54 protein-coding genes (2 of these 54 cut by a window edge) are annotated in these 55,918 nt (G+C 60.6%); 34 read left to right on the top strand and 20 right to left on the bottom strand.

The features are described from left to right. From C9383_RS20455 to rluB, 3 genes are all read left to right on the top strand, one after another. Positions 1-576, top strand: partial view of a segregation and condensation protein A gene (locus C9383_RS20455; protein WP_060754153.1) — the 3' portion only. 243 nt of this gene lie to the left of the window's left edge; only the last 576 of its 819 coding nucleotides appear in the window; its start codon lies beyond the left edge, outside the window; its stop codon occupies positions 574-576. A 12-nt stretch (positions 577-588) separates the two neighbouring features. Continuing rightward, positions 589-1,521: an SMC-Scp complex subunit ScpB gene (scpB, locus tag C9383_RS20450; protein WP_090368914.1), complete on the top strand. Its 933-nt coding sequence runs from the start codon at positions 589-591 to the stop codon at positions 1,519-1,521. Between the two features lie 276 nt (positions 1,522-1,797). Beyond that, positions 1,798-3,009: a 23S rRNA pseudouridine(2605) synthase RluB gene (gene rluB / locus C9383_RS20445; RefSeq protein ID WP_060754151.1), complete on the top strand. Its 1,212-nt coding sequence runs from the start codon at positions 1,798-1,800 to the stop codon at positions 3,007-3,009. A gap of 565 nt (positions 3,010-3,574) precedes the next feature. Here rluB and C9383_RS20440 read toward each other — a convergent pair. Next, complete coding sequence (locus tag C9383_RS20440) at positions 3,575-4,534, bottom strand: CgnE/CgnB domain-containing protein (protein ID WP_060754150.1); 960 nt, start codon at positions 4,532-4,534, stop codon at positions 3,575-3,577. A gap of 74 nt (positions 4,535-4,608) precedes the next feature. Then, positions 4,609-4,746: a hypothetical protein gene (locus tag C9383_RS28215; RefSeq protein ID WP_003175756.1), complete on the bottom strand. Its 138-nt coding sequence runs from the start codon at positions 4,744-4,746 to the stop codon at positions 4,609-4,611. Between the two features lie 647 nt (positions 4,747-5,393). On the opposite strand from C9383_RS28215, the gene C9383_RS20435 reads away from it, so the two are divergent. After that, positions 5,394-6,821, top strand: coding sequence for an amino acid permease (locus C9383_RS20435; RefSeq protein WP_090368916.1), 1,428 nt, complete (start codon positions 5,394-5,396; stop codon positions 6,819-6,821). A gap of 74 nt (positions 6,822-6,895) precedes the next feature. On the opposite strand, the gene C9383_RS20430 is transcribed toward C9383_RS20435, so the two are convergent. Beyond that, complete coding sequence (locus C9383_RS20430) at positions 6,896-7,435, bottom strand: GNAT family N-acetyltransferase (protein ID WP_090368918.1); 540 nt, start codon at positions 7,433-7,435, stop codon at positions 6,896-6,898. A 266-nt stretch (positions 7,436-7,701) separates the two neighbouring features. On the opposite strand from C9383_RS20430, the gene arfB reads away from it, so the two are divergent. Continuing rightward, the gene (arfB, locus tag C9383_RS20425; RefSeq protein WP_060754147.1) at positions 7,702-8,115 is read left to right on the top strand and encodes an alternative ribosome rescue aminoacyl-tRNA hydrolase ArfB; all 414 of its coding nucleotides are present in this window, start codon (positions 7,702-7,704) and stop codon (positions 8,113-8,115) included. Here the strand turns inward: arfB and C9383_RS20420 are convergent. From C9383_RS20420 to C9383_RS20410, 3 genes are all read right to left on the bottom strand, one after another. After that, positions 8,112-9,308: an MFS transporter gene (locus tag C9383_RS20420; protein ID WP_060754146.1), complete on the bottom strand. Its 1,197-nt coding sequence runs from the start codon at positions 9,306-9,308 to the stop codon at positions 8,112-8,114. The two genes, arfB and C9383_RS20420, sit on opposite strands and share 4 nt — an antisense overlap. A gap of 104 nt (positions 9,309-9,412) precedes the next feature. Continuing rightward, positions 9,413-9,595 (bottom strand): hypothetical protein, encoded by a 183-nt coding sequence (locus tag C9383_RS20415; RefSeq protein ID WP_090368921.1) that lies wholly within the window; start codon positions 9,593-9,595, stop codon positions 9,413-9,415. 349 nt (positions 9,596-9,944) lie between these two features. Beyond that, complete coding sequence (locus C9383_RS20410; protein ID WP_060754144.1) at positions 9,945-10,256, bottom strand: Mpo1-like protein; 312 nt, start codon at positions 10,254-10,256, stop codon at positions 9,945-9,947. 161 nt (positions 10,257-10,417) lie between these two features. Between C9383_RS20410 and C9383_RS20405 the strand changes: the two genes are divergently transcribed. Next, positions 10,418-11,476: an AraC family transcriptional regulator gene (locus C9383_RS20405; protein ID WP_090368923.1), complete on the top strand. Its 1,059-nt coding sequence runs from the start codon at positions 10,418-10,420 to the stop codon at positions 11,474-11,476. Here C9383_RS20405 and C9383_RS20400 read toward each other — a convergent pair. The 7 genes from C9383_RS20400 to C9383_RS20370 form a co-directional block, all read right to left on the bottom strand. Further along, positions 11,433-12,887 carry a TrkH family potassium uptake protein gene (locus C9383_RS20400; RefSeq protein WP_060754142.1) on the bottom strand — a complete coding sequence of 485 codons (1,455 nt, stop codon included), beginning with the start codon at positions 12,885-12,887 and terminating at the stop codon, positions 11,433-11,435. The genes C9383_RS20405 and C9383_RS20400 overlap by 44 nt on opposite strands. A gap of 183 nt (positions 12,888-13,070) precedes the next feature. Then, positions 13,071-14,408, bottom strand: a complete 1,338-nt coding sequence (locus C9383_RS20395) for an imelysin family protein (RefSeq protein WP_060754141.1) — start codon at positions 14,406-14,408, stop codon at positions 13,071-13,073. A gap of 126 nt (positions 14,409-14,534) precedes the next feature. Further along, complete coding sequence (locus C9383_RS20390) at positions 14,535-16,586, bottom strand: putative bifunctional diguanylate cyclase/phosphodiesterase (protein ID WP_060754140.1); 2,052 nt, start codon at positions 16,584-16,586, stop codon at positions 14,535-14,537. Positions 16,587-16,745: 159 nt separating this feature from the next. Continuing rightward, a complete protein-coding gene (locus tag C9383_RS20385) occupies positions 16,746-16,949 on the bottom strand; it encodes a hypothetical protein (RefSeq protein ID WP_090368925.1) in 204 nt (67 codons plus the stop codon). Between the two features lie 128 nt (positions 16,950-17,077). Continuing rightward, positions 17,078-17,674, bottom strand: a complete 597-nt coding sequence (locus C9383_RS20380) for a superoxide dismutase (protein WP_003212997.1) — start codon at positions 17,672-17,674, stop codon at positions 17,078-17,080. A 178-nt stretch (positions 17,675-17,852) separates the two neighbouring features. Then, the gene (locus tag C9383_RS20375) at positions 17,853-18,452 is read right to left on the bottom strand and encodes a LysE/ArgO family amino acid transporter (RefSeq protein WP_090368927.1); all 600 of its coding nucleotides are present in this window, start codon (positions 18,450-18,452) and stop codon (positions 17,853-17,855) included. Positions 18,453-18,457: 5 nt separating this feature from the next. Next, positions 18,458-18,859, bottom strand: a complete 402-nt coding sequence (locus tag C9383_RS20370; RefSeq protein WP_090368929.1) for an ACT domain-containing protein — start codon at positions 18,857-18,859, stop codon at positions 18,458-18,460. Positions 18,860-18,975: 116 nt separating this feature from the next. Between C9383_RS20370 and C9383_RS20365 the strand changes: the two genes are divergently transcribed. From C9383_RS20365 to C9383_RS20320, 10 genes are all read left to right on the top strand, one after another. Continuing rightward, complete coding sequence (locus tag C9383_RS20365) at positions 18,976-19,872, top strand: LysR family transcriptional regulator ArgP (protein ID WP_060754136.1); 897 nt, start codon at positions 18,976-18,978, stop codon at positions 19,870-19,872. A gap of 96 nt (positions 19,873-19,968) precedes the next feature. Then, positions 19,969-20,967 (top strand): NAD-dependent epimerase/dehydratase family protein, encoded by a 999-nt coding sequence (locus C9383_RS20360; protein ID WP_090368932.1) that lies wholly within the window; start codon positions 19,969-19,971, stop codon positions 20,965-20,967. Positions 20,968-21,094: 127 nt separating this feature from the next. Next, a complete protein-coding gene (locus C9383_RS20355; protein WP_090368934.1) occupies positions 21,095-21,919 on the top strand; it encodes a coiled-coil domain-containing protein in 825 nt (274 codons plus the stop codon). 112 nt (positions 21,920-22,031) lie between these two features. Then, positions 22,032-23,291: a D-mannose isomerase gene (locus C9383_RS20350; RefSeq protein ID WP_090368936.1), complete on the top strand. Its 1,260-nt coding sequence runs from the start codon at positions 22,032-22,034 to the stop codon at positions 23,289-23,291. A gap of 104 nt (positions 23,292-23,395) precedes the next feature. Next, complete coding sequence (locus C9383_RS20345; RefSeq protein WP_090368938.1) at positions 23,396-24,682, top strand: ABC transporter substrate-binding protein; 1,287 nt, start codon at positions 23,396-23,398, stop codon at positions 24,680-24,682. A 92-nt stretch (positions 24,683-24,774) separates the two neighbouring features. Then, the gene (locus tag C9383_RS20340) at positions 24,775-25,683 is read left to right on the top strand and encodes a carbohydrate ABC transporter permease (RefSeq protein ID WP_060754131.1); all 909 of its coding nucleotides are present in this window, start codon (positions 24,775-24,777) and stop codon (positions 25,681-25,683) included. Next, positions 25,676-26,521 carry a carbohydrate ABC transporter permease gene (locus C9383_RS20335; RefSeq protein ID WP_060754130.1) on the top strand — a complete coding sequence of 282 codons (846 nt, stop codon included), beginning with the start codon at positions 25,676-25,678 and terminating at the stop codon, positions 26,519-26,521. Before C9383_RS20340 ends, C9383_RS20335 begins: the two co-directional genes overlap by 8 nt. Positions 26,522-26,523: 2 nt before the next feature. After that, on the top strand, positions 26,524-27,684 hold the full coding sequence (locus C9383_RS20330) for an ABC transporter ATP-binding protein (RefSeq protein WP_090368940.1): 1,161 nt from the start codon (positions 26,524-26,526) through the stop codon (positions 27,682-27,684). A gap of 84 nt (positions 27,685-27,768) precedes the next feature. Continuing rightward, positions 27,769-29,115, top strand: coding sequence for a carbohydrate porin (locus C9383_RS20325; protein WP_090368943.1), 1,347 nt, complete (start codon positions 27,769-27,771; stop codon positions 29,113-29,115). A gap of 102 nt (positions 29,116-29,217) precedes the next feature. Further along, positions 29,218-30,063 (top strand): D-hexose-6-phosphate mutarotase, encoded by an 846-nt coding sequence (locus C9383_RS20320; RefSeq protein ID WP_060754127.1) that lies wholly within the window; start codon positions 29,218-29,220, stop codon positions 30,061-30,063. A 793-nt stretch (positions 30,064-30,856) separates the two neighbouring features. On the opposite strand, the gene C9383_RS20315 is transcribed toward C9383_RS20320, so the two are convergent. Continuing rightward, positions 30,857-31,717, bottom strand: a complete 861-nt coding sequence (locus C9383_RS20315; protein WP_174554056.1) for a MurR/RpiR family transcriptional regulator — start codon at positions 31,715-31,717, stop codon at positions 30,857-30,859. 221 nt (positions 31,718-31,938) lie between these two features. Here C9383_RS20315 and zwf point away from each other — a divergent pair, with 221 nt between their 5' ends. From zwf to C9383_RS20300, 3 genes are read left to right on the top strand one after another with little or no spacing between them, the layout of a single operon-like run. Next, entirely contained in the window at positions 31,939-33,405 is a 1,467-nt protein-coding gene (zwf, locus tag C9383_RS20310; RefSeq protein ID WP_090368945.1) for a glucose-6-phosphate dehydrogenase, read from the top strand. Continuing rightward, positions 33,392-34,105, top strand: coding sequence for a 6-phosphogluconolactonase (gene pgl, locus C9383_RS20305; protein WP_090368947.1), 714 nt, complete (start codon positions 33,392-33,394; stop codon positions 34,103-34,105). Before zwf ends, pgl begins: the two co-directional genes overlap by 14 nt. A gap of 17 nt (positions 34,106-34,122) precedes the next feature. Next, positions 34,123-34,788: a bifunctional 4-hydroxy-2-oxoglutarate aldolase/2-dehydro-3-deoxy-phosphogluconate aldolase gene (locus C9383_RS20300; RefSeq protein WP_060754123.1), complete on the top strand. Its 666-nt coding sequence runs from the start codon at positions 34,123-34,125 to the stop codon at positions 34,786-34,788. Between the two features lie 109 nt (positions 34,789-34,897). Here the strand turns inward: C9383_RS20300 and C9383_RS20295 are convergent, their stop codons facing one another. Continuing rightward, a complete protein-coding gene (locus tag C9383_RS20295) occupies positions 34,898-36,073 on the bottom strand; it encodes an aminotransferase class V-fold PLP-dependent enzyme (RefSeq protein ID WP_090368949.1) in 1,176 nt (391 codons plus the stop codon). Between the two features lie 9 nt (positions 36,074-36,082). Beyond that, a complete protein-coding gene (locus tag C9383_RS20290; protein ID WP_060754121.1) occupies positions 36,083-36,319 on the bottom strand; it encodes a DUF3820 family protein in 237 nt (78 codons plus the stop codon). 218 nt (positions 36,320-36,537) lie between these two features. On the opposite strand from C9383_RS20290, the gene C9383_RS20285 reads away from it, so the two are divergent. Further along, positions 36,538-37,005, top strand: a complete 468-nt coding sequence (locus tag C9383_RS20285; protein WP_060754120.1) for a ferritin-like domain-containing protein — start codon at positions 36,538-36,540, stop codon at positions 37,003-37,005. Between the two features lie 101 nt (positions 37,006-37,106). Here C9383_RS20285 and C9383_RS20280 read toward each other — a convergent pair whose 3' ends face one another. After that, positions 37,107-37,577, bottom strand: a complete 471-nt coding sequence (locus tag C9383_RS20280) for a MaoC family dehydratase (protein WP_060754119.1) — start codon at positions 37,575-37,577, stop codon at positions 37,107-37,109. Between the two features lie 65 nt (positions 37,578-37,642). Continuing rightward, positions 37,643-38,587 carry an alpha/beta hydrolase gene (locus C9383_RS20275; RefSeq protein ID WP_060754118.1) on the bottom strand — a complete coding sequence of 315 codons (945 nt, stop codon included), beginning with the start codon at positions 38,585-38,587 and terminating at the stop codon, positions 37,643-37,645. 234 nt (positions 38,588-38,821) lie between these two features. Here C9383_RS20275 and fadD2 point away from each other — a divergent pair, with 234 nt between their 5' ends. After that, a complete protein-coding gene (fadD2, locus tag C9383_RS20265) occupies positions 38,822-40,510 on the top strand; it encodes a long-chain-fatty-acid--CoA ligase FadD2 (protein ID WP_090368951.1) in 1,689 nt (562 codons plus the stop codon). Positions 40,511-40,888: 378 nt separating this feature from the next. Further along, positions 40,889-42,580: a long-chain-fatty-acid--CoA ligase FadD1 gene (fadD1, locus tag C9383_RS20260; protein ID WP_090368953.1), complete on the top strand. Its 1,692-nt coding sequence runs from the start codon at positions 40,889-40,891 to the stop codon at positions 42,578-42,580. A gap of 100 nt (positions 42,581-42,680) precedes the next feature. Here the strand turns inward: fadD1 and C9383_RS20255 are convergent, their stop codons facing one another. Further along, a complete protein-coding gene (locus C9383_RS20255; RefSeq protein ID WP_090368956.1) occupies positions 42,681-43,058 on the bottom strand; it encodes a hypothetical protein in 378 nt (125 codons plus the stop codon). Between the two features lie 200 nt (positions 43,059-43,258). Here C9383_RS20255 and C9383_RS20250 point away from each other — a divergent pair, with 200 nt between their 5' ends. The 3 genes from C9383_RS20250 (at position 43,259) to def (ending at position 45,118) form a co-directional block, all read left to right on the top strand. Continuing rightward, positions 43,259-43,444 (top strand): CsbD family protein, encoded by a 186-nt coding sequence (locus C9383_RS20250; protein WP_090368958.1) that lies wholly within the window; start codon positions 43,259-43,261, stop codon positions 43,442-43,444. Positions 43,445-43,624: 180 nt separating this feature from the next. Beyond that, on the top strand, positions 43,625-44,575 hold the full coding sequence (locus tag C9383_RS20245) for a YihY/virulence factor BrkB family protein (RefSeq protein WP_060754106.1): 951 nt from the start codon (positions 43,625-43,627) through the stop codon (positions 44,573-44,575). A 3-nt stretch (positions 44,576-44,578) separates the two neighbouring features. After that, positions 44,579-45,118: a peptide deformylase gene (gene def, locus C9383_RS20240; RefSeq protein ID WP_060754105.1), complete on the top strand. Its 540-nt coding sequence runs from the start codon at positions 44,579-44,581 to the stop codon at positions 45,116-45,118. A gap of 37 nt (positions 45,119-45,155) precedes the next feature. Here the strand turns inward: def and C9383_RS20235 are convergent, their stop codons facing one another. Next, positions 45,156-45,560, bottom strand: coding sequence for a GNAT family N-acetyltransferase (locus C9383_RS20235; protein ID WP_090368960.1), 405 nt, complete (start codon positions 45,558-45,560; stop codon positions 45,156-45,158). Between the two features lie 133 nt (positions 45,561-45,693). Here C9383_RS20235 and C9383_RS20230 point away from each other — a divergent pair, with 133 nt between their 5' ends. From C9383_RS20230 to C9383_RS20190, 9 genes are all read left to right on the top strand, one after another. Continuing rightward, on the top strand, positions 45,694-46,623 hold the full coding sequence (locus tag C9383_RS20230; RefSeq protein ID WP_090368963.1) for a fatty acid desaturase: 930 nt from the start codon (positions 45,694-45,696) through the stop codon (positions 46,621-46,623). Between the two features lie 9 nt (positions 46,624-46,632). After that, positions 46,633-47,424: a phosphate/phosphite/phosphonate ABC transporter substrate-binding protein gene (locus C9383_RS20225; protein WP_090368965.1), complete on the top strand. Its 792-nt coding sequence runs from the start codon at positions 46,633-46,635 to the stop codon at positions 47,422-47,424. Positions 47,425-47,532: 108 nt separating this feature from the next. Then, on the top strand, positions 47,533-48,042 hold the full coding sequence (locus C9383_RS20220) for a sigma-70 family RNA polymerase sigma factor (RefSeq protein WP_090368967.1): 510 nt from the start codon (positions 47,533-47,535) through the stop codon (positions 48,040-48,042). Beyond that, the gene (locus C9383_RS20215; protein WP_090368969.1) at positions 48,039-48,983 is read left to right on the top strand and encodes a FecR domain-containing protein; all 945 of its coding nucleotides are present in this window, start codon (positions 48,039-48,041) and stop codon (positions 48,981-48,983) included. The genes C9383_RS20220 and C9383_RS20215 overlap by 4 nt, the downstream gene beginning before the upstream one ends. Before the next feature lie 223 nt (positions 48,984-49,206). Then, a complete protein-coding gene (locus C9383_RS20210) occupies positions 49,207-51,843 on the top strand; it encodes a TonB-dependent receptor (protein WP_090368971.1) in 2,637 nt (878 codons plus the stop codon). 63 nt (positions 51,844-51,906) lie between these two features. Next, positions 51,907-52,920: an ABC transporter substrate-binding protein gene (locus C9383_RS20205; protein WP_090368973.1), complete on the top strand. Its 1,014-nt coding sequence runs from the start codon at positions 51,907-51,909 to the stop codon at positions 52,918-52,920. Next, on the top strand, positions 52,920-53,846 hold the full coding sequence (locus tag C9383_RS20200) for an aliphatic sulfonate ABC transporter substrate-binding protein (RefSeq protein ID WP_060754097.1): 927 nt from the start codon (positions 52,920-52,922) through the stop codon (positions 53,844-53,846). Before C9383_RS20205 ends, C9383_RS20200 begins: the two co-directional genes overlap by 1 nt. Positions 53,847-53,848: 2 nt before the next feature. Next, positions 53,849-54,853, top strand: coding sequence for an ornithine cyclodeaminase family protein (locus C9383_RS20195; protein WP_090368975.1), 1,005 nt, complete (start codon positions 53,849-53,851; stop codon positions 54,851-54,853). Next, positions 54,850-55,918, top strand: the 5' portion of a protein-coding gene (locus C9383_RS20190; RefSeq protein WP_090368977.1) for an aromatic amino acid lyase. 347 nt of this gene lie beyond the right edge of the window; 1,069 of the gene's 1,416 nt are visible here — the first part of the coding sequence; the start codon lies at positions 54,850-54,852; the stop codon falls past the right edge of the window. The genes C9383_RS20195 and C9383_RS20190 overlap by 4 nt, the downstream gene beginning before the upstream one ends.

Raw genomic sequence — 55,918 nt, 5'->3', positions numbered from 1 at the left:
GTCGAGCTGATGCAGTCGGTGCGCCTGGAACTGGCCGCCGAATACCTGGTGATGGCGGCCATGCTCGCCGAGATCAAGTCGCGCATGCTGTTGCCGCGCTCGGAGACGGTGGAGGCCGAAGAGGACGACCCGCGTGCCGAGCTGATCCGCCGTCTGCAAGAGTACGAACGCTTCAAGGCCGCCGCCGAAGGCATTGATGGCTTGAGCCGGGTCGGTCGTGATGTGGTGGTCCCCAAGCTGGATGCCCCGCAGGCCCGGGCGCGCAAGCTGTTGCCGGACGTGAGTCTGGAAGAGCTATTGATGTCCATGGCCGAGGTCCTGCGCCGTGGCGACATGTTTGAAAGCCATCAGGTCAGTCGCGAGGCGCTGTCGACGCGCGAACGCATGAGCGATGTGCTTGAACGTCTGAAAGGCGGTGGTTTTGTGCCCTTTGTCGAACTGTTCACCGCTGAAGAAGGGCGCCTGGGCGTCGTGGTGACCTTTATGGCGATCCTCGAACTGGTCAAGGAATCGTTGGTCGAGCTGGTCCAGAATGAGCCTTTTGCGGCTATCCACGTGCGGGCGCGAGCCGAATAAAGAGCTGAATCGATGAATCTGACTGAACCCCGCGAACTGGCGCCGCTGCTGGAAGCCTTTCTCCTGGCCTCGGGCAAGCCGCAATCCCTGGAGCGCCTGTTCGAACTGTTTGAAGAAGCCGAGCGCCCCGAGCCGCCGGTGTTCAAGAAGGCGCTGGAGATTCTGCGCAAGTCCTGCGAGGGCCGTGCCTTTGAGCTGCTGGAAGTGGCGTCGGGTTATCGCCTGCAGATCCGTGAGAAATTTTCCCCATGGGTCGGCCGCTTGTGGGAGGAACGCCCGCAGCGGTATTCGCGGGCCATGTTGGAGACCATGGCGCTGATCGCCTATCGCCAGCCGATCACGCGGGGCGAGATCGAGGATGTGCGGGGCGTGGCGGTCAACAGCCATATCGTCAAGACGTTGCTTGAGCGCGAGTGGATTCGCATCGTCGGTTACCGGGACGTACCCGGTAAGCCGGCGATGTTCGCGACCACCAAGATGTTTCTCGACCACTTCAACCTGAAAAATCTCGACGACTTGCCGCCCTTGGCCGAACTGCGCGAGATGGAGGCCGAGCCGGTGCTCGACTTCGACGACGCCCCGGTTCCCGCCGGCCTGCAGGAGTTGGCGGACGCCACGGCCGAGCCGGAAGAGCCGAAGGACGAAACCAGTTTCCATACGTTGTTGCTGGAACTGGACGACATGGAACAGGGCATCAAGACGGACTTCGACGATTTGCTGCGCGAGGATGCTGTGCAGGCGCAACCCCAGGAACAGGTTGAGCCAGAGCTAGAACCAGAGCCAGAGTCAGAGTCAGAGGAAGACATCCTCGGCGTTGCCCAGGCCCGGGAAAAACTCCTGGCCGCCGTCGCTGCCCTCGAACAACCGCCGCTGAGCGACGAAGAGGACGAAGCCCGAGCCCTGGCCGAAGCCATCGAGGCCGAGCGACGCCAGTTCGAAGACTGACTCAAAAACCTTATGTGGGAGGGGGCTTGCTCCCGATAGCGGTGGCTCAGTCAAGGAGATTGAGACTGACACATCGCAATCGGGAGCAAGCCCCCTCCCACAATCCTCACCGGTCGGCGGAAAAGTGAATGACTTGGCGCTAATCGACTACTCTGTGGTGCGCAACACGCGCCATGCGCGTATGATTCGCGACCCTTTGCCGACCTATTCGGCCAAAGCCCCGCTTTCAACACTCTTCAGGCCACGCCTGAATCGACCCACCGGGAGGTGCTTAAGATGAACGACAAAGACCAGAACGACAGCCAGGAAATCGGCCCAGCAGGCGAAAAACTGCAAAAGGTGCTGGCGCGTATCGGCGTGGGCTCGCGCCGCGACGTCGAAGCCTGGATCACCCAGAAGCGCATCAAGGTCAACGGCGTCGAGGCCACTCTCGGCCAGCGCGTGGACCTGCACGATGCAATCACCATTGATGGCAAGGTCATCAAGCGTGAAGAGGCCGCCGAGTCGGTGCGCCGCGTGATCATGTACAACAAGCCCGATGGCGAGATCTGCACCCGTGACGACCCGGAAGGCCGTCCGACCGTGTTCGACAAGATGCCCAAGCCGAAGGAAGGCCGTTGGATCAACATCGGTCGCCTGGACATCAACACCACCGGTTTGCTGATGTTCACCACCGACGGTGAGCTGGCCAACCGCCTGATGCACCCGTCCTACGAGATGGATCGTGAATACGCGGTGCGTGTACGCGGTGAAGTCGATGACGAGATGATTGAACGTCTCAAGGCGGGCGTGGTGCTGGAAGACGGTCCGGCCAAGTTCACCGACATCAAGCAGGCGCCAGGTGGCGAAGGTTTCAACCACTGGTACCACTGCGTGGTGATGGAGGGTCGTAACCGTGAAGTGCGTCGCCTGTGGGAATCCCAGGGCCTGGTGGTCAGTCGCCTGAAGCGCGTGCGCTTCGGCCCGGTGTTCTTGAACTCCGACCTGCCGATGGGGCGCTGGCGTGAAATGAGCCAGTACGAAGTCGACATCCTCAGTGCCGAAGTCGGCCTGACGCCAGTGGCGATGCCACAGATGAACGCCAAGAGCAAAGACAAGCTCGAGCGCATGCAGCGTAAATCGTCGCGCCCTGTGGCCCGTACCGAACGCGTGGCCCGGACCCTGCGCCCGGCACTCAATGCGCCGGCAACCGGTGGTCGTATTTCCCGTGAGCCGCACATCGAAGGCGAGCGTCGCCCAACCGCGCCATCGCGTCAGGAAGGTGAACGTGCACCACGCGCGCCGCGTCCGGCTCCGGCCGGTGGTCGCAGCAACCGTGGTGAAGCGGATCGCCCCGCTGACAGCGCCAACACCAAGCGTCCGTCCAAGCCGGCGGCAAACAAGCGCCCCGGCCCTAAACTGGTTGCTGACGAGCCGTCGGGCAAGCGCCGTGGCGCACCGGCCGGTTCGGGTCAGCGCCCGGGTTTTGGTCGCAAGAAGCCGCAGTAAGGTAAGTGCTGCACAAAAACGCCAACCCTAGGGGTTGGCGTTTTTTTTGCCTTGGAATCAGGTCAAAAAGTGTGGGAGGGGGCTTGCTCCCGATAGCGGTGCGCCAGGCACCATCTTCATAAGCAGACCCACTGCCATCGGGAGCAAGCCCCCTCCCACAGTTGATCCCCATGGAGGTTGAAGTCGGTGTTCAGAAGGCAAAGGCGCCGTCAACTCCAAGTGATGGCTACCTTTTTGCCTTGGAATCAGGTCAAAAAGTGTGGGAGGGGGCTTGCTCCCGATAGCGGTGTGCCAGGCACCACCCCCATAAACTGACCCACTGCCATCGGGAGCAAGCCCCCTTCCACAGTTGATCTCTGTGGAGGTTGAAGTCAGTGTTCAGAAGGCAAAGGCGCCGTCCAATCCAAGTGATGGCTGTTTTTTTGCCTTGGAATCAGGTCAAAAAGTGTGGGAGGGGGCTTGCTCCCGATAGCGGTGTGCCAGCCACCACCTCCATAAACTGACCCACTGCCATCGGGAGCAAGCCCCCTCCCACAATTGATCTCTGTGGAGGTTGAAGTCGGTTTCAGAAGGCAAAGGCGCCGTCAAACACCGGCTTGTCATCCAGCGCCAGCACCCCGCTGGCGAAGATCAGATCCAGGTGATGGCTGCCTTTCTGCCCGCCGCCCAAGCCCAGGTGCAAGCCGCAATGGCGCTCTTCGAAGCCGGCGTTGCGCGCATACAGATCCTTGACCCCTTCATTGGTGCCAATTCCCAGCTCCTCCACACGGCGGTTGGACGGGTTGGCGTTCAGGTATTTGTTGAAGTCATCCGCCAGCCCGGGCACGTCACTGGCCACGCTGCAAACGGTCGAGTTTTCGATCCACAGCTCCAACGGCGATTGCAGAACGCCATATTTGCGCGCAAAGGGGATGGTGCTGAGGAAGGTGCCGACAAAGCGCACCTGGCCATTGATGGCCTCGCTGTGGGTGGCGATTTCGCCGGGGGCCAGGTCGTGGTTGCCCACGCCGTTGATATTGGTCCACTTCTTGATGCTGCTCAGCGGCGCCTCCAGGCGTGAGCCGTGTTTGTCGGTAAAGCTCAACACGCGGGCATCGGACATGCGCCGGATCAGCGTGGCGTTGAGGTCGGCGATGCGCTGGGGCTCGACGCTGAAAGTGTCGTAGAAGTAGTCGCCATAATCCTTGAACAACAGGGATTTCTTCCAGTGCTCGGCCATCACGCCTTGCAGGGCGCGGATAAAGTCCGGGCCTTCGGCGCGTGGGTTAGGCAGAGTCGAAGAGTCGTAGAGAAACAGGTAGAGGTCACAGGCCTCGATGGCTTGGGCCAGGGCTTCGCTGGGCGCCAGGTCCAGGCGCTGTACCTGGAAGTTGAAGCGCGCGGCGCTGCCTTGGATGATTGCCTGGGCGATGGCGTCGTAGCGGTCGGTATGGCCGAGCAGCACGGTCGGGCGGTTCAGGCCGTTCAGGGCCGGATGATGAGCGAGGTAGTAGAGAAAGTGTTCGACGGCGCGGGCCTTGTCCATGACGTACGTCCTTTGATGCCTTGGGTAAGGGGGGCAGGTGCCGTGCACAGCACCTGCCGGATGCCTGCCGTTTCTTAGAAAGGCCACATCGCGGTGCCGAACGGCACCACGGCATCGGCTTGCATCATTTCAACGGCGGCCTCATGGGTCGGCGCTTCAAACCAATCGTCGAGTTGCAGTTCGGTTTCCAGGTCGTTTTCCAGTGCTTGCATGGTGTATCTCCTAGAGGACGTTGTTTGAGAACGGGCATGCCAGCGGGCTTCGCTGGGCAAGTTCAAGAACCTAGGCGAGAGCGTTTCAGAATGCAAAAAATTTATTGACACGGTCTCATTTGAATTTTTTGTTCTGTTTTTTCGGCGTTGATTTTTTTTCTGAAAAAACAGCAGGCTGGCTGAACCGATTGATCAGGTTTTTCCTACCGACAATTTTCCGTTAGATGACAGATTGAGCTGCCTGTAACGCTGGTTTTACGGGTTGTAACGACATATTTACAGGTTATGCCGGGTATTGGGGGGCATGGGCTGGCCGTAAGGAATCTCTGACAGATTGTCGCGGTCGCTTGCAGAGGTCGGCCTCAAGCTGTCGAGCGGTGTACAATGCGCCGCGTTTTACTGTGACTCCCTTGCGTACCCACGCCAAAGGCCAAGACCTCAGGGTTATCACCCCTGATCACTCCGCCCGGCCACGAGCCGGACGGGTTCGATTTCGTCACAGATAAAAACAAACAGGTGACGCATGACCGTTAGAAAGACGCTGTACTCCTGGTGCCTGCGCTGGGGTTTGAGCGGCGCTGCTTGAGTCGAGATTCAAGACAGCAACGTGCATTCAACATCATCAAACCTTGCGTGAGACCCTTTTCATGAGTGGACCCCATTCCTCTTCAGGCGAGCTGAAACGCGGCCTGAAAAATCGACATATCCAGTTGATCGCCCTCGGGGGCGCCATCGGCACCGGCCTGTTCCTGGGCTCGGCCGGGGTGCTCAAGTCCGCCGGCCCGTCGATGATCCTGGGTTATGCCATCTGTGGCTTCATTGCCTTCATGATCATGCGCCAGCTCGGCGAAATGATCGTCGAAGAGCCGGTTGCCGGCTCCTTCAGCCACTTCGCCCACAAGTACTGGGGCGGTTTCGCCGGCTTCCTGTCGGGCTGGAACTGCTGGATTCTGTACATTCTGGTGGGCATGTCGGAGCTGACCGCTGTCGGCAAGTACGTGCACTACTGGTGGCCGGAGATCCCGACCTGGGTCTCGGCGGCGGTGTTTTTCGTGCTGATCAACCTGATCAACCTAGCGAACGTCAAAGTCTTTGGTGAAGCGGAGTTCTGGTTCGCCATCATCAAGGTCGTGGCCATTGTCGGCATGATCGCCCTGGGCAGCTACCTGCTGGTCAGCGGCAACGGCGGCCCGCAAGCATCGGTCAGCAACCTGTGGGATCACGGTGGCTTTTTCCCCAGCGGCGTGAGCGGCCTGGTGATGGCTATGGCGATCATCATGTTCTCGTTCGGCGGCCTGGAAATGCTCGGCTTTACCGCCGCCGAAGCCGACAAACCACGCACGGTGATCCCCAAGGCGATCAACCAGGTGATCTATCGCATCCTGATTTTCTACATCGGTGCCTTGGTGGTGCTGTTGTCGCTGACGCCCTGGGACAGCCTGCTGGCAACCCTCAATGCCTCCGGCGATGCCTACAGCGGCAGCCCATTCGTGCAAGTCTTCTCGATGCTGGGCAGCAATACCGCCGCGCACATCCTCAACTTCGTGGTGTTGACCGCAGCGCTGTCGGTGTACAACAGCGGCACCTACTGCAACAGCCGCATGCTGCTGGGCATGGCCGAGCAGGGCGATGCGCCACGGGCTTTGGCGAAGATCGACAAGCGCGGCGTGCCGGTACGTTCGATCCTCGCTTCAGCGGCGATCACCCTGGTGGCGGTACTGATGAACTACCTGATCCCGCAACATGCGCTGGAACTGCTGATGTCCCTGGTAGTGGCCACCTTGGTGATCAACTGGGCGATGATCAGCTACTCCCACTTCAAGTTCCGCCAGCACATGAACCGCAGCGGCCAGGTGCCATTGTTCAAGGCGCTGTGGTACCCGTACGGCAACTACCTCTGCCTGGCGTTCGTGGCGTTTATCCTGGTGATCATGTTGATGACTCCCGGCATCCAGGTGTCGGTGTATGCGATCCCGGTATGGGTGGCGTTCATGGCGGCGTGCTACGCCATCAAGCACAAACGCAGTGCGCAGCAGGCGCTGGACGCGACAGTATCGGTGTCCGTGGCGAAGTAAGCGCAAGGTGTGATCAAGCAAACCCGGCCATGTGCCGGGTTTGTTGTTTAAGGGGGTGACTGACAATCAGCGCGTTAGCCCAGGCTGACCGTGGGGCTTGTCAGGCGACGGCCCATGACAACCATGCCGATTTCAGCCAGATCGGTTTTGAAAGGGATTTCACCGATTTCCTGGAAACCGAAACCTTCATAGAAGCGGCGCGCATTCGAGTTGCTCTTGAGTACGTCGAGCCAGAGCAAGCGTGCGCCGCGCTCTATCGCCCGGTTGCAAATGAAGCTCAGCAGCTGTTTCCCGTACCCTCGTCCTGCTTCGGATTGGAGGAAGTAGATTTTTTGCAGTTCTGCGCCCACCTCGCCAGTCAACGGCGCAGGTGTTGACCAGTTGACTTTGGAAAAGCCTACGACCTTACCGCTGTCGTCTGAAGCAATAAGCCACAAATGACTCGCGCCGGATTCGAGTGATTGGCCGAGTGCGCTCGGTGAGAAGTCTTGATTGAGAAAATCCTGCATGCCGGCAGGCGACCAGATGCTTGAAAAATGCTCTCGGTAGGTCGCACAGCCGACTTCCCGTAGCGCGTTGAGGTCGGCTTTAGTTGCTTCACGAATGTTGATCATACGTCTCCCTGATTGATTCGCACGGAGCGTCACATTGATGCTCCTTGCGTCCCAGTTTTCCTTGGATGCCAACGGCCCGCCTGTATTTGGCGCTGTCGACATCAAAACAGAGTTTAAGCGCCAGGCCAATTCTTCGGGCGGCTTTCCGGTTTTGCCTGAAAAACCACGTTGTGGAGTGAAATACTGAGACAATCGAAGAACGCCTGAACCCCAATGATCAAACAGGGTTTATGGCGATCGAGAGTTTTCGCAATCATGAGAATGCAATGCTGAAGGTTTCCAACACCGTCCACCTGCCCGACGCCGAGATCGAGCTGACCGCCATTCGCGCCCAGGGCGCCGGCGGGCAGAACGTCAACAAGGTGTCGAGCGCGGTGCACCTGCGCTTTGATATTCCGGCCTCGTCCCTGCCGGAGTTTTACAAGGAGCGCTTGCTGGCGCTGCGTGACAGCCGCATCACCAGCGAAGGTGTGCTGGTGCTCAAGGCCCAGCAATACCGGACTCAGGAACAGAACCGCGCGGATGCGCTGGAGCGTCTGGTGGAGCTGATTCTCAGCGCCACCAAGGTCGAGAAGAAGCGCCGTCCGACCAAGCCTACGCTGGGCTCCAAGAAGCGCAGGCTGGAATCCAAGACCAAGCGCGGCAGTATCAAGGCCGGGCGCGGCAAGGTCGACTTCTAGGCGTCCCGTGTCTCGCGGGCCTTGGGCGCCTGGCGGTACAGGTACACACTCAGCAGCAAGCCACCTGCGGCTGCGAGGGCGGCGAACAGGAAGATCGACGCAAAGCCGAAGCCTGATGCCACCGCCCCGGCGAGCGGGCCGGTGATGCCCAGCGACAAGTCGATAAACAGCGAATACGCCCCCACCGCCGCGCCGCGGCTGGACGCGGGCACCAAGTTGACGGCCTCCACACCCAACGCCGGAAACACCAGGGAAAAGCCGAAGCCGCTCAACGCCGCCCCCGCCAGGGCCAGGTGGGCATTCGGTGCGAGCCACAGTAACAGCAGGCCGAGGACTTCCACCGACAGGCAGGCAATCGCCACGCGAAAACCGCCGATACGGTTGATCAGGTTACCGAACAGCAGGCGAGCTCCGATAAAGCTGGCGCCGAACAGGCTCAAGGCCCACACCGCGTTATCCCAGTGCTGCGTGGTGTAATACAGGGTGATGAAGGTGGCGATGGTGCCAAAGCCGATCGAGCCCAACGCTAATGCGCAGCCGTGAGGTAGTACGCGGCCCAGCACATTCATGAACGGCAGGCGCACACCGGCCACGATCGGTGCGGCTTCCTTGTTCCAGGCCAGCAGCACGCCCAGCACCGCCAGCAACACGATGCTGACACCCATGCTCCACAGCCCGAACTGGCTGACCAGCAACACCCCCAGCGGCGCGCCGACGGCCAGCGCGCCGTAACTGGCGATGCCGTTCCATGAAATGACCTTGGCCGTATTCGCGGCGCCGACCCGGCCGATGCCCCAGCCGATCGCACCCGACCCGACCAGGCTTTCCGCGCTGCCCAGCACCAGTCGGCCGATCAGCAGGCTGCCCAGGCTCACGGCCGGCAGGCTGGAGAACCAGGCGGCCAGCAACATGAACACGCCGCTCAGCCCGCAGCCGACCAGGCCGATCAGCACGGCGCGCTTGCTGCCCAGGTTGTCGATGATCTTGCCGGCGTACGGGCGGCTCAACAGGGTGGCCAGGTATTGCACGCTGATCACCAAACCAGCGATGACCGCGCCATAGCCCAACTGACTATGCACATAGCCCGGCAACACGGCCAGGGGGATGCCGATATTCAGGTAACCGATAAAGGTGAACAGCACGATGGAAACGACTTGCAGCGTGACCGCCATGGGGCGCTGGGTATCTGGCATGAGAGGGATCCACTGTCGCAGCAGGTAAAGATAGGCTGCTAATGATACCTGTCGCTGGGGGCGGGCAGGGCGGCTAATCTCAAAAAGGCTGGATCAAGCCCCCATCAGGATTTAGCGGGCGCCAGTAACTGCGTGGTGACCAGGGCCGCCAAGGCGTTTTCCTGGGTGCCGAAACGCTTGAGCAGCACGGCTTGTTTTTCGGGGCTGAGGCGGTTCCAGACTTCGACCATCTGCAAGGCAGCGTCGAGTACGGCGGCGTCGGGGGAAGCAGGGAGGGTATCGGTCATAGCGGGTATCTCGGGTGATGCAGGCCGTGTGGAAAGCGCTTCAACGTTGCGCTTTCCATACGGTCTGGTACGGCTTCAGCCTTGGCGTTTGCTGTCGGCTGGTTTTGCTTGTTGGGTCTCAGGCTGTTTGTTGCCGGCCTGCTGCGGTGTTGGCTGCTCAGTCGGGTGCAGGCTTGGGAAGGGGAGATTAGGGATCTCGTGCATGTGGGTCGCTCCTCGCAAGGTCTGTTTTCAATCGCAGGTAATTGCGCTCTCTCAAAAAGCCTTGGCAGGATACAGCACTGAAAATGACAAAAAGATTTTAATGTCGTCGGATGCATGAACTTTCATCGTCCAGACGGTCGCGTGGTCAGAACGGCACCTTGCCCAGAATCATGTCGCGGTACATGACGAAGTCGCCCAACAGGCTGTAAAACGGGTGTTGAAAGGTTGCCGGGCGGTTCTTTTCGAAGAAGAAGTGGCCGATCCACGCAAAGCTGTAGCCGGCGACGGGCAAGGCCAGCAGCAGGCCCAGCGAACCGCGGCCGATGGCATAGGCCAGAATACCGATCACCAGGGTGGTGCCGATAAAGTGCAGGCGACGGCAGGTGCTGTTGCCGTGCTCGCGCAGGTAGTAAGGGTAGAACTCGGCAAAGCTGTTGAATTGCTTGACGTTTTCCATGCTGGTCGGGCCTTTGACGGTGATGCCGCTCGGCAGATGTTCGGTGGGTAGCTTATTTGAGTCTAGAGTGATCAGTGGTAACAGCCAGTGACAATAGATGCCACTTTAGTATCCTTGGCTTGCTGGTTGCCGGATAAGCCTGCTTTCTAGAAGACGACGCCATGAGTGAACGAACCACTTCTGCAAGCTGGGCGATGGGTATAGTCAAGGCGTTGGAAATGGACGGCCTGGATTGCCGTGCGTTATTCAAGCAGTTGGGCCTGGATTACAGCGCTCTCAGTGACCCTGATGCACGCTTTACGCAAGACTCCATGACCCGCCTCTGGCAGCGGGCCGTGGAGTTGTCGGGCAACCCGGCCATCGGCCTGAATATGGGCAAGGTAGTGCGCCCGGCGTCGTTTCATGTGGCCGGTTATGCGCTGATGTCCAGCAACACGCTGGCTGAAGGCTTCATGCGCCTGGTGCGTTACCAGCGCATCATCGCCGAAAGCGCCGACCTGAGCTTTCGGCTGTTGTCCGAAGGTTATGCACTGATTCTGACCGTGCACGGTGATCATCTGCCGCCCACCCGGCAGAGCGCCGAAGCTTCGCTGGCCTGTGCGTTGGCGCTGTGCGGCTGGCTGAGCGGCCGCACCCTGCAACCGCGCAAAGTCATGTTGCAAGGCGACCAGCCAGTGGACCTGGCGCCTTACAAGCAAGCATTTCATGCGCCCTTGGAGTTCAATGCACCCTACGACGCGCTGATTTTCGAGCGTGCCGATATGGATGCACCGTTGCCCACGGCCAACGAGGCGATGGCGCTGCTGCACGATCGGTTTGCCGGTGAGTACCTGGCGCGCTTTTCCGAGAGCCGCGTGACCCATAATGCCCGCCAGGTGCTGTGCCGGCTGTTGCCCCAGGGCGAGCCCAAGCGTGAAGCGGTGGCCCAGACCCTGCACCTCTCGCAACGCACCTTGCAGCGCCGCCTGCAGGAGGAGGGCACCAGTTTCCAGACGTTGCTCGACGACACTCGTCGTGAACTGGCCGAGCAATACCTGGCGCAGCCCAGCATGACCCTGTTGGAAATTGCCTACCTGCTGGGGTTTGCCGACCCGAGCAATTTCTTTCGCGCATTCCGGCGCTGGTTTGACGCCACGCCCGGCGAATATCGTATGCGTCTGCTACAGAGGTCGCAGGTCAGTGACGCCAGAACGCCGGGATACACAGTACAAACACCGTAATAATCTCCAGCCGCCCCAGCAGCATGCCGAACGACAGGATCCACTTGGCCGCATCGGGCAGGCTGGCGAAGTTGCCGGCCGGGCCGATGGTTTCACCCAGGCCCGGGCCGACGCCCGATACCGTGCTCGCCGCGCCGGTCAATGCGGTCATCCAGTCCAGGCCCAGCAGCGACAGGGCCAGGGCGATGGCACAGATGGTGATGGCGAAGAAAAACGAGAACGTCAGAATCGAACGCACGATTTCTTCGTCGAGGCGATGGCCGTTGTACTTCTGCTTGATCACCGCTCGCGGGTGAATCAGTTGGTTCAAGTTGGCCTTGAGCAGGATGTAGGCGACCTGGAAGCGGAAGATCTTGATCCCGCCGGCCGTGGAGCCCGAGCAGCCGCCGATAAAACCCAGGTAGAAGAACAACATCAGTGAGAAGTTGCCCCAGATGCTGTAGTCCCCCAACGCAAAGCCGGTGGTGGTGACCACCGAGGTGACGTTCACCGCCACATGGCGCAGTGCATCCAGCCAATGCAAATCGGTGGTCCACCAATACCAGGTACCCAGCACCAGCCATGTCACGACCAGCAACGCCAGCAAGCCCTGCACCTGCTGGTCCTTGATCAGCGCTCGCCGGTTGCCACGCAAGGTGGCCACGTACAGGGTGAACGGCAAGCTGCCGAGGATCATTACCGCCACGGCAACCCAGTGCACCGCCGGTTGTTTCCAGTGCGCCAGGGATTCGTCGGAGGTGGAGAAGCCACCGGTCGAAATCGCCGACATCGCATGGTTGATCGCGTCGAACAAGCCCATTCCCGCCCACCAGAACGCCAGGCTGCCGAGGATGGTGATCCCGACGTAAGTGGCCACGATGAGCCGCGCCACCATGTGCGAGCGCGGCATGACCTTCTCCGAGCGGTCAGAGGATTCGGTCTGGAACAGGCGCATGCCACCAATGCGCAGCAGCGGCAGAATCGCCACCGCCATGCCGATAAAGCCGATGCCGCCCAGCCAGTGCAGCAGCGAGCGCCACATCAATATGCCTGGGGACATGCTGTCCAGGCCGCTCAGCACGGTGGAACCGGTGGCGGTGATGCCGGACATGCTTTCAAAAAACGAGTCGGTGTAGCTGATGTGCTGGGTCAGCAGAAACGGCAACGCGGCGAAGATGCACACCACCAGCCAGCTGCTGACCGTCAGCAGGTACATGTCCCGAGGGCGCAGGTGGACGTGTTCGGGGCGGCCAGGGATGACCAGGGCCAGGCCCGCGAGAAATGTGATCAGGCTGGCCCACAGGAACGAGGGCAGGTCGCTGGTGCGTTCAAAGATCACCAGGGTCGCCATCGGGACGACCATGGCGATCGCAAGGGTGATCAGGAAGATGCCGATGATGAAACCGATGATGCGTAGGGTCGGCAACGCCATGAAGAAAGCTCGGATGTGGGAGTGGCGCCATTCTACCCGTGGTGCGAGTCTTGTAAACCGAGGGGGCCAGGGCGACCCGGGTCAAAATGTGGGAGCAAGCCCCCTCCCACAAGGGATTTGTGGTGGTAGATAGGGCGTATGAAAAAGGCGACCCGAAGGTCGCCTTGTTCAATGCGGCTCGGATCAGAACTCGTGATCCGCGTTATCCGGGTTCAGGTCGCTGATGCCCAGCTTGCCGGCGGCGGTTTCGATCGCGCCGGTCTGCTTGACCAGCGCGGCAATCGCGTCACGCACGATCTGGTTGCCTTTGTCATTGCCGGCGGCGATCAGCTGGTCGTAGTGCTCACCGTTGTTGGCGTGATCGACCATGACTTGGATCTTCGCTTCAGTGGCAGCCAGGTCAGCCTTCAGCGCAGCGTCGGCCGCCGGGTCAACCTTGGCCACCAGCGACGACAGGCTGGCGCCGGTCATTTGGGTGCCGTCGGTGCGGGTGTACTCGCCCAGGTAGACGTTGCGGATGCCTTTGGCGTCGTAGAAGTGCGAGTTGTGGGTGTTGTCGCTGAAGCAATCCTGCTCGTCTTCCGGCGAGTTGGCTTCCAGGGAAACCTTCATGCGCTCACCGGCCAGCTCACCCAGGGACAGGCTGCCCATGCCGAACAACATTTTACGCAGGCCGTCGGTGGCAGGTTCCGACTCCAGGGTGGCGCGGTAGTTGTCTTCGACGTTGGGCTTCCAGTTGCCGACCATTTCTTCCAGGTCGCTGACCAGCAATTGGGTCACGGCGCGCAGGTAGGTGCGACGACGCTCGTTGTGGCCGCCGGTGGCGCCGTCGCCGGTCATGTAGTCCGACGCCGGGCGGTTGCCCGCGCCTGGGCCGGTGCCGTTGAGGTCCTGGCCCCAGAGCAGGAATTCGATCGCGTGGTAGCCGGTGGCGACGTTGGCTTCGGACCCCCCCAGTTCATTGAGGCTGGCGAGTTTTTCCGGGGTGATGTCCTTCACGTCGACCTTGTCTTCGCCCACCTGGATCTGGGTGTTGGCGATGATGTTGGCGTTGGCGCCCGGGTTGCCCAGGGCGTGCTCGTAGGATTTGTCGACGTAGTCGATCAGTCCTTCATCGAGAGGCCAGGCGTTCACTTGGCCTTCCCAGTCGTCGATGATGGTGTTGCCGAAACGGAACACTTCGCTCTGCAGGTACGGCACACGGGCGGCAACCCAAGCGGCGCGGGCGGCTTTCAGGGTTTCGTCGTTCGGGTTGGCGAGGAAGGTGTCGATTGCGGTCTGCAGGGTTTTCGCGGTGGATTCGGCGTCGCTGTACACCGCGAACACCATGTCGGCGTAATGCGCGACCACGGCCTTGGCGGCTGCCTCGTCGACCTGGCCAGCCGGGGCCGCCGCAGGTGCGGTGCTGCTGGCGGCTGCGGGTGCTTGAGGCGCGGCCGCCTTGTCTTTACCTTCGCCGCAACCGGCGAGAGAAATGGCAAGGGCCAGCAGACTGGCGGTGGCCAGGGGCATACGAATCATGGCGAACATCCTGCTTCGGTTGGGGTTGGGGCACGCGAGGGCGCGCAAAACTGCGACATAATGCGAAAGATTTGCATTTTGTGTAAAGCGTTATACGCGGGAAATATTTGGTATTGCTTTGCACGGTCAAAGAATCGCCGCGTTATTGCGCTCGGATTGTTTCAAGTACACCGCCAACTCACGGGCCTGCAGGGGTTTGCTGTAGTAGTAACCCTGTCCCTCATGGCAGCCCTCGGCGATGATGTAGGCCTCTTGCTCGGCAGTTTCAACGCCCTCGGCAATTACCTGCATGCCCAGGCTTTTGCCCAACTGGATGATGGCGCGCACGATGGTGGCATCGTCGTCATCATCGAGCAGGTCCTGGACGAAGCTCTTGTCGATCTTCATTTTGTCCAAGGGCAGGCTTTTCAGGTAGCTCAGCGACGAATAGCCGGTACCGAAGTCATCGATGGCGATCAGCGCGCCGGAGCGTCGCAGGCTCAATAAGTGCTGGGCGGCGGTGCTGATGTCTTCCATCAGGCCGGTCTCGGTGACTTCCAGCTCCAGGCTACGGGGCGGCAAGCGGTAGATCTGCATCAGGTTGTTGACCACCCGCGGCAATTCGGTGTGGTGCAACTGCACGGTGGACAGGTTGACCGCCATGCGCAGCTCGGTGAAACCCAGGTCGTGCCATTCGCGCAACTGTCGGCATGCCTGGTCGAGTACCCACTCGCCAATCGGAATAATCGTACCGTTCTGTTCCGCCAAGGGGATAAACAGGTCGGGTGGTACCAGGCCGTGTTCCGGATGCTGCCAGCGGATCAGCGCTTCGACGCCGACTACGCGGTGGTCGCGGTAACTGATCTGGGGTTGGTACACCAAGTGGAATTGGTCCCGGCTCAGGGCATCGCGCAGGTCTTTTTCCAGTTCGCGGCGGCGGCGCATTTCGCTGTCGACGCTGGCGATGTAGAACTGATAGCGGTTGCGCGAGCGGCTCTTGGCCAGGGTCATCGTTTGTTCGGCTTTTTGCAGCAGCTTCTCAGTGCTGTCGCCGTCTTCCGGAAACAGCGTGATGCCGATGGTAGCGCGCAGGCGGATCTGATCCTGGTCGAGGGCGAATGCCTCCTCCAGGTCATCCAGGATGCTTTGTGCCAGCTCGGCGGCCTCGTAAGGCTGCTCGATATCGGCCTGAACCAGCGCGAACTGGTCGCCCCCCAGGCGGGCCAGGGCGCCGAGGCGGCCGCTGTGGGCACGCAGACGGTCGGCCAGTGCCAGCAGCAATTTGTCGCCGGCCTGGTAGGTAAACTGTTCGTTGACGCTCTTGAAGTCGTCCAGCCCGACGCACAGCACTGCCACACGGCGTTGTCGGCGGCCGGCGTCGGTCAGGATCTTGTCTAACTGCTCCTGCAGCTTCTGCCGATTCGGCAGGCCGGTGAGAAAGTCGTACTGGGCCATGCGCAGCAGGCTGGATTCGGCCTCATGGCGCAGGTGGGTATTGCGCTCGATGGATTCGAGCAACTGGTTGGCCGTGTTGATCCACAACCCCAGCTCATTGCGTTCATGGCCCTTGAGTTGGGGGATTTTGTGTTCGCTGGGCCGGTCCGGGTTGATTGATGTCAGATGTTCGATAATCCGCGACAGCGGTTTGGTCAGCAGCCAGTGATACACCAGGTACAGCACCAGGCCCATGGCCAAGGCGCGCAGTACGCCGGACACAAAGATGATCACCGAGCTGACAATAAAGCCTTTGCCGTAGGTGGCCGTGTCCAGGGTGATGCTCAGGTCGCCGTAATATTCGCTGTAGGGGCCTTTGCCGACCAATGCGGTGGTGAAGGTGCGTTCCTGGCCCAGAATCAGGTCGGTCAGCCAGCGGGTGGGCGATTGCTGCAAGGCACGGCTTTTTTCCGCGAGCATGGTTTCGTTGGGATGGCCAATGGAGGCCATGCGCACGGCGTCGTCCTGAAACAGACCCTCGATGACCTGCATACCCATCTCGCGATCCAGGCTGTAGACGGCCTGGGTCGAGGGGTCGCGAAACATGTCGAGAATGCGTTGGGCATCGCCCGCCACGGCCTGGTGTGTCTTGTAGGCATCGAAAACGATCTGCGCCACGCTCAACGCCACGCCCACGATCAATGCCGACAACAGCACAACCCGTAGCAACTTCACCGACAAGCTGTTTTTGAGTTCCAGCTTCAAAGGGTCATTCCTTTTTCCATGCGGGTAGCCTCAATATGCCATGAGTATTGGCAATCTCGGGGTGGCAGTCAAAGGAACATTGGGGCAAAGCAGGTTTGAAGTCGGTCATCAGGTGGTGCAGGGCGGATTTGCATCCGCCTGCAAGGGGCGCAGTCGGTATCAGAAGGTCAACGTACGCTTTGTCGTTTCTTGAAGACTCGAAAAATCCAGGCTTTTGTTTTGAGGCTCCAGAGCGTTGCCCAGCGCCTTGGCCAGTACATCGGCGAAGGGTTGGACAAGCGGGGTGACGGCGCTGGTGATATCTCCAGCGGCTTTGGCGACGTCGCCGATGAGGGGCAGCGCGGCGAGTGCTCCAATAGACATAGTTAATTCTCCGACAGGTATGAGAGGCGAATTCCTCTGCATGCCTGGGTGGCGTTGCCGGTTCGCTCAGTTCCGTCGCCCATGAAAAAGCCCGGCATTCGCCGGGCTTTTTCTACTGCAAGTGTTGCTTAGGCAGTGAAGGTCTTGCCTTCGAACTGCTCAGCCACGAACTTCCAGTTGACCAGGTTCCAGAACGCTTCCACATACTTTGGACGCACGTTGCGGTAGTCGATGTAGTAAGCGTGTTCCCACACGTCGCAGGTCAGCAGCGGGGTGTCGCCGCTGGTCAGCGGGTTGCCGGCGCCGATGGTGCTGGCCAGGGCCAGGGAACCGTCAGCCTTTTTCACCAGCCAGCCCCAACCGGAACCGAAGGTGCCGACGGAAGTCTTGGTGAACTCTTCCTTGAACTTGTCGAACGAACCGAACGCAGCGTTGATGGCTTCAGCCAGGGCGCCGGTCGGTTGGCCGCCGGCGTTTGGCGCCAGGCAGTTCCAGTAGAAGGTGTGGTTCCAGACCTGAGCGGCGTTGTTGAAGATGCCGCCCGAAGAGGATTTGACGATCTCTTCCAGGGTCTTGCCTTCGAACTCGGTGCCAGGCACCAGGTTGTTCAGGTTCACGACATAGGTGTTGTGGTGCTTGTCGTGGTGGTATTCCAAGGTTTCCTTGGAAATGTGCGGCTGCAGGGCATCGTGTGCGTACGGCAGCGGCGGCAATTCGAAAGCCATGATGATTCTCCTAATCAGGTCAGTTGCGGTGAGCGCAAGGCCGATCACGGGCGGCCAAACAAGCGCCGGGGAGTTTGAACTCTTTGCGGCGCAGGGTCCGGATCATAGCACCGGGGGTGTGGCAAAACCACGCAACAACTGTGTGGGATAGAGGTTCCAGAGCGTTTTGGAATATTCGTCAGGCGCTGATCAATTGATAGGCCACGCTGAACATCATCACCGCGACCAAAAGATCCAGCAGGCGCCAGGTTGCCGGGCGTGCCAACCAGGGCGCCAGCCACGCCGCGCCCAGCGCCAGGCTGGCGAACCACAGGAACGAGGCGCTGGCCGCACCGGCCACATAGGCGCCCGGTTCGGTTTGTTGAGCGCCCAGGGAGCCTATCAACAGCACGGTGTCCAGGTACACGTGGGGGTTGAGCAGCGTTACCGCCAAGGCACTGAGCAATACAGCGCGCAGTGAGCGCGCCTTGAAGGCGTCGCCGTGTTCCAGGCTTTGCTTTGAAAACGCCCGACGTAGCGCCGAGGTGCCATACCACAACAGGAACGCCGCGCCGCCCCAGCGGGCAATCGCCAGCAGCAGCGGGTTCTGGGCCAGCACCGTGGCCAGGCCGAACACCCCGGCGGCCACCAGGATGGCATCGCACACGATGCACAGGGCCGCCACCGGCAGGTGATGCTCACGGCGCAGGCTTTGCGCCAATACAAAGGCGTTCTGCGTGCCGATCGCCATGATCAGGCCAAGCGCCACCAGCAGTCCGTTCAGATAGCTTTGCCACATAAGGTTTACTCCGCGTCCGCTGCCAATTGCCGTAAAACCCCCAGCGCGCGCTCGGCGTCGGCGCGGCCGACAAACAGGTGGTCGTGGTAGTAGCCGGCGATCACGTTGCAACTGATGCCGGCCTTGCCCAGCGCACTGGCGAAAGCGGCGGTCAGGCCCACGGCTTCCAGGGCCGAATGCACGTTCAAGGTGATCCAGGCCGCGACATACTCGAAAGCCAAGCCGGCTTGTTGCGCTTGTTGGCGCTCGAGGATCAGGGTCAGGCCTTCCTGCTCGCGAAAGCTGCCGATGATCTCGCAGCCTTCGGGAATACGTCGGTCGGGCAGGGTGCAGAACACGTAGTCACCCTCATGCAACTGCGGGCTCATGCTGCGCAGCAGGGTTGCCAGGGCGGTTTCGCCAGCCATGTGAAGGTTCCTTTCGAACGTGAAGAGGTGAAATACGATGAAGCAATGCTGGTCATTTTCATCGGGTAGGTTGTATAAGAAAAACCAATATTGCTGATCGCTCATTAGAGAAACTGATGTTCGACTATAAATTGCTCTCCGCCCTGGCGGCGGTGGTGGAACAGGCGGGCTTTGAGCGCGGTGCGCAGGTGTTGGGGTTGTCGCAGTCGGCGATTTCCCAGCGTATCAAGTTGCTCGAGGCGCGCATCGGCCAACCGGTACTGGTGCGGGCTACGCCGCCGACGCCTACGGATATCGGCCGGCGGCTGCTCAACCACGTCCAACAAGTGCGGTTGCTGGAGCGTGACCTGCAAAGCCAGGTGCCCGCACTGGACGAGGAAGGTATGCCTGAGCGGCTGCGCATCGCCCTGAATGCCGACAGCCTCGCCACGTGGTGGGCGCAAGCGGTCAGCGATTTCTGCGCCGAGCAGCATTTGTTGCTGGACTTGGTGGTGGAGGACCAGACCGTGGGCCTCAAGCGCATGCGGGCCGGCGAAGTGGCGGCCTGTATCTGCGCCAGCGAACGCCCTGTGGCGGGAGCGCGCAGCCTGTTGCTCGGCGCCATGCGTTATCGCGCGCTGGCCAGCCCGGCCTTTATTGCCAGGCACTTTCCCGAGGGCGTGCGGGCCGAACAACTGGCGCGTACGCCGGCTTTGGTGTTCGGTCCGGATGATTTCCTGCAACACCGATACCTGGCATCCCTCGGTGTGGACGGTGGTTTTGAGCACCATTTGTGCCCCTCGTCCGAAGGTTTTATTCGCCTGACAGAGGCCGGCCTGGGCTGGGGCCTGGTGCCCGAACTGCAGGTGCGTGATCAATTGGAGAAAGGCGTATTGGTCGAGTTGTTGCCAGATAAGCCCATCGATGTGCCGCTGTACTGGCATCATTGGCGCAGTGGCGGGCAGTTGTTGGGGCTGTTGACCGACCATCTGGCCCAGGCCTGTGGCCAATGGTTGGTGCCCTATCAGCAGTAACAAGCGTCAAGCTGCAAGCTGCAAGAAAAGCTTGCGGATCGTTTTTAACTTGTAGCTTGAGGCTTGACGCTGGCAGCTGCATCCGTAGGAGGCTTCATGAAAATTCTGGTCACCGGCGCAAGCGGCTTCATCGGCGGGCGTTTTGCGCGTTTCGCCCTGGAGCAGGGCCTGGACGTGCGGGTCAACGGGCGACGTGCCGAGGGGGTCGAGCACCTTGTCAGGCGCGGTGCCGAGTTTATCCAGGGTGATTTGAATGATGCCGACCTGGTGCGCGAGCTGTGCCGCGACGTCGAAGCCGTGGTGCATTGCGCTGGCGCTGTCGGGCTGTGGGGCAAGTACCAGGATTTTCATCAGGGTAATGTGCTGGTCACCGAAAATGTCGTTGAAGCCTGCCTCAAGCAACGGGTCGGGCGCCTGGTACACTTGTCGTCACCGTCGATCTACTTTGACGGGCGCGATCACCTGGGGTTGACCGAAGAACAGGTGCCCAAGCGTTTCAAGCACCCCTATGCCGCCACCAAATACCTGGCGGAACAGAAAGTCTTCGGCGCCCAGGAGTTCGGCCTGGAAGTGCTGGCTTTGCGCCCTCGATTTGTGACCGGCGCCGGCGATATGAGCATCTTCCCGCGTTTGCTGAAGATGCAGCGCAAGAATCGCCTGGCCATTGTCGGCGACGGGCTGAACAAGGTCGACTTCACCAGCGTGCACAACCTCAACGAAGCTCTCCTCAGCAGCTTGCTGGCCCCAGGTTCGGCGTTGGGCCGGGCCTACAACATCAGCAACGGCACGCCGGTGCCGGTGTGGGACGTGGTGAACTACGTGATGCGCCAGATGGACCTGCCGCAGGTCACCCGTTATCGGTCTTACGGCTTGTCCTACAGCGTGGCGGCGTTGAACGAAGCGTTTTGCGCGATGTGGCCGGGTCGTCCGGAGCCGGCGCTGTCACGCCTGGGCATGCAGGTGATGAACAAAGATTTCACCCTCGACATCAGTCAGGCGAGGCATTATCTGGACTACGAGCCCAAGGTCAGCCTGTGGACCGCGCTCGACGAGTTCTGCGCCTGGTGGAAGGCCCAGGACCCCGGCCTCAAGTAGTTTCACCAGCAGCGACACATCGGGAACCGAATTCGTGGTTCCGGGTCGACCAGTGCGCGGGGAACGCGGTTTATAATCCCGGCGCTCGGCCTTCCAGCTAGCCATCTCATTGATTCAAGGTAGATTCATGCGTAACGATGCCAACGACGAATTCGACAACGTTCCCACCCTGCGGGCCGATCAAGGGGATGACGATGATTTCGTGCCGACTCCCGCCACCTCCGTGCGCTCGCGCAACACCAAGGTGGTCAATGTCAAAAGAGCCAGCACCGGCCCGTTGTGGGCCTTGGTCGGTGCGCTGCTGATCGCCTTTGCCGGCCTGGCCTGGTGGAGCTTCCAGCAGATTTCCCTGATGGGCCAGCAGTTGGTCGCCACCCAGGAGAGTTTCGCGCGCATCAGCGAGGAAGCGGCGGGGCGCCTGCAGGATATTTCCGGCAAGGTCGTGGCCAGTGAGGCCAACGTCAACAACGGCAGCGAAGCGCTGAAGTTGCAGATCAAGCAGCTGGAAACCCAATTGCTGGAGCAGGGCAAGCAACAAGTGGGCGTGGCCGGTCAGGCGAGCGAACTGGACCAGCGCCTGGCGCAAATGACCACCAATGCCACCGAGCTTGCGAATGCCAATGCCAAGCTGCAGGGCCAGGTCCAGGCGTTGACCGATGCCGTCGCCAGCCTCAAGGCGGCGCAGGGTGAGACCAAGGAGCTGGCGAACGACGTGGCGGCCTTGAAGAAACAGGGCAATCCGAGCGCGGCCATCGCCCGCCTCGAGCAGGACCTGCTGGTACTCAAGAGCGCACAGGAAAACCAGCCCGCCAACAGCGACGCACCCACCAATAAAGAGTTCGACGTGTTCCGCATCCAGACCACGCGCAACATCACCACCTTGCAGAGCCAGGTGCAGAACTTGAACCAACGTCTCAACGCGCCAGCGGCCGCTACGCCGCTCGGTCAGTAAAGCTTGTCGGTAAATGTCACCGCTTGGTGACATTTACCATCAGTTTCGTTACTTGCCCCTCTTTCGCCCTTGTTTAGACTCGGTCATCCCATAAAAAAAACAAGGGCCACCCATGACCACCCAACCACTGCCTGCCAGCAGTTGGCTGAATGCACCTGCCCATCACGCCTGGCTTGCCGGCGAAGGACAGCGCCTGTTGGCATTTGCCAAAGCCTCTCGACTGCCTGACGGCTTCGGCAATCTCGATGACAAAGGCCAGCTGCCGGCCGATGCCTACGCCGAAACCATGAACACCGCGCGCATGACCCATAGTTTCGCCATGGCCCAGGTCATGGGGCTGCCGGGTTACGCCGACCTGGTCGCCCACGGCGTCGCGGCGCTCAGAGGGCCACTGCGCGACAGTGAGCACGCCGGCTGGTTCGCCACCCCCAATGCCCGCGATGGCAACCACGGTAAAGCGGCTTACTTGCATGCCTTTGTCGCCCTGGCCGCCAGCTCGGCGGTGGTGGCCGGCGCGCCGGGTGCACAGGACCTGTTGAACGACGCCATCCATGTCATCGACCAGTTCTTCTGGAGCGAGGAGGAGGGCGTGATGCTCGAATCCTTTGCCCGGGACTGGACGGGTGTCGAAGCCTATCGCGGTGCCAACAGCAACATGCACGCCACCGAAGCATTCCTGGCCCTGGCCGATGTCACCGGTGATCGACGCTGGTTGGACCGGGCGCTGCGTATCGTCGAGCGGGTTATCCACACCCACGCGGCGGCTAATCGGTTCATGGTGATCGAGCATTTCGACACTCGTTGGCAACCGCTGCCCGGTTACAACGAAGACAACCCGGCCGACGGCTTTCGCCCTTACGGCATCACCCCCGGTCACGGTTTTGAGTGGGCGCGGCTGGTGCTGCACCTGGAGGCTGCGCGTCTGCAAGCCGGGCTGGTCACGCCGGACTGGCTGGTGAGCGATGCTCAAGGCCTGTTCGCCAGTGCCTGCGAGCACGCCTGGGCCGTGGATGGCGCCCCCGGCATCGTCTACACCCTGGATTGGAACCAGCGCCCGGTGGTACGCGAACGCTTGCATTGGACCCATGCCGAAGCCAGTGCCGCTGCCCAGGCACTGCTCAAACGTACCGCTGATGCGCATTACGAGATGTGGTACCGACGCTTCTGGGAGTTCTGCGAAACCCACTTTATCGACAGGACCCACGGCAGTTGGCACCACGAACTCGACCCGCACAACCAACCCAGCAGCAACATTTGGGGTGGCAAGCCGGACCTGTACCATGCCTGGCAAGCGGTGGTGCTGCCCGCACTCCCTTTGTCACCCAGTATGACCAGTGCTTTAGGTCGGGGCTTGTATGTCACAAGGTGGTGACATTTGAGCGTCCCTTTGTTACCTGCGCCCTGAACATCCCTGTTTAAACTCCGTGCAGCGCAAGCTCTAGACTTGCATGCATAACAACAAGAAAAGGTACTCAGATGAACGCGATTAATCGCCTCGCCGTCGCTATTTCCATTGCCTCGTTGTTTCCCCTCAGTGCATTTGCCGCCGACTCGAAAGGCACGGTTGAAGTTGTGCATTGGTGGACCTCCGGCGGTGAAAAAGCGGCCGTAGATGTCCTGAAGGCCCAAGTTGAGAAAGACGGCTTCACCTGGAAGGACGGCGCTGTTGCAGGTGGCGGTGGCGCCACTGCCATGACCGTGCTGAAAAGCCGTGCAGTCGCCGGCAACCCACCAGGCGTTGCTCAGATCAAAGGTCCGGACATCCAGGAATGGGCATCCACCGGCCTGCTCGACACTGACGTGCTCAAAGACGTCGCCAAAGAAGAAAAGTGGGACTCCCTGCTCGACAAGAAAGTCTCCGATACCGTGAAGTACGAGGGCAACTACGTTGCCGTGCCGGTCAACATCCACCGCGTGAACTGGCTGTGGATCAACCCGGAAGTCTTCAAGAAAGCCGGTATCACCAAGAACCCGACCACCCTCGAAGAATTCTACGCTGCCGGTGACAAGCTCAAGGCCGCGGGCTTCATTCCGCTCGCCCACGGTGGCCAGCCTTGGCAGGACAGCACCGTATTCGAAGCGGTGGTGTTGTCGGTGATGGGGGCTGATGGCTACAAGAAAGCCCTGGTTGACCTGGACAACGCCGCGCTGACCGGCCCGGAAATGGTCAAGGCCCTGACTGAACTGAAGAAAGTCGCGACCTACATGGACGTCGACGGTAAAGGCCAGGACTGGAACCTAGAAGCGGGCAAGGTCATCAACGGCAAGGCCGGCATGCAGATCATGGGTGACTGGGCCAAGTCCGAATGGACTGCCGCCAAGAAAGTCGCCGGCAAAGACTACGAGTGCGTAGCCTTCCCGGGCACCGACAAAGCCTTTACTTACAACATCGACTCCCTGGCGGTGTTCAAGGTCAAAGACAAGGGCACTCAGGCCGGTCAGCAAGACATCGCCAAAGTGGTGCTGGGTGAAAACTTCCAGAAAGTGTTCAGCATCAACAAGGGCTCGATCCCTGTGCGCAACGACATGCTCCATGAAATGGACAAGCTTGGCTTCGACTCCTGCGCTCAGACTGCGGCCAAGGACTTCCTGGCTGACGCCCAGACCGGCGGCTTGCAACCAAGCATGGCGCACAACATGGCCACCACCCTGGCCGTGCAAGGTGCGTTCTTTGATGTCGTGACCAACTACATCAACGACCCGAAAGCCGACCCGGCCGACACCGCCAAGAAACTTGGCGCTGCGATCAAGTCTGCGAAGTAACGGTTAGCACGGCTGGTCCTTGTGAGGGGAAACCCCCTGACTCCTCACAAGGCATGCTCTTGTAGTCCTTTTTCCCTGTACTGGATTTTCCCATGAGTTCTGTTGCTGTGTTCAGCAAGGCCTCGCCGTTCGATGCACTGCAGCGCTGGCTCCCCAAACTGGTGCTGGCGCCCAGCATGTTCATCGTTCTGGTGGGCTTCTACGGCTACATCCTGTGGACGTTCGTGCTGTCGTTCACCACCTCCACGTTCCTGCCTAACTACACCTGGGCCGGCCTTGCGCAATACGCGCGCTTGTTCGACAACGACCGCTGGTGGGTGGCGAGCAAGAACCTGGCGGTTTTCGGCGGGATGTTTATCGGCATCACCTTGGTGATCGGCGTGACACTGGCGATTTTCCTCGACCAGAAGATCCGTCGTGAAGGCTTTATCCGCACCATTTACCTGTACCCGATGGCGCTTTCGATGATCGTCACCGGTACCGCCTGGAAATGGCTGCTCAACCCGGGCATGGGCCTGGACAAACTCCTGCGGGACTGGGGCTGGGAAGGCTTCCGTCTCGACTGGCTGATCGACCCTGATCGCGTCGTTTACTGCCTGGTAATTGCCGCCGTTTGGCAAGCCTCCGGCTTCATCATGGCGATGTTCCTCGCGGGCCTGCGTGGTGTTGATCAGTCGATCATCCGTGCCGCGCAGATCGACGGCGCCAGCCTGCCGCGCATCTACTGGAGCGTGGTGCTGCCCAGCCTGCGCCCAGTGTTCTTCAGTGCCGTGATGATCCTGGCGCACATTGCGATCAAGAGCTTCGACCTGGTCGCCGCCATGACGGCCGGTGGTCCGGGCTACTCGTCCGACCTGCCCGCCATGTTCATGTACTCGTTCACCTTCAGTCGTGGCCAGATGGGTATGGGCTCGGCCAGCGCAATCCTGATGCTCGGCGCGATCCTCGCGATCATCGTGCCTTACCTGTATTCCGAGCTGAGGACCAAGCGTCATGACTAGTCTCGCTTCCAAACCTGCCATCAGCCTGAGCCGCATCGCGATCTATGCGGTGCTGATCCTCGCGGTGCTGCTGTACCTGGTGCCGCTGGTAGTGATGCTGCTGACCAGCTTCAAGACCCCGGAAGATATCAGCACCGGCAACCTGCTGAGCTGGCCGACCGTGGTCAGCGGTATCGGCTGGGTCAAGGCCTGGGCCACCGTGGACGGCTACTTCTGGAACTCGATCAAGATCACCGTTCCGGCCGTACTGATTTCCACCGCCATTGGCGCACTGAACGGCTATGTGCTGTCGTTCTGGCGCTTCAAAGGCTCGCAGCTGTTCTTCGGCTTGCTGCTGTTTGGCTGCTTCCTGCCGTTCCAGACCGTACTGCTGCCCGCGTCGTTCACCCTCGGCAAGATGGGCCTGGCCAGCACCACAACCGGCCTGGTGTTTGTACACGTGGTCTACGGACTGGCGTTTACTACACTGTTTTTCCGTAACTACTACGTGAGCATTCCTGACGCGCTGATCAAGGCCGCACGGCTGGACGGTGCAGGTTTCTTCACCATCTTCCGTCAGATCATTCTGCCGATGTCGACGCCGATCATCATGGTCTGCCTGATCTGGCAGTTCACCCAGATCTGGAACGACTTCCTGTTCGGTGTGGTGTTCTCCAGCGGCGACTCCCAGCCCATCACGGTGGCGCTGAACAACCTGGTCAACACCAGCACCGGGGCCAAGGAATATAACGTGGATATGGCGGCGGCGATGATCGCCGGGCTGCCGACCCTGCTGGTCTATGTGATCGCAGGCAAGTATTTCGTGCGCGGCCTCACGGCTGGCGCGGTCAAGGGGTAATCATGGCTACGCTTGAACTTCGCAATGTAAACAAGACCTATGGCGCCGGCTTGCCCGACACCTTGAAGAACATCGAACTGTCGATCAAGGAAGGTGAGTTCCTGATCCTGGTCGGCCCTTCGGGTTGCGGTAAATCCACGCTGATGAACTGCATCGCCGGGCTTGAGACCATCACCGGCGGCGCGATCATGATCGGCGATCAGGACGTCAGCGGCATGAGCCCCAAGGACCGTGACATCGCCATGGTGTTCCAGTCCTACGCGCTGTACCCGACCATGAGCGTGCGCGAGAACATCGAGTTCGGCTTGAAAATCCGCAAGATGCCCCAGGCCGATATCGATGCCGAAGTGGCGCGCGTGGCCAAGCTGCTGCAGATCGAACACCTGCTCAATCGCAAGCCGGGCCAGTTGTCCGGTGGTCAGCAACAGCGCGTGGCCATGGGCCGTGCCCTGGCGCGCCGGCCGAAGATCTACCTGTTCGACGAACCGCTGTCCAACCTCGACGCCAAGCTGCGGGTCGAGATGCGCACCGAAATGAAACTGATGCACCAGCGCCTGAAAACCACCACGGTCTACGTGACCCACGACCAGATCGAAGCGATGACCCTGGGCGACAAAGTGGCGGTGATGAAGGACGGCATCATCCAGCAGTTCGGTACGCCGAAAGAGATTTATAACGACCCGGCCAACCAGTTCGTCGCGAGCTTTATCGGTTCGCCGCCGATGAACTTCGTACCGCTGCGCTTGCAGCGCAAGGACGGTCGCCTGGTGGCGCTGCTCGATAGCGGCCAGGCCCGCTGCGAGTTGGCGCTCAATGTGTCGGATGCCGGCCTTGAAGACCGCGACGTGATCCTGGGCCTGCGCCCGGAGCAAATCATGTTGGCCAACGGCGAGGGCGACAGCGCGTCGAGCATTCGTGCCGAAGTCCAGGTCACCGAACCGACCGGCCCGGACACCTTGGTGTTCGTGCAACTCAACGACACCAAGGTCTGCTGCCGCCTGGCACCCGACGTGGCGCCCCAGGTCGGTGAGACCCTGACTCTGCAATTCGATCCGGCCAAGGTCCTGTTGTTCGACGCCAACACTGGCGAGCGTCTGGGCACTGCTGCCGCATCGCCTGCGCTCGGGCACACCGGCAACGTGGCCCAATTCAAAGGTCGTTGAGTCTATAACTTGTTGTTTTAGATAAAAAATGTAACCCGCGTTAGATAAAAACAGTTTAATAACAATAAAGACGAGGATGTAGGGATGAAAAAGCAACACAACAACACCCGGCTGATCTGCCAACTGTCAGCAGCAGCAGCCCTTGTACTGTCCGCCAATGCGATGGCGGCCGATGCATTCAGTGCCGACTCCAAGTGGATGACCGGTGATTGGGGCGGCGAGCGGACCAAGCTGATCGAGCAAGGTATCGACATCAAGGCTGACTACGTGGGTGAAATGGGCGCCAACCTGCATGGCGGCTACAACGACGACAAGACTGGCCGTTACTCCGACCAGTTCGGTCTGGGCGTGGCGCTGGACCTGCAGAAACTGTGGGGCTGGGACAACACCCAGGCCAAGATCCAGTTGACCAACCGTAACGGCCAGAACATCTCCAACGACCGTATCGGCGACCCGCGTGCCGGCACGCTGAGCTCGTCCATGGAAGTCTACGGCCGTGGCCACATGGTGCGTCTGACCCAGTTCTGGATCCAGCACCAGATGTTCGACAACAAGCTGGACGTGAAACTCGGCTACTTCGGCGAAGGCGAAGACTTCAACACCTTCCCATGCGACTTCCAGAACCTGTCGTTCTGCGGCTCGCAAGTGGGTAACTACGTCAACACCTGGTACAACTGGCCGGTGGCCCAGGCCGCTATCCGCTTGAAGTACAACATCACGCCAGAGCTGTATGCGCAAATCGGTGCGTACAACCAGAACCCGTCGCAGCTGGAGCACGGTAACGGCTTCAAACTCAGCGGCAGCGGTACCAAGGGTACTGTGATTCCGGTGGAATTGGTCTGGTCGCCGAAGGTTAACAACCTGCCGGGCGAATACCGTGTGGGTTACTACAAGAGCGCGGCCGACGCCAGCGATGTACGTGAAGACGTCAATGGTAACGATGCGGCCACCACCGGCGCAGCCTACCGTCTGCGCAGCAGCAAAACCGGTTACTGGTTCGTTGCGCAACAGCAACTCACCACGCATAACGGTGATGCTTCGCGCGGCTTGAACATTGCCGCCAACGCGACCTTCCACGATAAAGACACCAACCTGGTCGATAACTACCAGTCGCTGATGCTGGTGTACAAAGGGCCATTTGATGCCCGTGCCAAAGATGACGTCGGTATTGGTATTTCCCGTATCCACGCCAACAGTGATGTGAAGAAAAACTCCGAGTTGCTCAATGAGGCGGGTGGTTTCACCGACTACAGCCAGGCGGGTTACGCGCCTCTGCGTAACACCGAGTACAACGTCGAGCTCAACTATGGCATTCACGTCACCAACTGGCTGACCGTGCGTCCTAACCTGCAATACATCAAGAACCCAGGTGGCGTCGACCAAGTCGACAACGCGTTGGTAGCGGGCCTGAAAATTCAGTCTACGTTCTAACGCTGTTGCGATAAGCTCCTTCTCTCTGTGCGCATTTTGCGGGTAGCCATGGCTACCCGCTTTTTTTGGGGCGCACTGTGATGATCTTCAGGACCGTGGCACATGCATGAGCATCCGCTGCAACGCTTTTTCAAATCCCTGCGCGAGCGTCCGGTGTTCGCCTGGGAGCGCTTTCAGATGCGCGACGTATTGGTGATCGACCATCCGCTGTGCCAGGCCGTGTTCAGTCGCCAGGGCGCGCAACTGTTGCATTTCCAACCGCACGGCCAGAAACCCTGGTTGTGGTGTGCAGCCAAGTGGCCACAGGTGGGGGCCATCCGTGGTGGTGTGCCGGTGTGCTGGCCCTGGTATGGCCGCCATCCGAGTGAAAACGCATGGCCGTCCCATGGCTGGGCGCGGCTGATCGACTGGAAGCTGCTCGACAGCAGCAGCGACGACGATGGTGTGCGCCTGCACTGGCAGTTACGCCTCTGCGACTGGCAGGTCGACCTGCATGCGCACCTGGGCGAAACCCTGGAATTGCGCCTGAGCACTGAACATCAGGACGAACTCCCTTGCCAGTTGAGCCATGCTTTGCACGCTTACTGGCGTATTGGTCACGTTGATGAGGTAGCGCTGTCTGGACTCGACGGGGCGCAAGGTTATGACCAGCTCAACCGTCAGGTCTGCCAGCAGGAAGGTGAGTTGCGAGTAGACGGTGGATGCCAGCGGGTGTTCCAGCATGAGGGCGAATTGCATCTCAAAGACCATGCCTGGCAGCGGGAACTGTGTATCGACACCGGCGACAGCGCGGACACCGTGGTGTGGCATCCGGGGAGCCGGCCCTTGCTGGGCGTGAGTTTCAATGAGGCGTCGGGCTTTGTGTGCGTGGAGTCGGCAATGGCCGGAGCCAGCCTGGCGCCGGGGGAGAGGGCGCATCTGAGCTTGCAGGCCAGAGCAGGAGCTTAGATCGTTCCCACGCTCCGCGTGGGAATGCATCCAGTGATGCTGCGCGTCACGACTTCCAGCAGCGGACGCAGAGCGTCCAGGGCGGCGTACCCACGCAGAGCGTGGGAACGATCAGATGTCATGTGTGGGCTTTAGATCGTTCCCACGCTCCGCGTGGGAATGCATCCAGTGATGCTCCGCGTCACGACTTTCAGCAGCGGACGCAGAGCGTCCAGGGCGGCGTTCCCACGCCGAGCGTGGGAACGATTAGATGTCATGTGTGGGCTTTAGATCGTTCCCACGCTCCGCGTGGGAATGCATCCAGTGATGCTCCGCGTCACCACTTTCAGCAGCGGACGCAGAGCGTCCAGGGCGGCGTTCCCACGCCGAGCGTGGGAACGATCAGATGTCATGTGTGGGCTTTAGATCGTTCCCACGCTCCGCGTGGGAATGCATCCAGTGATGCTGCGCGTCACGACTTCCAGCAGCGGACGCGGAGCGTCCAGGGCGGCGTTCCCACGCAGAGCGTGGGAACGATCAGATGTCATGTGTGGGCTTTAGATCGTTCCCACGCTCCGCGTGGGAATGCATCCAGTGATGCTCCGCGTCACGACTTTCAACAGCGGACGCAGAGCGTCCAGGGCGGCGTTCCCACGCAGAGCGTGGGAACGATCAGATGTCATGTGTGGGCTTTAGATCGTTCCCACGCTCCGCGTGGGAATGCATCCAGTGATGCTCCGCGTCACGACTTTCAACAGCGGACGCAGAGCGTCCAGGGCGGCGTACCCACGCAGAGCGTGGGAACGATCAGTGGCTAGTTGAATTCGTCGCCCACCGGATACCGGCTGTCATTCAAGCTCTCTTTGATCTTGCGCAGATGCGGCTGGAAATCCACCCCGCGACGCAAGGTCATGCCGGTCGCCAGCACATCCAGTACCGTCAGTTGGATGATCCGCGACGTCATCGGCATGTAGATGTCGGTGTCTTCCGGCAGCGGAATGTTCAGACTCACGGTGCTGGCCTTGGCCAGCGGTGAGTTTTCGGCAGTCACGCCCAGCACCGAAGCACCATTGCTGCGTGCGATACGCGCCACTTCCACCAGCTCGCGGGTACGCCCGGTGTAGGAAATGATTACGAACAGTTCGCCCGTATGGGCCACCGAAGCGATCATGCGCTGCATCAGCACGTCGGCATGCGCGGTCACCGCCAGGTTGAAGCGGAAAAACTTGTGCAGCGCGTCCATGGCCACCGGGGCCGAGGCGCCCAGGCCGAAGAAGTGGATCTGCCGCGCCTGGATCAGCAAATCCACGGCCTTGCTGATCAGGGCCGGGTCCAGGGCCTGGCAGGCGCTGTCCAGGGAGGCAATGGCGCTGCCGAAGATCTTCTGGGTATACGCCTCAGGGTTATCATCGGCCTCCACTGCGCGGCTGACATAGGCCGCGCCACTGGCCAGGCTTTGCGCCAACTGCAATTTCAGTTCAGGGTAACCGCTGACACCGAACGAACGGCAGAAACGGTTGACCGTCGGCTCACTGACCGAGGCGGCCTGGGCGAGGGCGGCGATCGAGAAGCGGGTGGCCTGCTGCGGGTTAAGCAGGATGACTTCAGCGACTTTGCGCTCGGCCTTGTTTAATTCTTCGAGGCGGTTCTGGATCTGTTCCAGAAGATTTCGCACGCGGTCCATTCAGTCTTTCCTTCGGGCGACGATGCAAATATTAAGGGCAGCAACCAATCGACGAGCGGCCCTTTGAGGTGGCCTATCCTACTGAGGGTAGCTGAACACCACCACTCGGAATGCGTATTTTGGGAAAATGTTGTGGTTATTACTACATTTTTCCTTGAGTGATGCCTTGAAAAAAGGTATTTGTAGCTTAACTTGATAAAAGAACAAACATCATGCCTTCGATAACCGTAGAACCCTGCACCTTTGCCCTGTTTGGCGCCTTGGGTGATCTGGCGCTGCGCAAGTTATTTCCTGCCCTCTATCAACTCGATGGCGCCGGGCTCTTGCACGACGACACGCGCATCCTGGCCCTGGCCCGTGAAGCCGGGTCCGAGCAACAGCACCTGGCCCACATCGGAAAAGAACTGCGCAACTACGTCGGCAAGGAAATGGACGAGACCGTGGCCCAGCGCTTCCTGGCGCGCCTGGTCTATGTGCATGTCGATTTCATGCAGGCTGACGACTACGTCGCCCTCGCTGAAAAAGTCGGAGGCGAGCAACGACTGATCGCCTACTTCGCCACACCGGCGGCGGTATATGGCGCTATCTGCGAAAACCTGGCCAAGGTCGGCCTGGCTGAAAATACCCGGGTGGTCCTGGAAAAGCCCATCGGCTCCGACCTGGAATCCTCGCGCAAGGTCAACGACGCCGTGGCGCAGTTTTTCCCGGAAAACCGCACGTATCGCATCGACCACTACCTGGGCAAGGAAACCGTCCAGAACCTGATCGCACTGCGGTTTGCCAACAGCCTGTTCGAAACCCAGTGGAACCAGAACTACATTTCCCACGTGGAAATCACCGTGGCCGAGCAGGTCGGTATCGAAGGCCGCTGGGGTTACTTCGACAAGGCCGGCCAACTGCGGGACATGATCCAGAATCACTTGCTGCAGCTGCTTTGCCTGATCGCCATGGACCCACCGGCCGACCTGTCCGCCGACAGTATTCGAGACGAGAAGGTCAAGGTGCTCAAGGCGCTGGCACCGATCAGCCCGGATGGCTTGACCACCCAAGTGGTGCGCGGCCAGTACATCGCCGGCTACAGCGCCGGCAAGCCGGTGCCGGGTTACCTGGAAGAAGAGAATTCCAACACCCAGAGCGACACCGAGACCTTCGTCGCCCTGCGGGCCGATATCCGTAACTGGCGTTGGGCCGGCGTGCCGTTCTACCTGCGTACCGGCAAGCGCATGCCGCAAAAACTGTCGCAGATCGTCATCCACTTCAAGGAGCCGTCGCACTACATCTTCGCTCCCGAGCAGCGCCTGCAGATCAGCAACAAGCTGATCATCCGCCTGCAGCCGGACGAAGGTATTTCCTTGCGTGTGATGACCAAGGAGCAGGGCCTGGACAAGGGCATGCAACTGCGCAGTGGCCCGCTGCAATTGAATTTTTCCGATACCTACCGCAGCGCACGCATTCCCGATGCCTACGAGCGGTTGTTGCTGGAAGTGATGCGCGGCAATCAGAACCTGTTTGTCCGCAAAGATGAAATCGAAGCCGCGTGGAAGTGGTGTGACCAGTTGATCGCCGGGTGGAAGAAGTCCGGTGATGCGCCCAAGCCGTATGCGGCGGGTTCCTGGGGGCCGATGAGCTCGATTGCACTGATCACGCGGGATGGGAGGTCGTGGTATGGCGATATCTGAACTGAAACTGCCTCAGGGCGTGACGGCCCATGAGTACCGCACAGCCGCCTTGCTGGCGGATGGCTTGGCCAACGACGTGGCCGAACAGCTGCGTGCGGCCATCAGTGCCCGTGGTGATGCGACCCTGGTCGTGTCCGGCGGCCGCAGCCCCGTGGCGTTCTTCCAGAGCCTGGCCAAGCAGGGCCTGGACTGGTCGAAGGTCACCGTCACCCTGGCCGATGAGCGCTGGGTGCCGGTGGAGCATGCCGACAGCAACGCCGGCCTGTTGAAGCAGCACTTGCTGCAAGGCCCGGCGGCCAAGGCCAGGTTCCTGAGCCTGTACAGCGCCGCGGCCAATCTTGAAGAGGCAGCCTTGCAGGCCGATCGCTTGCTGGGCGAGTTGCCAGCCATTGATGTGCTGGTGCTGGGCATGGGCGATGACGGCCACACCGCGTCGCTGTTTCCCAACAGCCCGAACCTGAGCGACGCCCTGCAACCCAACGGTACCCGCCGTTGCTGGCCGATGTTGGCGCCGACCGTGCCGCACCAGCGCCTGACCATGAGTCGCGCCTTGCTGTCCACGGCGAACTACACCGTACTGTCGATTGCCGGCAGTTCGAAATTGACCACCTTGAGCGCCGCGCTGGCCAGTGATGACGTTGCTGCCATGCCGATTCGCGCGTTTTTGCAACCCACTCTAGAGATTTACTGGTGCCCATGAGCCAAGGATCAGCCGCTATGAACAGCCCTCAACCGACCGTATCCATGGCGGATAAAGTTGCCCTGATCGACAGCCTCTGCGCCAAGGCGCGGATTCTGCCGGTGATCACCATCGCCCGCGAACAGGACATCCTGCCGCTGGCCGATGCCCTGGCAGCCGGTGGTTTGACCGCATTGGAAGTGACCTTGCGTTCCGAGTTCGGCCTCAAGGCCATTCAGGTCTTGCGCGAGCAACGCCCGGAACTGTGCACCGGTGCCGGCACCGTGCTCGACCGTCATATGCTCGAAGCGGCCGAGGTGGCCGGTTCGCAATTTATCGTCACCCCCGGCATTACCCGTGACCTGCTGGAAGCCTCGGTGCACAGCCCGATCCCGCTGCTGCCAGGCATCAGCAACGCCTCCGGCATCATGGAAGGCTATGGCCTGGGCTATCGCCGCTTCAAGCTGTTCCCCGCCGAAGTCAGCGGTGGCGTTGCCGCGATCAAGGCCCTCGGTGGCCCGTTCGGCGAAGTGAAATTCTGCCCGACCGGCGGTGTTGGCCCGGCCAACATCAAAAACTACATGGCGTTGAAAAACGTGATGTGCGTGGGTGGTAGCTGGATGCTGGACCCTGAGTGGGTCAAGAACGGCGACTGGGCCCGCATCCAGGAAGTTACCGCGCAAGCGCTGGCACTGCTGGATTGATCCGCTTTTACTGAATCGTTGTTGCTGTGCTTAACGGCATTTTTGCGGTGCACTTGGTCGGTGTGCCGCTTTTTTTTTGCCTGAAAAACCTGCTGCCAACCTCACATTTTTAATCTGTGCTCAGTTCGGTAATGGCGTCGACCAGGGCATCGATGTCCGCCGCCGAGGTCGCCAGGCCGGGCGTCACGCGTATGCAGGTGCCAAACGCAGCGCCGACGCGGGTCGTGGTGAACAGGCCGTAATCCTTGAGCAAGCGCTCCGCCATCACCTGCTGGTCCCGCCCTATGAACTTGAATGCCGTGATCCCGCAATACAGTCGCGGATCATCCGGCGTCAGCACTTCAATCCCCGGCAATGGCCGCACGCGGCTCACCCACAGATCCCGCAGGTAATTCACCCGCGCACCTTTGGCCGCGGCGCCACCCACGTCGCGATGTTCTTCAAGCACCAGCGGCAGCGTCATCAGTGCCGGAAAGTTCGGCGTGCTGTAGGGCGTGCGTGCGCGTACATCCGTGCTGGGGTAGTGGAATTCGCCCATGTCCGGGTCGATATCCGCCAGGCGCTCGGGAGCGATGTAGAGAAAACCCAGCGTTAGCGGTGCGCCGATCCATTTGTGCAGGTTGAAGCCGGCGAACTGGATGCCCAGCTCGGCCAGGTTGAACTCGATCTGGCCCAGGGCGTGGGCCCCGTCGAGGATCACGTCGATGCCCTGCTCGCGTGCAGCCTTGGCGATCGCCGCAACGGGCATGACCAGGCCGGTGCGGTGGGTAACGTGGGTCAGCGCCATCAGCTTTAAACGCGGGTACCGGCTGAAGGTCTCGCGATAGGTCTGTAGCAGGCTGTCGAAACTGGCCGGGTGAGTGTGGGACACCTCGATCACGTCCACGCCGCGATAACCCGCCAACCACCGCATGGCCCCCTTGACCGTGTCGTACTCCAGGTCGCTGATCAGCACCTGATCGCCCGGTTGCAGGCGATTGTAGTTGCGGATCAGCGACTGCAAGGCCTCGGTGGCGTTGCGCGTGAAGGCGATGGATTCAGGTTCGGCATCGATCAGCCCGGCCAGTTGGCGGCGTATCTCGACGTTTTCGCCTTGTTCGAACTGCTGGCGAACATGCACCGAGTTACTGCGATTGATAAAGGCGACGTGCTCCAGGTATTGCGTACGCACCGCACGGCTCATGCGCCCGAAGTAACCGTTTTCCAGATTGATCGGACCGGGTTCCAGCTCATAGCGCTGGGCGATGGTGTGCCAGTGGTGTTCGTTCTGTGCATTCCGTGGCATGGCGAGGCTCTAATGGCGAGGGGCGGGTTTACCGTGTTTCACGCGTAGCGGTTCGAGTAGGTCGGACAGACCGTTGTGGTCGATTTCCTGCATCAATGCCAGTAAGCCACCCAGCTCGCCATGGGGGAAACCTTCGCGGGCGAACCAGTTGAGGTAGGGCCCCGGCAGGTCGGCAATGATCCGTCCCTTGTATTTGCCAAAAGGCATTTCGCGGGTGATCAGCAGTTCGAGTTTTTCCGGGTTCATGAGCATCAAGCGATTGAGGGGAGAGCTTGAAAAATACAGGTATTTTGCATGAAGGCCAAATGACAGATCATGCAAATAACGTCCATACAGATGGTTCAATATTTCGTAACTAACTGAAAATTAAACAGAATTTTTTATTGAAAAACTTGGCACGGGCGCTGCAATACCTCATGCAAGCTTTAAACAAGCTTCTTTAAACCTGCCCAAGGAATTGAAAAATGACTGACATCAATAAAGAATCGATCTCCGTACTCAATGACCTGATCGAAACCAGCATCGACGGTCAAAAAGGTTTCAAGGAGTGCGCTGAAGACATCAAGCACCCAGAACTCAAGGCCCTGTTCGCCAAGCGTTCCGTCGATTGCGGTACAGCCGCTGAAGAACTGAAAACCGCCGTACGTGCGCTGGGCGGCGATCCGGAAAACTCCGGCAGCGTAGCCGGTGCACTGCACCGTGGTTGGGTCGACGTGAAGTCGATGGTGACCGGTAAAGATGAGGAAGCGGTCCTCAATGAAGCCGAGCGCGGTGAAGACCATGCCCTCAAGGCTTACCGGGAAGCGATCGAGAAGATCAACAAGCACAACCTGCTGGGTATTCGTGATCTGGTTGAGCGTCAGTACCACGGCGTACAGCGCAACCACGACCAGGTAAAAGCCCTGCGTAACCAGGCTCGCGCCCAGTCGTAAGTGCTGCTGGGGGCTTGCTCCCCCAATAAAAGAGGGTCAGTCACTTTATCGGGTGACTGACCCTTTTTTATTGGGAGCAAGCCTGTGTAAGGGCGGGCTTGTCAGCCGATGCTGATCGGCGGCAGCGCTGTCAGGGTCACGACCTGTTGCTTGCGCGGTGCAAGAATTTCCGCCTCGCCGTCCACTACCAACTCATCGTTCTGGTTGAACACGCGGGTGGCGATACGTACACGAAATTTCGGCAGTTTCTCGAGGATTTCCAGGCGCACGGTCAGGGTGTCGCCGATTTTCACCGGTTTCTGGAAGCTCATCTGCTGGCCGATATAGATGGTGCCCGGCCCAGGCAGCTCACAGGCCACCGCCGCGCTGATCAGGGCGCCGCTGAACATGCCGTGGGCAATACGCTCCTTGAACATGGTGGCCTTGGCGTACTCGGCATCCAGGTGCACCGGGTTGTGGTCGCCGGACATCGCGGCGAACAACTGGATATCCCGCTCTTCGACGGTCTTGCTGTAGCTGGCGGTCTGGCCGACTTCGAGGGCTTCGTACGGGGTGTTGGTAACCTGGGTCATCTAGGGGTGCATCCTGTGGCTAATCGGTAAATTAATTGGCTGATTTTAAACGACTTATCAAGAAGTTACTCGCAGCGGGTCGGCCGGCGTAAAGTCAGCGCCTGTTCGAGCCACGTCAGCACATCCGCAGTGACTTCATCGCGGTTGGTTTCATTGAATACTTCGTGACGCGCCTGCGGGTAGATATTCAATTGCAGGTGCTGGCAGCCGGCCTCACGCAGGGCATGGGCCAGGCTTTTGAGACGCTTGCCCTCACTCACCGGATCACATTCGCCACCTATTACCAGAATCGGCAGGCCCGGATCGATCTGGGCGAGATTGGACGCTTTGCTGATTTGCTGCAAGCCGCCCAGCAGGTCGACCCACAATTGGTTGGTGCAACGGAAACCGCACAGCGGGTCGTTGACGTACTTGTCCACTTCATCCGGATCACGGCTGAGCCAGTCAAACGCCGTACGGTTGGGCTTGAATGCCTTGTTGAATGAGCCGAACGATAAAAAGTCGATCAGTGCGCTGCGCCCGCGCAAACCCTGGCGCGCGCGCTCGATGCGTGCGATCACCCTGGCGGCACGGTACAACGCCACGGGCTGGAAATTCGACCCGCTGAGAATCGCCCCATCCAGGCTGGCGCTGTGGTGCAACAGGTAGGCCTGGGCGATATAGCTGCCCATGCTGTGGCCCAGCAGAATGATCGGCAGCCCCGGCTGTTGAAGGGCGATGTGCTGGTTGAGGCTGGCCAGATCGCCGACGACTTTGTTCCAGCCGTCATGCTCGGCGTACAACCCCAGGGTGCCTTCATCCGCCGTACGGCCATGGCCGCGCTGGTCCGGCGCATACACCCCGTAACCGGCTGCACACAGGGCCTGGGCCAGGCGTGCGTAGCGACCACTGTGCTCGGCCATGCCATGGGACAGCATGATGATGGCCCGGGCAGGGCCGTCCGGCAGCCATTGATTGACGTACAGGCGGCTGTGGTCATTCGCGGTCAGCCAGAAGGTGCAGTGGTTCATGGCGCTTCCTTTGCTCGGAGTCGATGCAATGTATAGCTCATTCGCCGAGGGCCGGACATCTGCCTACGCCTCAGAGACAAGATTCATACAATCAATGAAACGGTTTGGCGTATTTGCCTGGTTGGCCATAGCTGCTAACGTCCCCAAAGCTCCGCTTTTTATAGCAGCCTGCTTTTTCATCACTGCAGTGATCGCTACAGCGGCCGGACATACTCAGGTAAGGGGACAAGAATAATGCAACCTGATTTCTGGAATGACAAACGCGCGGCGGGCGTTCCCACTGGCATCGACCTCACCAGCTACAAGTCGGTGATCGAAGTCTTCGAGCGTTCCTGCAAGGCCTTTGCCGACCGTCCGGCGTTCAGCAACATGGGCATTACCCTGACCTACGCCGAGCTTGAGCGCCAGAGCGCGGCGTTCGCCGGTTACCTGCAGCAGCATACCGACCTCAAGCCGGGCGAGCGCATCGCGGTGCAGATGCCCAACGTGCTGCATTACCCCATCGCTGTGTTCGGTGCATTGCGCGCCGGGCTGATCGTGGTCAACACCAACCCGTTGTACACCCCACGCGAGATGCGCCACCAGTTCAAGGATGCCGGCGTGCGTGCGCTGGTCTACCTCAACCTGTTCGGCTCGCGCGTGCAGGAGGTGTGCAGCGACACCGAGATCGATTACCTGATTGAAGCCAGAATGGGCGACTTCATGCCCGCCGCCAAAGGCTGGCTGGTCAATACCGTGGTCGATAAGGTCAAGAAGATGGTCCCGGCCTACAACCTGCCTCGGGCCGTGTCCTTCAAGCGCGCTTTGCGCATGGGCGCGGGCCTGGGCGTGACGCGCCACCTGGTGGGCCTGGATGACATCGCGGTGCTGCAATACACCGGCGGTACCACCGGCCTGGCCAAGGGCGCGATGCTCACCCACGGCAACCTGGTGGCGAACATGCAACAGGTGCGGGCCTGCATGTCCCAGGTCACCGATGACGGGCAGCCGCTGGTGAAGGAAGGGCAGGAAGTGATGATCGCGCCGCTGCCGCTCTACCATATCTATGCCTTCACGGCGAACTGCATGTGCATGATGGTGACCGGCAACCACAACGTGTTGATCACCAACCCGCGGGATATCGACGGCTTCATCAAGGAACTGAAGAAGTGGCGATTCTCCTGCCTGCTGGGGCTCAACACGCTGTTTGTCGCGTTGATGGACCACCCGGATTTCAAGACTCTGGACTTCTCCCACCTGAAGATCACCAACTCCGGCGGCACCGCCCTGGTCAAGGCCACGGCCGAGCGTTGGAAGGCGCTCACCGGGTGCTCCATCGGCGAAGGTTACGGCCTGACCGAAACCTCACCCGTGGCGAGCACCAACCCTTACGGCAGCCTTTCGCGGCTGGGCACCGTGGGGATCCCGGTGCCGGGCACCGCCATGAAGGTCATAGACGATGACGGCCATGAGTTGCCATTGGGCGAGCGGGGCGAGTTGTGCATCAAGGGCCCGCAGGTCATGAAAGGTTACTGGCAACAGCCGGTGGCCACCGCCGAGACCCTGGACGCCGAGGGCTGGCTCAAGACCGGCGACATTGCGGTGATCGACACCGATGGTTTCGTCAGCATTGTCGACCGCAAGAAAGACCTGATTATCGTCTCGGGTTTCAACGTCTACCCCAACGAGATCGAAGACGTGGTGATGGCGCACCCTGCGGTGGCCAACTGTGCGGTGATCGGCGTGCCGGATGAGCGTACCGGGGAGGCCGTGAAACTGTTCGTGGTGGCACGTGCCCAGGGGGTTAGCCTTGAAGAGCTGAAGGCGTACTGCAAGGACAACTTCACGGGGTACAAGGTGCCCAAGCACATCGTGCTGCGCGACTCGTTGCCGATGACGCCGGTGGGCAAGATCTTGCGGCGCGAGCTTCGCGATATCGCCTGATTTGACATGAGCTCTATGTGGGAGGGGGCTTGCTCCCGATAGCGGTGTATCAGTCACCCGATGTATCGACTGGGACACCGCTATCGGGAGCAAGCCCCCTCCCACATTGTTTTTTTGCCCTGAAAAGCCTATTCCAGAGCCTTTCTCTGGTATGTGCGGTCAATGTTTTAAGTGTGACCAAATATTGTAGGACAGTCGTGTTTATGACTGTAGGGCTCTCTTTTGGCTCTAGGCGGCCCTTGGCAAAGCTGCTACTCTCGGCGCGCTTTGTGACTTCTCGGCCTGCTTGAAAGCGCCAGACTCACCTAAAAAAACATACACCAATAATAATCGCATCAAATGCGATGATGAATTCGCGTCGCTGAGGAGTGGGCTTCCATGAACGAAGACTTTTGGAAGGATAAGTACCCCGCCGGGATTGCTGCACAAATCAATCCAGACGAGTATCAGAATATTCAGGCGGTACTGAAACAGTCCTGCCAGCGCTTCGCCAACAAACCGGCTTTCAGCAACCTGGGCAAGACGATCACCTACGGTGAACTGTACGAATTGTCCGGCGCCTTTGCCGCCTACCTGCAACAGCACACCGACTTGAAGCCTGGCGACCGAATCGCCGTGCAACTGCCCAACGTCCTGCAATACCCGGTCGCGGTATTCGGCGCCATCCGCGCCGGCCTGATCGTGGTCAACACCAACCCGCTGTACACCGCGCGGGAAATGGAACACCAATTCAATGATTCCGGGGCCAAGGCCCTGGTCTGCCTGGCCAACATGGCGCACCTGGCGGAAAAGGTCGTACCCAAGACCTCCGTCAAGCACGTGATCGTCACTGAAGTCGCTGACCTGTTGTCGCCGTTCAAGCGCCTGCTGATCAACAGCGTCATCAAGTACGTGAAGAAAATGGTCCCGGCCTATCACTTGCCCAAGGCGATCAAGTTCAACGATGTGCTGGCCAAGGGGCAGGGGCAACCGGTCAACGACGTCAGCCCGGCCAGTGGCGATGTGGCCGTTCTGCAGTACACCGGCGGCACCACCGGCGTGGCCAAGGGCGCGATGCTGACCCATCGTAACCTGGTCGCCAACATGCTGCAGTGCAAGGCGCTGATGGGCTCCAACCTCAACGAGGGTTGCGAGATCCTGATCACGCCGCTGCCGCTGTACCACATCTACGCGTTCACCTTTCATTGCATGGCGATGATGTTGATCGGCAACCACAACATCCTGATCAGCAACCCACGCGACCTGCCGGCGATGGTCAAGGAACTGTCGAAGTGGAAGTTCAGCGGTTTTGTCGGGCTGAATACCTTGTTCGTGGCGCTGTGCAATAACGAAGGCTTCCGCAAGCTGGACTTCTCTGCACTCAAAGTCACCCTGTCGGGCGGCATGGCCTTGCAGCTCGCCGCCGCCGAACGTTGGAAGGCCGTCACCGGCTGCAACATCTGCGAAGGCTATGGCATGACCGAAACCAGCCCGGTGGCCACGGTCAACCCGAGCCAGAGCATTCAGATCGGGACCATCGGTATTCCGGTACCGTCGACGGTATGCAAAGTCATCGCCGACGACGGCGCCGAGTTGCCGCTGGGCGAAACCGGCGAGCTGTGCATCAAAGGCCCGCAGGTGATGAAGGGATACTGGCAGCGCGAAGATGCCACCGCCGAGATCCTCGACAGCGAAGGCTGGCTGAAGACCGGTGATATCGCGATCATCCAGCCGGACGGCTACATGCGCATTGTGGACCGCAAGAAGGACATGATTCTGGTCTCCGGTTTCAACGTCTACCCCAATGAACTGGAAGACGTGCTGGCAGCCTTGCCGGGCGTGCTGCAATGCGCGGCCATCGGCGTGCCGGACGAGAAGTCCGGGGAACACATCAAGATCTTCATCGTGGTCAAGCCAGGGGCCACCCTGACCAAGGACCAGGTGATGGAGCATATGCGCGCCAACGTCACCGGCTACAAGGTGCCCAAGGCCGTCGAGTTCCGCGATGCGTTGCCGACCACCAACGTGGGCAAGATCCTGCGCCGTGAATTGCGCGATGAAGAGCTGAAGAAGCTCGGCTTGAAGAAGTAAGGTGGAAGGGGGCTTGCTCCCGATAGCGGTGGCTCAGTACCTGATGTGCTGACTTACACACTGCTATCGGGAGCAAGCCCCACGCATTTTAATCCGGTGTCTACAGGGCGAACTGCGCGAAACTCAACCCCGCACCCGCCGGGCGTACGTCCTTGAGGAACGAATCCTTGTCGGCGCTCAGCTCAAGGGTGATCTCCGGCTTGCGCTTGCCGGCGTTGCGCACCACCAGCCCTTCGAGATTTTCGCGCAGGAACACCGTTGGCACCTTCAAGTGCAGCAACTGATCGGTCTCGGCGTTGTGCATCAGCAGGTGTATCCACTCGTACTGGCCCACGGCAATGCGGCCTACCGGCAGGTCGAACCACCAGATATTGCGCTTGCGGTCCAGGTCGGTGAAGTGGCAGTTGTTGACGCCGAGTACGGCACCGCCCAGTTCGGTGTTTCGGCGGGCGATGGCCTGTGCTTTATTGAGTTTCATAACCTTCCTACGGGATCTGTTATTCAGCGTTATAGCCTGAATGTGCCGGGCATTCTCAGGGGTTGGCCGCAAAACATAAAGCCAAACCTGCCGCTTTCGATGAAATGCGCACCGAAAAAATAATTGAAACTCTGCCGTACCGCTTCGGGTCCATCTTCTTGCAATGCCCAAAACACCTGATTGTTCTTCGGAGAGATACCATGAGCAGTACATCGGACAAGGCAAAAGGTTTGAAAGACGAGCTGGTCGGCAACATCAAGCAAGGCGTCGGCAAGGTCACTGGCAACGACAAACTGCGCGCCGAAGGCGTCGTGCAGGAAAAGAAAGGCCAGGTCGAAAAGGCAATCGGTGATACCAAGGATGCGGTGAAAAAAGCGACCAAGTAGTGCGCAATCGCTGGCTGGATTTACGCAGCCCGACGGCCATCCACGGATGGCCGTTTTTGTGTCATGTGCTGCGGTTAAAGTTTCGAAATTGTTTCAAGGTCGCCAAATGGGCTACCTTGATGTAGAAAACGGCCCCTGAGTCGCCCACGAACTCAACCTTTTGCGGCGAAAGGAGACGCTATGATTTTTCCGGTACTGAACGGTCTCAAGCTCCATAAAGTGCTGGTGCGCACCGTCACGGAATTCGTCGATGACGAAATGCCCACCTACGCCTCGGCACTGGCCTACCAGATGCTGTTTTCGTTGTTCCCCTTCCTGCTGTTCCTGATCGCCCTGATCGGTTTCCTGCACCTGCCGGACTTTTTCAGTTGGCTGCGTCTGCAGTCGGAACTGGTGTTGCCGCCGCAGGCGCTGGAGCAGGTCAACCCGGTGATCGACCAGTTGCAGCAATCCAAGGGTGGCTTGCTCTCGGTGGGTATCGTGATCGCCTTGTGGACCGCCTCCGCCGGTGTGCGCCTGATGATGAGCGCGATGAACGCCGCCTACGATGTCGTTGAAGGCCGGCCGATCTGGAAGCGTTTTCCGCTCTCGGTTTTCTACACCATCGGTATCGCCGGCATGCTTCTCGCCGCTGCCGCGTTGATGGTACTGGGCCCGCAAGTGATGGAATGGCTTGCCGGGCAGATCGGCATGGAAGAGTTCGTGGTCACCCTGTGGACCATCCTGCGTTGGCCGGTGATCGTGATCCTGCTGATGTTCGCCGTGGCCCTCATGTACTACGTGATGCCCGATGTGCAGCAGAAATTCCGCTTCATCACACCAGGCTCGGTACTGGCCGTGGTGGTCTGGATCGTCGCTTCCCTGGGCTTCGGCTATTACGTGAAAACCTTCGCCGACTACAACGCCATGTACGGCAGTATCGGTGCGATTATCGTGCTGCTCCTGTACTTCTACATTTCTGCCGCCGTGCTGTTGCTGGGGGCGGAGATGAATGCGGTGATCGAGCACATGTCGGCCGAAGGCAAGGACCCCGGCGAAAAGCAGTTCGACGAACCCGCCGGCACGGATGAAAAACGCCACGTCTCAGGCCTGGGCCGGGACCATTCCAAACCCACTACCGACGAAGTCTGATCGATGATCCGTGAAATCCTGAAAATGGGCGACGAGCGCCTGCTGCGTATCGCGCCACCGGTGCCACCGGAAATGTTCGACAGCCCCGAGCTGTGGCAACTGATCGACGACATGTTCCAGACCATGGAACACGTCGGCGGTGTCGGCCTGGCCGCGCCGCAGATTGGCGTCGACCTGCAACTGGTGATCTTTGGTTTCGAGGCCAGTGAACGCTACCCGGACGCGCCGCCGGTACCGCAGACCATCCTGATCAACCCGTTGATCACGCCGCTCAGCCCGGTGCTGGAAGAGGGTTACGAGGGCTGCCTGTCGGTGCCAGGCTTGCGGGGCGCGGTGAACCGTTACCAACAGATTCGCTACGAGGGTTTCGACCCCAAGGGCGAGCCGATTGTGCGGTTTGCCGATGGGTTCCACGCGCGGGTGGTGCAGCACGAATGCGACCACCTGATCGGCCGGTTGTACCCGTCGCGGATTACCGACTTCAGCAAATTCGGCTTTATCGAGGTGATGTTTCCCGATATGGACCCAGCCGCCGACGACTGACGGCCTGATACAAGACCGGGGACGCACGGATCACGCATCACCCACGATCCAAGCCCATCGCGATCATCGGCTTGTTGCGCTTGTAGCGCACCAGCCGTTCGCTGAGGGACTGCGGCAGCAGTGTGTCCTGGGTGAAACCCATGCGTTGGTACAGGCCTTCCAGGTCCGGATGACACAGCAACCACACGGTGCCTTCGCACGCTGCCACCGCTTCGAGAATCAGTTTCGCGGCCAACCCCTGGCCACGATACGCCGGGTCTACGAACACGCCGGTCAGCCACTGCCCGCCGACCACCGGCGTCAGGCATAGACCGGCAACGATTTCGCTGTCCCGCGCCACCCATAGACGCCCGCCCTTGAGCGCCTTCATCGACGAATTGTGGCTGCGATAAAACTTGTTCAGCAGCGGCCACAGGGGTTCTGCGAGCAATTGGATAAGCATGTTCAAACCAGTGAGAGGGCGAGGGCGGCGATTGTAGCGCTTGATGCGTTTGCTTCTAAGCTCAGCACCCAATGATCTGCAAGATTTTTGCGGCTTATTGCACAGAGCAGGAAACACCTGCTCCGAGCTGCCTATGGCCCATTACCTTGATCCGACCCAACGCCGGGAAATCGAAGCCCTGGCCAACACCTTCACCGTCAGAACCGAATGGCCGACCTGGCTGTTGTTGATCGGCGTGTACGCTGGATGGTTCGCTGTGATGTTCGGCAGCCACTGGCTGGGCCGGTGGTTGAGTACGCTGCTGCTGATTCCGCTCGTGACGCTGTGGCTATCGGTGCAACATGAACTGCTTCATGGCCACCCCACCCGATCGCCGCTGTTCAATAAGATTCTCGGCTACGCGCCGTTTGCCGTGTGGTATCCCTATACGCTGTATCGCGACAGCCATCTGCTGCACCACAACGATGAAGACCTGACCTTGCCCGGCATCGACCCGGAAAGCCGCTACCTCACCCAGCGGCAATGGGACAACAGTGTGCTATTGGAACGTGGCGTGCATTGGCTGACCAAGACCGTGCTCGGCCGCTTTCTGCTGGCGGCGCCCTTGACGATTGGCCGGCTGGCCCGTCACGAGTTCCAACGCCTGCCCCAGGTCTGGCCCATGTGGCTGGCCCACGGCGGCGTTACCGTGCTGATGCTGAGTTTTATCGCCCACTACAGCGCGCTGTCGGTGTGGCACTACCTGCTGCTGGTCAGTGTGCCAGCCTTGTCCCTGGCCTCGATCCGTTCCTACTATGAACACCGCCCGCATCCGCAACCGGAGCAGCGCACCGTCCTCAACGAAGCGTCCTGGCCGTGGACCTGGCTGTTCCTCAACAACAACCTGCACCTGGTGCATCACGACTTGCCGAAACTGCCCTGGTACTTGCTGCCCACGGTCTACCGTGCGCGGCGTGATCAATGGGTGGCCCGCAGCGGTGGTTTCCTGGTGCAAGGCTACGGTGAGTTGATCAGCCGCCATGGCCTCAAGGCCATCGATAGCCCCCGGCACCCTTTTGCGTGAGAGATGACGATGAGTGAGCACTATGCCGAACTGCGGATGTATGTCGCGCCCGAGGCGATCCGGCAGGCCAATGACCAGTGGCTGACGCGCATCTTCGAGCACCTGGCGCTGCGTCGTCTCAACGCCGACCACCTTGACTTGCCTGGCGTATGGCTCGCGCCCCAGTTGCTGATGGCGCAAACCTGCGGCTATCCGTTGATGACCCAACTGCGTGGCCAGGTCCGAGTGATCGGCCGCCCCCGCTATGAGCTGCCCCACAGCAGTGGCGGCGCACATTGCAGCCTGCTGCTGACCCGCGATGATAACCCTCGCCACACCCTGGCGGATTTCTACAACAGCCGCGGTGTGATCAACGGCCACGACTCCAACAGCGGCATGAACCTGCTGCGTGAGCGCCTGGCACCGTTGCAACGCGATGGGCGTTTCTTCGCCGTTGTCGACATCAGTGGTGCCCACCGCGAGAGCCTGTGCCGGCTGCGGGAAGACCGCGCCGACCTTGCCGCCATCGACAGTGTCACCTACGACTACCTGGCTCGATTCTCACCGCAGGAAGTGGCAGGGCTACGTATCGTCGCGCACAGCGCCCCGAGCCCGACCCTGCCCTATATCGGCGCGTGGGGCTTGCAGGATGCGCAGGTCACGGCAATACGCCTGGCGATGAATCAGGCGCTGGAAGATTTGCCGCAGGTCGCTGAAACCTTGGGCGTGCAGGAAGTGCTTGCGGCCAGCGAGGACGACTACAGGGTGCTGCTGGACTACCAGCGACAGGCCATTGCCAGTGGCTATGCGGATCTAAGATAAAGTTATATAAAAATACTTTTTAAGTATTATTAAAGAATAAGCAGCCTTGCTAGGATCGTTTTACCGGAACACCGGACATAACGTGCAACCTACTCAGATGGAGCCACTATGTCCGGCGCCGACACTTCTCACAGCGATTACGTGGGCGGGTTATTCCGCAGTCATTACGCCTGGCTGTGCGGCCGCTTGCACCGTCACCTCGATTCCCGCGCACATGCCGAAGACATCGCCGCCGATACTTTTGTCCAGCTCCTGAGTGCGCCGGGTGTGGTACCCATCCGCCAGCCTCGCGCCTTGCTCACCACCATTGCCCAGCGCCTGGTGTATCAGTTGTGGCGCCGCCGTGATCTGGAGCGTGCCTACCTCAGTGCACTCGATAACGACGAAGCTTCAACTGCACCGTCTGCACAAGAGCTGGCGCAAATGCTTGAGGCGCTGCAAGCCATTGACCAGTTGCTCGACGGCTTGCCGGCCAAGGTCAAGGCGACCTTCCTGCTGTCCCAGCTCAATGGCCTGACTTACCCGGAAATCGCCGCCGAGCTGGGGATTTCCCAGCGCTCGGTCAGCGACTACATGAACCGTGCCTTCAATCGTTGCCTGCGGCTGTGCCTGGAATGAACGACGAATTGATCGACAGCGCCGCAAGCTGGCACGTGCTGCTGCGTTCCGGCCAGGCTACGGCGGGCGACTGGCAGCGCTACGCACAATGGCGTGCCGCCGACCCGCGCCACGACGCGCTGTGCCGACAGTTGGAAGCACGCCTTGGCGTATTCCAGGTGCCCCTGGCGCAGGGGGTGAGTGGCCAGGTGTTGCAGCAGGCGTTGGAGGCACCGTCCAGCCGTCGCCAGGTGTTGCAGGTTGCGCTGGCAGGCGCCGGTGTCGCGCTCGGCGTTGCGTTGTTGGCCAAGCCGCTGGGCTTGCCGTTGATGGAACTCACGGCGGATATCCGCACCGGCACCGGCGAGCGCCGCACGGTGACGCTGGAGGATGGCAGCGAGTTATTGCTCAACGCGCAAAGTACGGCGGATATCCAGTTCGACCCGCAACGGCGGCTTGTGCGCCTGCGCGAAGGCGAGTTACTGGCCAAGGTCGCCAGCGACCGCATTCGGCCCTTTCTGATCTACACCGACCAGGCGCGTCTGCGCGCCCACGGCAACCGCTTTGTGCTGCGCGAGCGCGAAGGGCAGGGCCAAGTCGTCGCCCTGAACGGTGCGGTGCAAATCGACGGCCAGAACGGTGAGCGCCTGCAACTCGCTGCCGGCCATGAGGTGCGCTACGACCGCGCAGGCTTCGGACCGGTGCAGGCCAGTTCCACCGGAGCCACCGCCTGGGTCGATGGCTTCCTGCAAGTGCGTGACCGCCCGCTGGCCGACGTCATCGACGCACTGCGCCCCTATCACAACGGCGTGCTGCGCCTGGATCCCGCCGTGGCGGGTCTACGTGTCAGTGGCCTATACCGTCTGGACAACCCCCAGCAAATACTCGACACCCTGGCGCAGACCTTGCCGATCCATATCACCCGCCGCACCGGTTTGTGGGTGACCGTCAGTGCTGCGTGATGGCGCCTATGTGGGAGGGGGCTTGCTCCCGATTGCGGAGTGTCAGCCAATGCACTTGGCACTGATACACCGTTATCGGGAGCAAGCCCCCTCCCACAGGGGGTGCAGTGTGGGTTCTAAAGACATAACCAAACGATCTGCAAGGTTTCCCCACGCCGTTGCACATCACTGGCGTAAGCGCTGCGGGGAGCAGCGTTCTCGCGTTTCCTTGGGGGGAGCCAAAGTGAGTCAGTTCAACCGTGTGCCGCTTAGAACCTTTGCCCTGGTGCCATTGGCCAGTCTGTTTTTCTCGTTTACCGCCAGTGCCGAAGAGGCGCGTCGGGTCTACCACATCGCACCTGGCCCGCTGGATGAAGTGCTGCTCAACATCAGCCGCCAAAGCGGCCAGGTGATCTCGTTTACGCCGCAATTGGGCAACTATTCTTCGGCCCGCGTGGACGGTTCGCTGTCGGCGCAACAGGCGGTGGACGCCGCGCTCAAGGGCACCGGCCTGCAAGTCCAGGTCAGCCCGGACGGTGCGTTCATCATCAAGGAAGGCGCGAGCAAAAACGCCACCAGCAATGCCAAGGCGCAAACCACCGCAGCGCAAGCGCCGACCCTGGACCGCGTGGTCGCCATCGGCACCCGCCGCAGTGACGCCACCGCACTCACCAGCGCGGCCCCGGTGGACGTGATCAACGCCGAAGAACTCAAGCAGACCGGCGCCATCAGCCTCAACCAGGCACTCTTTCAACTGCTGCCGTCGTTCAACTTCCCGCAGAACCAGAGCGCCACCCGTGGGCAGAACCCCAAGGGTGCGTCCTTGCGTGGCCTGGCGCCGGACCAGACGTTGGTGCTGATCAACGGCAAGCGCCGACATGCCTCGGCGGTGGTGAACATCTCCGGTGGCGTGCCGTTCATTGGCGCGCAGCCGGTGGACTTGGACATGATCCCTATCAGCAGCATCGACCATGTCGAAGTGCTGCGTGATGGCGCCTCGGCTCAATATGGTTCGGATGCGGTGGCCGGCGTGATCAACATTGTGCTCAAGGAACGTGACAGCGGCGGCCAGGTGAACACCCAGCTGGGCAAATATGCGCAGGGCGACGGTTTCAGCAAAAGCACGGACGGCTGGTACGGCCTGGGCTTGCCGGGGGACGGTTTCCTGACCTTGAGTTTCAACACCCTCAACAACAAACCCACCGACATTGGCGATCAGTATGTCGCCAACGGCCAGGTGCAAGACCCCCGCTGGGGCGGCGCCGGGCGCGATAAATTCAACCTGGCGGCCAACGCCGAGATTGGCCTGAACGACCAGTGGCGCCTCTACAGTTTCGCCACTTTCGGCCAGGACAAGTCGGTAAACAACACGCCGCCATTGCTGGCCAATAACCCGAACAACGTGCCGGGCATCTACCCCAACGGCACCATTCCCAAGTACCGCTATCGCTACGAAGACGGCGCAATCACCGTCGGTACCCGCTTTGAGGACGAGACCCTGGGTCGCTTCGATCTCAGTGCCACCTACGGTCGCGACAAACACGATGAATTGGCCTTCAACACCGTCAACCCCAGCTATGGCCTGAACAGCCCGACCAAATTCGACGTGGCCACGCTGGTCAATGACCAGACCAATATCGGCCTGGATTACGCCAAGGATCTGGACGTCAACTGGTCGAGCCATCCTTTGACCGTCTCGGCGGGTATTGCCTACCGTCATGAGCAATATCGTCTGGAGGAGGGCGACTATGAGTCCTACTCGTTTGGCGGCATCAACGGCGTGCAGGTGGGGGCGGTACAAGCCTCTGGCCTGACACCGGACGACGCCGGCACCTACAAGCGTGATGTGGGCGGCGTGTATTTCGGCCTTGAGCATCAGCTCACCGACAAATTCCAGGTAGGCATCGCCGGGCGTACCGAGCACTACTCGGACTTCGGCTCGGCCACCACCGGCAAGCTTTCGGCGCGTTATGACTTCACCCCGCAAGTGGGCCTGCGCGCCACGGTGAACAACTCGTTCCGCGCACCGACCCTGGGCCAGATCGGCACCTCGTGGACCACCACCACCAACGTCGACATCAACGGCAACCCGGTCCTCACGCGCATGCTGCCCGCCGACAACCTGGCCGCCCGTGCCCTGGGCGCCGAGCCGCTCAAGCCCGAAAAGTCCACCAACTACTCCTTGGGCCTGGTGCTGCGTCCGATCGAACAAGCCTCGCTAACCATCGACGCCTATCAGATCTCGATTCGTGACCGCCTGCTCTACAGCGGGGGGATTTCCGGCCCACGGGCCGAGCAGATTCTGCAACAGGCCGGCTTTGGCCAATACACCTGGGCGCAGTTCATGACCAACGCGGCCAACACGCGCACGCGCGGTGTGGACATCGTCGGCAAGTACAACCTGGACCTGGCGCAGTACGGCGCGCTGAGCCTGTCGGCCGGTTACACCCAGTCACGCACCACGATCGAGAAGGTCCACGAGAACCCCAACGGTTTCGACGTTCTCACCCGTGAAGCCCGTGGTTTCCTGGAGCACGGCTACCCGCAAGACAAGTGGGTGCTGGGCGCGACTCACCGCATCGGCGCGTGGACCATCGCCCTCAGCGAAACCCGCTACGGCGAGTACCGCAAATACGCCGCCAGCGAAGCCAACGCTCAATACGACCAGACCTTCGCTGCGCAATGGAACACCGACCTGGACGTGAACTACGCCTTCACCAAGCAACTGCGTGTGTCTGTCGGCGCCAACAACCTGTTCGACAGCAAACCCGATGACTTCAACACCCGCCTGCGCCAGACCCCTGGCCAGCAATACAGCTACCTGTCGCCGTCGGCGCCGGAAGGGGCGTTCTACTACACGCGGCTCAGTTATGACTTTTAACCGATCCCCAATCCCACATTGGGTTCTCTGTGTTCTGAAAAATGATTCACCACGAGGTTGTGCATGAAAAGACTTAAAACGCTGCTCGGTGGTTCGCTGCTGGCACTGGCCGTTTTATCGCAGCCGGCCATGGCCGCCGAAGCCGTCAAACCCATTCACTTCGGTGACATCACCTGGGAAAGCGGCAGCCTGATCACCGAGGTGCTGCGCCTGATCGTCGAGAAAGGCTACGGCTTGCCCACCGACACCTTGCCGGGCAGCACCGTCAGCCTGGAAGCCGCCCTGGCCAAGGATGATATCCAGGTGATCGGCGAAGAGTGGGCCGGACGCAGCCCGGCCTGGGTCAAGGCAGAAAGCGAAGGCAAAGTATTCGGCCTCGGCGACACCGTAAAAGGCGCCACCGAAGGCTGGTGGGTACCGGAGTTCGTGATCAAGGGCGATGCCGAGCGGGGCATCAAACCCCTGGCGCCGGAGCTGAAATCGGTGGCCGACCTGCCGCGTTACAAGGACGTGTTCCGCGACCCCGAAGACCCAAGCCGTGGGCGATTCCTCAACAGCCCCACCGGCTGGACCTCGGAGATCGTCAACAGCCAGAAGCTCAAGGCCTACAAGCTCACCGACAGCTTCGTCAACTTCCGCACCGGCTCCGGTGCGGCGCTGGACGCCGAAGTTGCGTCATCGATCCGTCGTGGCAAGCCGGTGTTGTTCTATTACTGGTCGCCCACGCCGCTGCTGGGCCGTTTCAAGCTGGTCAAGCTGGAAGAGCCGCCCTTCAACGCCGAGGCCTGGAAAACCCTGTCCGACGCGAAAAACCCCAACCCCATCGGCACCCGCTCGATGCCGGCTCGCCTGGCAATCGGCGTTTCGGCACCGTTCAAGGCGCAGTACCCGCAATTGGTCAGCGTGTTTGAAAAGGTCGACCTGCCGATTGACCTGCTCAACGGTGTACTCGGCGAAATGAGCGAGAAACGCACACCGCCACGCCAGGTGGCTGAGGCGTTCCTCAAGGACCATCCGCAGATCTGGCAGCCATGGGTTCCGGCGGCTGTGGCGACCAAAATCCAGGAGGCACTCTAATGCTTAAAGTCTTCACGGCGGTGGTTCTTTCCCTGCTGGCCGGCCAAGTGTCGGCGGCCGATCCCGCCACCTTGCGCATCGGTTACCAGAAAAGCTCGGTGAGCATGGTGCTGGCCCGCGAACACAAACTCTTCGAAGAGGCGCTACCCGGCACCCAGGTGCAGTGGATTGAATTCCTCGGCGGCCCTCCCTTGATCGAAGCGCTGAACGGCGGCAGCCTGGACATCGGAAACATTGGCGACATCCCGCCGATCTTCGCCCAGGCGGCCGGTATCGACTTGCAGTACTTTGCGGTAGAGCCCAACGAGGGCAAGACCGAAGCGGTGCTGGTGCCCAAAGCCAGCAGCGTGCAGAGCGTGGCGCAGCTCAAGGGCAAGCGTGTGGCGCTGCTCAAGGGCTCCAGCGCCCACAACCTGTTCCTCAAAAGCCTGCTGCGTGCGGGTTTGCAATGGAAGGATGTGAATGTGGTGTACCTGTCGCCATCGGACGGGCGTGCTGCGTTCGAGCAGGGCAAGGTCGACGCGTGGGTGGTGTGGGACCCGTACTATTCCGCTGCGGTAATCGACGGCAGCGCCCGCGTGCTGGGTGACGGTCAGGGCCTCAATCCTGCGGGCAGTTTCTTCGTGGTCAGTAGCCCGTTTGCCAGGCAGTACCCGCAGTCCATCGGGGCGATCATCAAGACGCTGGCCAAGGCGCAGCGCCTGTCCCTCGACCAGCCCGAGCAGAGCATCGCGTTGATGGCCAAGACCTTGGGCCTGCAACCGGCGGTGGTCAAAAGCTACTTCGAACACCGCTCGTCCGCGCCGATTCGTCCGCTGCAAGCCGTCGACATCGGCAACCAGCAACGCACTGCCGACCTGTTCCTTGCCAACGGCCTGATCCCGAAGAAGGTCGATGTGCAGCAAGCCGTGTTCAAGGCGCCCTGATCATGCAACCGATCTACATTGATTTTCTCAACGGCCTCGACATCGACGAACTGGGCCTGACCAACGATGAAATCCTTGCCGCCATTGAAGCCAGCCTGGCGATCCAGGGCCGCGGCGAAGCGGTGATTGAGCCACGTACCCACCTGATTCCCGGCGGCGAGATCAACGGTCACTTCAACGTATTGCGCGGTGTACTGGGCGGCGATATCGGCTACGCGGGCGTCAAGGTGGTGGGTGACTTTGTCGACAACTATCGCAAGGGGCTGCCCTCTGAACTGGCGATCCTCAACCTGCTGGACCCGGCTACCGGGATTCCCAAGGCGATCCTCGATGCCTCGGCGATCACCGACATGCGTACCGGCGCCATCACTGCCATCGGCGCCAAGTACCTGGCCCGGCCCGACAGCAAAGTATTGGCGCACATCGGTGCGCGTGGCACCGCGTATTGGAACGTGCGCCTGCTCGACCACCTGTTCGACTTCGATGAAATCCGCGTGCATTCGCGGCGCAGTGAAAGCCGTGAAGCCTTTGCCGAACGCCTGCGCCAGGACCTGGGCAAGCCGGTGATCGTCACCGAGGATTGGGAAACCACCGTGCGTGGCGCCGATATTGTGGTCGAGGCGTCCCGCCTGGATCAGCCCGAACCGTTGCTGCGCACCGACTGGATCAAGCCCGGCGCGTTTGTGGTGCCCTACGGCACCATGAGCGCGGTGGAACTGTCGCTCACCGACATCATGAGCAAGCTGGTGGTGGACGATTGGGGCCAGTGTAAAGGCGGCCTGTTTGGTTCGCTGCGTGCCCATGTAGACGCCGGCAAACTCAGCGCCCAGACCCTGCATGCCGAACTGGGGCAGATCGTGGCCGGCTTGAAAAACGGCCGGGAAACGCCCGAGGAAACCATCCTGTTCTGGCACCGTGGCCTGAGCCTCAGTGATATCGCGCTGGGCCATGCGCTGTTGGAAAAAGCCAGGCAGTCGGGGCTTGGCCAGCGGTTGCGTTGGGCATGATTCATCTCGACCCCCAAGGTCTGGCACTCGCGGATTTGCTGGCGATTGCCCGCGAGGATGCAGCGGCGGATTTCACCGCGCAGGCCCGTCAACGTATCGATGAAGGCCACCGCCTGCTGGTGAAACTGGCGGCTGAAGGCACGCCGATTTATGGGGTGACCACCGGCCTTGGCGCAGCGGTGGATACGTTGGTCGCCCCCGTGCAGGCGAACATTCCGTTGGGACGCGCGGTGGGGGTAGGGCGCCTTGCCAATCGCCAGGAATTGCGGGCAATGATGGCGGCGCGTCTGGCCGGGTTGGCCCAGGGGCGTTCAGGTATTTCGCCGGGCGCGGCGCAGGCTTTACTGGCGTTGCTCAATAGCGGTGTCGAGCCGGATGTGCCGTTGATCGGCTCGCTGGGCGAGAGCGACCTGGCGCCGCTGGCGCACCTGAGCCTGGCGCTGTCGGTGCCCCTGACCGGTAAAGATGGTTTGGCGCTGGTCTCTGCCAATGCCGCCAGTGTCGGCTTGGGCGCGTTACTGGTGGCGCAGGTGCAGCGGGCATTGGAGGCCTTGCTGGCCGCACTGGCGTTGTCCTGCGAAGGCTACCGGGCCAACCTCAGCCCCTTCCAGCCGTGGGCCTCGCGCCTGCGGCCGGCACCGGGGCAAACCGAGCAGTCGGCGGCCTTGTTGCAACTGCTGGCGGGCGGTGAGTTGGCGGACAGTCCGCGCCGCCTGCAAGACCCCTTGAGCTTTCGCTGTGCCACGGTGGTACAAGGGGCGGCGCAGCAGGCGTTGCACCATTTGCATGAACTGATTGAACTGGAACTGCGCAGCGGTGCCGACAATCCGGCGTTGATCAGCGAAGAGGCGCTGGTATTGGCCACCGCGAACTTCGACAGCACCCACCTGGCGCTGGTCGCCGAAAGCCTGGGCCTGGCCCTGAATCGAGCGGCGGCGTGCAGCGCTGAGCGCATTGCCAAATTGCTGTCGCCTGCCTCCAGCGATCTGCCGCGATTCTTGATCGCTCGACCGGGGCATGTCGGTATGGCGGCGTTGCAGCGCACCAGTTCGGCATTGGTGGCGC

Origin of the sequence: Pseudomonas palleroniana (assembly GCF_003031675.1) — a bacterium.
Lineage (GTDB): Bacteria > Pseudomonadota > Gammaproteobacteria > Pseudomonadales > Pseudomonadaceae > Aquipseudomonas > Aquipseudomonas palleroniana.
The sequence above is the reverse complement of the archived record's forward strand: the minus strand, read 5'-3'. Positions and strand labels throughout refer to the sequence as shown.

What these genes read in the sequence shown, in the direction of transcription:
- scpB (WP_090368914.1), top strand. Translation starts at nt 589, where the DNA reads ATGAATCTGACTGAACCCCGCGAACTGGCGCCGCTGCTGGAAGCCTTT.
- rluB (WP_060754151.1), top strand. Translation starts at nt 1,798, where the DNA reads ATGAACGACAAAGACCAGAACGACAGCCAGGAAATCGGCCCAGCAGGC.
- C9383_RS20440 (WP_060754150.1), bottom strand. Translation starts at nt 4,534, where the DNA reads ATGGACAAGGCCCGCGCCGTCGAACACTTTCTCTACTACCTCGCTCAT.
- C9383_RS28215 (WP_003175756.1), bottom strand. Translation starts at nt 4,746, where the DNA reads ATGCAAGCACTGGAAAACGACCTGGAAACCGAACTGCAACTCGACGAT.
- C9383_RS20435 (WP_090368916.1), top strand. Translation starts at nt 5,394, where the DNA reads ATGAGTGGACCCCATTCCTCTTCAGGCGAGCTGAAACGCGGCCTGAAA.
- C9383_RS20430 (WP_090368918.1), bottom strand. Translation starts at nt 7,435, where the DNA reads ATGATCAACATTCGTGAAGCAACTAAAGCCGACCTCAACGCGCTACGG.
- arfB (WP_060754147.1), top strand. Translation starts at nt 7,702, where the DNA reads ATGCTGAAGGTTTCCAACACCGTCCACCTGCCCGACGCCGAGATCGAG.
- C9383_RS20420 (WP_060754146.1), bottom strand. Translation starts at nt 9,308, where the DNA reads ATGCCAGATACCCAGCGCCCCATGGCGGTCACGCTGCAAGTCGTTTCC.
- C9383_RS20415 (WP_090368921.1), bottom strand. Translation starts at nt 9,595, where the DNA reads ATGACCGATACCCTCCCTGCTTCCCCCGACGCCGCCGTACTCGACGCT.
- C9383_RS20410 (WP_060754144.1), bottom strand. Translation starts at nt 10,256, where the DNA reads ATGGAAAACGTCAAGCAATTCAACAGCTTTGCCGAGTTCTACCCTTAC.
- C9383_RS20405 (WP_090368923.1), top strand. Translation starts at nt 10,418, where the DNA reads ATGAGTGAACGAACCACTTCTGCAAGCTGGGCGATGGGTATAGTCAAG.
- C9383_RS20400 (WP_060754142.1), bottom strand. Translation starts at nt 12,887, where the DNA reads ATGGCGTTGCCGACCCTACGCATCATCGGTTTCATCATCGGCATCTTC.
- C9383_RS20395 (WP_060754141.1), bottom strand. Translation starts at nt 14,408, where the DNA reads ATGATTCGTATGCCCCTGGCCACCGCCAGTCTGCTGGCCCTTGCCATT.
- C9383_RS20385 (WP_090368925.1), bottom strand. Translation starts at nt 16,949, where the DNA reads ATGTCTATTGGAGCACTCGCCGCGCTGCCCCTCATCGGCGACGTCGCC.
- C9383_RS20380 (WP_003212997.1), bottom strand. Translation starts at nt 17,674, where the DNA reads ATGGCTTTCGAATTGCCGCCGCTGCCGTACGCACACGATGCCCTGCAG.
- C9383_RS20375 (WP_090368927.1), bottom strand. Translation starts at nt 18,452, where the DNA reads ATGTGGCAAAGCTATCTGAACGGACTGCTGGTGGCGCTTGGCCTGATC.
- C9383_RS20370 (WP_090368929.1), bottom strand. Translation starts at nt 18,859, where the DNA reads ATGGCTGGCGAAACCGCCCTGGCAACCCTGCTGCGCAGCATGAGCCCG.
- C9383_RS20365 (WP_060754136.1), top strand. Translation starts at nt 18,976, where the DNA reads ATGTTCGACTATAAATTGCTCTCCGCCCTGGCGGCGGTGGTGGAACAG.
- C9383_RS20360 (WP_090368932.1), top strand. Translation starts at nt 19,969, where the DNA reads ATGAAAATTCTGGTCACCGGCGCAAGCGGCTTCATCGGCGGGCGTTTT.
- C9383_RS20355 (WP_090368934.1), top strand. Translation starts at nt 21,095, where the DNA reads ATGCGTAACGATGCCAACGACGAATTCGACAACGTTCCCACCCTGCGG.
- C9383_RS20350 (WP_090368936.1), top strand. Translation starts at nt 22,032, where the DNA reads ATGACCACCCAACCACTGCCTGCCAGCAGTTGGCTGAATGCACCTGCC.
- C9383_RS20345 (WP_090368938.1), top strand. Translation starts at nt 23,396, where the DNA reads ATGAACGCGATTAATCGCCTCGCCGTCGCTATTTCCATTGCCTCGTTG.
- C9383_RS20340 (WP_060754131.1), top strand. Translation starts at nt 24,775, where the DNA reads ATGAGTTCTGTTGCTGTGTTCAGCAAGGCCTCGCCGTTCGATGCACTG.
- C9383_RS20335 (WP_060754130.1), top strand. Translation starts at nt 25,676, where the DNA reads ATGACTAGTCTCGCTTCCAAACCTGCCATCAGCCTGAGCCGCATCGCG.
- C9383_RS20330 (WP_090368940.1), top strand. Translation starts at nt 26,524, where the DNA reads ATGGCTACGCTTGAACTTCGCAATGTAAACAAGACCTATGGCGCCGGC.
- C9383_RS20325 (WP_090368943.1), top strand. Translation starts at nt 27,769, where the DNA reads ATGAAAAAGCAACACAACAACACCCGGCTGATCTGCCAACTGTCAGCA.
- C9383_RS20320 (WP_060754127.1), top strand. Translation starts at nt 29,218, where the DNA reads ATGCATGAGCATCCGCTGCAACGCTTTTTCAAATCCCTGCGCGAGCGT.
- zwf (WP_090368945.1), top strand. Translation starts at nt 31,939, where the DNA reads ATGCCTTCGATAACCGTAGAACCCTGCACCTTTGCCCTGTTTGGCGCC.
- pgl (WP_090368947.1), top strand. Translation starts at nt 33,392, where the DNA reads ATGGCGATATCTGAACTGAAACTGCCTCAGGGCGTGACGGCCCATGAG.
- C9383_RS20300 (WP_060754123.1), top strand. Translation starts at nt 34,123, where the DNA reads ATGAACAGCCCTCAACCGACCGTATCCATGGCGGATAAAGTTGCCCTG.
- C9383_RS20295 (WP_090368949.1), bottom strand. Translation starts at nt 36,073, where the DNA reads ATGCCACGGAATGCACAGAACGAACACCACTGGCACACCATCGCCCAG.
- C9383_RS20290 (WP_060754121.1), bottom strand. Translation starts at nt 36,319, where the DNA reads ATGAACCCGGAAAAACTCGAACTGCTGATCACCCGCGAAATGCCTTTT.
- C9383_RS20285 (WP_060754120.1), top strand. Translation starts at nt 36,538, where the DNA reads ATGACTGACATCAATAAAGAATCGATCTCCGTACTCAATGACCTGATC.
- C9383_RS20280 (WP_060754119.1), bottom strand. Translation starts at nt 37,577, where the DNA reads ATGACCCAGGTTACCAACACCCCGTACGAAGCCCTCGAAGTCGGCCAG.
- C9383_RS20275 (WP_060754118.1), bottom strand. Translation starts at nt 38,587, where the DNA reads ATGAACCACTGCACCTTCTGGCTGACCGCGAATGACCACAGCCGCCTG.
- fadD2 (WP_090368951.1), top strand. Translation starts at nt 38,822, where the DNA reads ATGCAACCTGATTTCTGGAATGACAAACGCGCGGCGGGCGTTCCCACT.
- fadD1 (WP_090368953.1), top strand. Translation starts at nt 40,889, where the DNA reads ATGAACGAAGACTTTTGGAAGGATAAGTACCCCGCCGGGATTGCTGCA.
- C9383_RS20255 (WP_090368956.1), bottom strand. Translation starts at nt 43,058, where the DNA reads ATGAAACTCAATAAAGCACAGGCCATCGCCCGCCGAAACACCGAACTG.
- C9383_RS20250 (WP_090368958.1), top strand. Translation starts at nt 43,259, where the DNA reads ATGAGCAGTACATCGGACAAGGCAAAAGGTTTGAAAGACGAGCTGGTC.
- C9383_RS20245 (WP_060754106.1), top strand. Translation starts at nt 43,625, where the DNA reads ATGATTTTTCCGGTACTGAACGGTCTCAAGCTCCATAAAGTGCTGGTG.
- def (WP_060754105.1), top strand. Translation starts at nt 44,579, where the DNA reads ATGATCCGTGAAATCCTGAAAATGGGCGACGAGCGCCTGCTGCGTATC.
- C9383_RS20235 (WP_090368960.1), bottom strand. Translation starts at nt 45,560, where the DNA reads ATGCTTATCCAATTGCTCGCAGAACCCCTGTGGCCGCTGCTGAACAAG.
- C9383_RS20230 (WP_090368963.1), top strand. Translation starts at nt 45,694, where the DNA reads ATGGCCCATTACCTTGATCCGACCCAACGCCGGGAAATCGAAGCCCTG.
- C9383_RS20225 (WP_090368965.1), top strand. Translation starts at nt 46,633, where the DNA reads ATGAGTGAGCACTATGCCGAACTGCGGATGTATGTCGCGCCCGAGGCG.
- C9383_RS20220 (WP_090368967.1), top strand. Translation starts at nt 47,533, where the DNA reads ATGTCCGGCGCCGACACTTCTCACAGCGATTACGTGGGCGGGTTATTC.
- C9383_RS20215 (WP_090368969.1), top strand. Translation starts at nt 48,039, where the DNA reads ATGAACGACGAATTGATCGACAGCGCCGCAAGCTGGCACGTGCTGCTG.
- C9383_RS20205 (WP_090368973.1), top strand. Translation starts at nt 51,907, where the DNA reads ATGAAAAGACTTAAAACGCTGCTCGGTGGTTCGCTGCTGGCACTGGCC.
- C9383_RS20200 (WP_060754097.1), top strand. Translation starts at nt 52,920, where the DNA reads ATGCTTAAAGTCTTCACGGCGGTGGTTCTTTCCCTGCTGGCCGGCCAA.
- C9383_RS20195 (WP_090368975.1), top strand. Translation starts at nt 53,849, where the DNA reads ATGCAACCGATCTACATTGATTTTCTCAACGGCCTCGACATCGACGAA.